General features: G+C 45.5%; 55 protein-coding genes and 1 pseudogene (1 of these 56 running past the window's edge). 37 read left to right on the top strand and 19 right to left on the bottom strand.

The features are described 5' to 3' along the window. The 13 genes from nrfD to KIO97_RS02200 form a co-directional block, all read left to right on the top strand. Positions 1-72, top strand: the 3' end of a protein-coding gene (gene nrfD, locus KIO97_RS02260) for a cytochrome c nitrite reductase subunit NrfD (protein WP_285380805.1). It extends 900 nt beyond the left edge of the window; the window shows 72 of its 972 coding nt (coding positions 901-972); its start codon lies off the left edge, out of view; it ends in the stop codon at positions 70-72. A gap of 9 nt (positions 73-81) precedes the next feature. After that, the gene (locus KIO97_RS02255) at positions 82-1,989 is read left to right on the top strand and encodes a heme lyase CcmF/NrfE family subunit (RefSeq protein WP_285380803.1); all 1,908 of its coding nucleotides are present in this window, start codon (positions 82-84) and stop codon (positions 1,987-1,989) included. Beyond that, positions 1,967-2,500: a DsbE family thiol:disulfide interchange protein gene (locus tag KIO97_RS02250; protein ID WP_285380802.1), complete on the top strand. Its 534-nt coding sequence runs from the start codon at positions 1,967-1,969 to the stop codon at positions 2,498-2,500. Before KIO97_RS02255 ends, KIO97_RS02250 begins: the two co-directional genes overlap by 23 nt. Continuing rightward, positions 2,487-2,897, top strand: coding sequence for a cytochrome c-type biogenesis protein CcmH (locus tag KIO97_RS02245; protein ID WP_285380800.1), 411 nt, complete (start codon positions 2,487-2,489; stop codon positions 2,895-2,897). Before KIO97_RS02250 ends, KIO97_RS02245 begins: the two co-directional genes overlap by 14 nt. 145 nt (positions 2,898-3,042) lie before the next feature. Beyond that, on the top strand, positions 3,043-3,219 hold the full coding sequence (locus KIO97_RS02240) for a hypothetical protein (protein WP_005430632.1): 177 nt from the start codon (positions 3,043-3,045) through the stop codon (positions 3,217-3,219). A gap of 225 nt (positions 3,220-3,444) precedes the next feature. Then, positions 3,445-4,092, top strand: a complete 648-nt coding sequence (gene ribA / locus KIO97_RS02235) for a GTP cyclohydrolase II (protein WP_012128311.1) — start codon at positions 3,445-3,447, stop codon at positions 4,090-4,092. Between the two features lie 176 nt (positions 4,093-4,268). After that, the gene (locus KIO97_RS02230) at positions 4,269-5,531 is read left to right on the top strand and encodes an imelysin family protein (RefSeq protein ID WP_285380798.1); all 1,263 of its coding nucleotides are present in this window, start codon (positions 4,269-4,271) and stop codon (positions 5,529-5,531) included. Positions 5,532-5,623: 92 nt separating this feature from the next. Continuing rightward, entirely contained in the window at positions 5,624-7,006 is a 1,383-nt protein-coding gene (locus KIO97_RS02225; RefSeq protein ID WP_285380796.1) for a di-heme oxidoredictase family protein, read from the top strand. 10 nt (positions 7,007-7,016) lie between these two features. Beyond that, positions 7,017-8,054, top strand: coding sequence for an imelysin family protein (locus tag KIO97_RS02220; RefSeq protein ID WP_285380795.1), 1,038 nt, complete (start codon positions 7,017-7,019; stop codon positions 8,052-8,054). Further along, entirely contained in the window at positions 8,035-9,117 is a 1,083-nt protein-coding gene (locus KIO97_RS02215; protein ID WP_285380794.1) for a DUF1513 domain-containing protein, read from the top strand. Before KIO97_RS02220 ends, KIO97_RS02215 begins: the two co-directional genes overlap by 20 nt. A 104-nt stretch (positions 9,118-9,221) precedes the next feature. Beyond that, positions 9,222-10,814 (top strand): murein L,D-transpeptidase, encoded by a 1,593-nt coding sequence (locus KIO97_RS02210; RefSeq protein WP_285380793.1) that lies wholly within the window; start codon positions 9,222-9,224, stop codon positions 10,812-10,814. Positions 10,815-10,986: 172 nt separating this feature from the next. Further along, entirely contained in the window at positions 10,987-11,535 is a 549-nt protein-coding gene (locus KIO97_RS02205) for a DUF882 domain-containing protein (RefSeq protein WP_005430622.1), read from the top strand. Between the two features lie 129 nt (positions 11,536-11,664). Then, positions 11,665-12,321, top strand: a complete 657-nt coding sequence (locus KIO97_RS02200) for an MBL fold metallo-hydrolase (RefSeq protein ID WP_285380792.1) — start codon at positions 11,665-11,667, stop codon at positions 12,319-12,321. Between the two features lie 24 nt (positions 12,322-12,345). Here KIO97_RS02200 and KIO97_RS02195 read toward each other — a convergent pair whose 3' ends face one another. After that, positions 12,346-13,014, bottom strand: coding sequence for a DUF2982 domain-containing protein (locus KIO97_RS02195; protein ID WP_005430618.1), 669 nt, complete (start codon positions 13,012-13,014; stop codon positions 12,346-12,348). Between the two features lie 271 nt (positions 13,015-13,285). Between KIO97_RS02195 and KIO97_RS02190 the strand changes: the two genes are divergently transcribed. From KIO97_RS02190 to KIO97_RS02165, 6 genes are all read left to right on the top strand, one after another. Then, entirely contained in the window at positions 13,286-13,663 is a 378-nt protein-coding gene (locus KIO97_RS02190) for a MarR family transcriptional regulator (protein ID WP_285380791.1), read from the top strand. Between the two features lie 413 nt (positions 13,664-14,076). After that, positions 14,077-15,171: a TRAP transporter substrate-binding protein gene (locus KIO97_RS02185; protein WP_285380789.1), complete on the top strand. Its 1,095-nt coding sequence runs from the start codon at positions 14,077-14,079 to the stop codon at positions 15,169-15,171. A 129-nt stretch (positions 15,172-15,300) separates the two neighbouring features. Further along, positions 15,301-15,840: a TRAP transporter small permease subunit gene (locus KIO97_RS02180; RefSeq protein ID WP_285380787.1), complete on the top strand. Its 540-nt coding sequence runs from the start codon at positions 15,301-15,303 to the stop codon at positions 15,838-15,840. 12 nt (positions 15,841-15,852) lie between these two features. Beyond that, on the top strand, positions 15,853-17,139 hold the full coding sequence (locus KIO97_RS02175; RefSeq protein WP_005429710.1) for a TRAP transporter large permease subunit: 1,287 nt from the start codon (positions 15,853-15,855) through the stop codon (positions 17,137-17,139). Positions 17,140-17,272: 133 nt separating this feature from the next. Beyond that, a complete protein-coding gene (locus tag KIO97_RS02170) occupies positions 17,273-18,628 on the top strand; it encodes a cache domain-containing protein (protein ID WP_005429712.1) in 1,356 nt (451 codons plus the stop codon). Further along, on the top strand, positions 18,621-19,259 hold the full coding sequence (locus KIO97_RS02165) for a response regulator transcription factor (protein ID WP_038889999.1): 639 nt from the start codon (positions 18,621-18,623) through the stop codon (positions 19,257-19,259). The genes KIO97_RS02170 and KIO97_RS02165 overlap by 8 nt, the downstream gene beginning before the upstream one ends. Before the next feature lie 56 nt (positions 19,260-19,315). On the opposite strand, the gene cosR is transcribed toward KIO97_RS02165, so the two are convergent. After that, positions 19,316-19,792, bottom strand: a complete 477-nt coding sequence (gene cosR, locus KIO97_RS02160) for a MarR family transcriptional regulator CosR (protein WP_005429716.1) — start codon at positions 19,790-19,792, stop codon at positions 19,316-19,318. Between the two features lie 395 nt (positions 19,793-20,187). On the opposite strand from cosR, the gene KIO97_RS02155 reads away from it, so the two are divergent. Both KIO97_RS02155 and KIO97_RS02150 read left to right on the top strand, forming a co-directional pair. Continuing rightward, positions 20,188-21,759, top strand: a complete 1,572-nt coding sequence (locus KIO97_RS02155; protein ID WP_005429718.1) for a BCCT family transporter — start codon at positions 20,188-20,190, stop codon at positions 21,757-21,759. A 227-nt stretch (positions 21,760-21,986) separates the two neighbouring features. Continuing rightward, entirely contained in the window at positions 21,987-23,870 is a 1,884-nt protein-coding gene (locus tag KIO97_RS02150) for a methyl-accepting chemotaxis protein (protein WP_285380783.1), read from the top strand. Between the two features lie 78 nt (positions 23,871-23,948). Here KIO97_RS02150 and KIO97_RS02145 read toward each other — a convergent pair whose 3' ends face one another. Next, the gene (locus KIO97_RS02145) at positions 23,949-24,668 is read right to left on the bottom strand and encodes a 3'-5' exonuclease (RefSeq protein WP_010649540.1); all 720 of its coding nucleotides are present in this window, start codon (positions 24,666-24,668) and stop codon (positions 23,949-23,951) included. Positions 24,669-24,676: 8 nt separating this feature from the next. Continuing rightward, positions 24,677-26,566, bottom strand: coding sequence for a DUF294 nucleotidyltransferase-like domain-containing protein (locus tag KIO97_RS02140; RefSeq protein ID WP_050912690.1), 1,890 nt, complete (start codon positions 26,564-26,566; stop codon positions 24,677-24,679). A 219-nt stretch (positions 26,567-26,785) separates the two neighbouring features. Here KIO97_RS02140 and KIO97_RS02135 point away from each other — a divergent pair, with 219 nt between their 5' ends. After that, a complete protein-coding gene (locus tag KIO97_RS02135; protein WP_005429724.1) occupies positions 26,786-27,427 on the top strand; it encodes an outer membrane beta-barrel protein in 642 nt (213 codons plus the stop codon). A 114-nt stretch (positions 27,428-27,541) separates the two neighbouring features. Here the strand turns inward: KIO97_RS02135 and KIO97_RS02130 are convergent, their stop codons facing one another. From KIO97_RS02130 to KIO97_RS02115, 4 genes and pseudogenes are all read right to left on the bottom strand, one after another. Beyond that, positions 27,542-28,732 (bottom strand): amino acid aminotransferase, encoded by a 1,191-nt coding sequence (locus KIO97_RS02130; protein ID WP_285380780.1) that lies wholly within the window; start codon positions 28,730-28,732, stop codon positions 27,542-27,544. Between the two features lie 181 nt (positions 28,733-28,913). After that, positions 28,914-29,408 (bottom strand): annotated as a pseudogene (locus tag KIO97_RS02125) (HD-GYP domain-containing protein); the annotation flags it as partial. An 86-nt stretch (positions 29,409-29,494) separates the two neighbouring features. Beyond that, entirely contained in the window at positions 29,495-29,794 is a 300-nt protein-coding gene (locus KIO97_RS02120) for a hypothetical protein (RefSeq protein WP_005429731.1), read from the bottom strand. Positions 29,795-29,994: 200 nt separating this feature from the next. Further along, positions 29,995-30,225: a hypothetical protein gene (locus tag KIO97_RS02115; RefSeq protein ID WP_285380779.1), complete on the bottom strand. Its 231-nt coding sequence runs from the start codon at positions 30,223-30,225 to the stop codon at positions 29,995-29,997. Positions 30,226-30,404: 179 nt separating this feature from the next. On the opposite strand from KIO97_RS02115, the gene KIO97_RS02110 reads away from it, so the two are divergent. The 3 genes from KIO97_RS02110 (at position 30,405) to KIO97_RS02100 (ending at position 32,560) form a co-directional block, all read left to right on the top strand. Next, positions 30,405-31,796 (top strand): PLP-dependent aminotransferase family protein, encoded by a 1,392-nt coding sequence (locus KIO97_RS02110; RefSeq protein ID WP_285380778.1) that lies wholly within the window; start codon positions 30,405-30,407, stop codon positions 31,794-31,796. Between the two features lie 98 nt (positions 31,797-31,894). Further along, positions 31,895-32,116, top strand: coding sequence for a hypothetical protein (locus KIO97_RS02105; RefSeq protein ID WP_005429738.1), 222 nt, complete (start codon positions 31,895-31,897; stop codon positions 32,114-32,116). A 30-nt stretch (positions 32,117-32,146) separates the two neighbouring features. Beyond that, a complete protein-coding gene (locus tag KIO97_RS02100) occupies positions 32,147-32,560 on the top strand; it encodes a hypothetical protein (protein WP_050906359.1) in 414 nt (137 codons plus the stop codon). 127 nt (positions 32,561-32,687) lie between these two features. On the opposite strand, the gene asnS is transcribed toward KIO97_RS02100, so the two are convergent. Continuing rightward, positions 32,688-34,088 carry an asparagine--tRNA ligase gene (gene asnS / locus KIO97_RS02095; RefSeq protein WP_005530375.1) on the bottom strand — a complete coding sequence of 467 codons (1,401 nt, stop codon included), beginning with the start codon at positions 34,086-34,088 and terminating at the stop codon, positions 32,688-32,690. A 186-nt stretch (positions 34,089-34,274) separates the two neighbouring features. Then, positions 34,275-35,900, bottom strand: coding sequence for a methyl-accepting chemotaxis protein (locus tag KIO97_RS02090; RefSeq protein WP_285380775.1), 1,626 nt, complete (start codon positions 35,898-35,900; stop codon positions 34,275-34,277). A gap of 500 nt (positions 35,901-36,400) precedes the next feature. Between KIO97_RS02090 and queD the strand changes: the two genes are divergently transcribed. Continuing rightward, positions 36,401-36,763 (top strand): 6-carboxytetrahydropterin synthase QueD, encoded by a 363-nt coding sequence (gene queD, locus KIO97_RS02085; protein ID WP_005376896.1) that lies wholly within the window; start codon positions 36,401-36,403, stop codon positions 36,761-36,763. A gap of 169 nt (positions 36,764-36,932) precedes the next feature. Here queD and KIO97_RS02080 read toward each other — a convergent pair whose 3' ends face one another. Further along, positions 36,933-37,718, bottom strand: coding sequence for a response regulator transcription factor (locus KIO97_RS02080; protein WP_285380773.1), 786 nt, complete (start codon positions 37,716-37,718; stop codon positions 36,933-36,935). Positions 37,719-37,974: 256 nt separating this feature from the next. On the opposite strand from KIO97_RS02080, the gene KIO97_RS02075 reads away from it, so the two are divergent. After that, entirely contained in the window at positions 37,975-38,112 is a 138-nt protein-coding gene (locus KIO97_RS02075; protein WP_005534756.1) for a hypothetical protein, read from the top strand. Positions 38,113-38,183: 71 nt separating this feature from the next. Here KIO97_RS02075 and KIO97_RS02070 read toward each other — a convergent pair whose 3' ends face one another. The 5 genes from KIO97_RS02070 to KIO97_RS02050 form a co-directional block, all read right to left on the bottom strand. Continuing rightward, on the bottom strand, positions 38,184-38,651 hold the full coding sequence (locus tag KIO97_RS02070) for a GNAT family N-acetyltransferase (protein ID WP_285380771.1): 468 nt from the start codon (positions 38,649-38,651) through the stop codon (positions 38,184-38,186). Positions 38,652-38,757: 106 nt separating this feature from the next. After that, a complete protein-coding gene (locus tag KIO97_RS02065; RefSeq protein ID WP_285380769.1) occupies positions 38,758-40,473 on the bottom strand; it encodes an EAL domain-containing protein in 1,716 nt (571 codons plus the stop codon). Positions 40,474-40,704: 231 nt separating this feature from the next. Beyond that, positions 40,705-42,066 carry an L-serine ammonia-lyase gene (locus KIO97_RS02060; protein WP_285380767.1) on the bottom strand — a complete coding sequence of 454 codons (1,362 nt, stop codon included), beginning with the start codon at positions 42,064-42,066 and terminating at the stop codon, positions 40,705-40,707. A 96-nt stretch (positions 42,067-42,162) separates the two neighbouring features. Next, on the bottom strand, positions 42,163-43,416 hold the full coding sequence (locus KIO97_RS02055) for an aromatic amino acid transport family protein (protein ID WP_045421426.1): 1,254 nt from the start codon (positions 43,414-43,416) through the stop codon (positions 42,163-42,165). Positions 43,417-43,762: 346 nt separating this feature from the next. Beyond that, the gene (locus tag KIO97_RS02050; RefSeq protein ID WP_285380764.1) at positions 43,763-44,362 is read right to left on the bottom strand and encodes a CoA pyrophosphatase; all 600 of its coding nucleotides are present in this window, start codon (positions 44,360-44,362) and stop codon (positions 43,763-43,765) included. 124 nt (positions 44,363-44,486) lie between these two features. On the opposite strand from KIO97_RS02050, the gene KIO97_RS02045 reads away from it, so the two are divergent. Both KIO97_RS02045 and KIO97_RS02040 read left to right on the top strand, forming a co-directional pair. Further along, positions 44,487-45,026, top strand: coding sequence for a heme NO-binding domain-containing protein (locus tag KIO97_RS02045; RefSeq protein WP_285380762.1), 540 nt, complete (start codon positions 44,487-44,489; stop codon positions 45,024-45,026). A 6-nt stretch (positions 45,027-45,032) separates the two neighbouring features. Further along, positions 45,033-46,733, top strand: a complete 1,701-nt coding sequence (locus tag KIO97_RS02040; RefSeq protein WP_285380760.1) for an ATP-binding protein — start codon at positions 45,033-45,035, stop codon at positions 46,731-46,733. Positions 46,734-46,882: 149 nt separating this feature from the next. Here the strand turns inward: KIO97_RS02040 and pabB are convergent, their stop codons facing one another. Further along, positions 46,883-48,253: an aminodeoxychorismate synthase component I gene (gene pabB, locus KIO97_RS02035; protein ID WP_285380969.1), complete on the bottom strand. Its 1,371-nt coding sequence runs from the start codon at positions 48,251-48,253 to the stop codon at positions 46,883-46,885. 273 nt (positions 48,254-48,526) lie between these two features. Between pabB and KIO97_RS02030 the strand changes: the two genes are divergently transcribed. From KIO97_RS02030 to KIO97_RS01995, 8 genes are all read left to right on the top strand, one after another. Next, on the top strand, positions 48,527-50,044 hold the full coding sequence (locus tag KIO97_RS02030; RefSeq protein WP_255900077.1) for a fumarate hydratase: 1,518 nt from the start codon (positions 48,527-48,529) through the stop codon (positions 50,042-50,044). A 229-nt stretch (positions 50,045-50,273) separates the two neighbouring features. Beyond that, a complete protein-coding gene (locus KIO97_RS02025; protein ID WP_005433708.1) occupies positions 50,274-50,459 on the top strand; it encodes a hypothetical protein in 186 nt (61 codons plus the stop codon). A 156-nt stretch (positions 50,460-50,615) separates the two neighbouring features. Continuing rightward, the gene (locus KIO97_RS02020) at positions 50,616-51,992 is read left to right on the top strand and encodes a YcjX family protein (protein ID WP_285380757.1); all 1,377 of its coding nucleotides are present in this window, start codon (positions 50,616-50,618) and stop codon (positions 51,990-51,992) included. Then, complete coding sequence (locus KIO97_RS02015) at positions 51,989-53,029, top strand: YcjF family protein (RefSeq protein WP_285380755.1); 1,041 nt, start codon at positions 51,989-51,991, stop codon at positions 53,027-53,029. The genes KIO97_RS02020 and KIO97_RS02015 overlap by 4 nt, the downstream gene beginning before the upstream one ends. Positions 53,030-53,129: 100 nt before the next feature. After that, complete coding sequence (gene tyrR, locus KIO97_RS02010; protein ID WP_285380753.1) at positions 53,130-54,674, top strand: transcriptional regulator TyrR; 1,545 nt, start codon at positions 53,130-53,132, stop codon at positions 54,672-54,674. A gap of 83 nt (positions 54,675-54,757) precedes the next feature. Beyond that, a complete protein-coding gene (gene rimJ, locus KIO97_RS02005) occupies positions 54,758-55,342 on the top strand; it encodes a ribosomal protein S5-alanine N-acetyltransferase (RefSeq protein ID WP_285380751.1) in 585 nt (194 codons plus the stop codon). Continuing rightward, positions 55,343-55,930, top strand: a complete 588-nt coding sequence (locus tag KIO97_RS02000; protein WP_045378761.1) for an HD domain-containing protein — start codon at positions 55,343-55,345, stop codon at positions 55,928-55,930. Between the two features lie 13 nt (positions 55,931-55,943). Further along, positions 55,944-56,417 (top strand): DUF2947 domain-containing protein, encoded by a 474-nt coding sequence (locus KIO97_RS01995; RefSeq protein WP_005434054.1) that lies wholly within the window; start codon positions 55,944-55,946, stop codon positions 56,415-56,417. Positions 56,418-56,475: 58 nt separating this feature from the next. On the opposite strand, the gene KIO97_RS01990 is transcribed toward KIO97_RS01995, so the two are convergent. Both KIO97_RS01990 and KIO97_RS01985 read right to left on the bottom strand, forming a co-directional pair. After that, positions 56,476-57,438: an integron integrase gene (locus KIO97_RS01990; protein WP_050910327.1), complete on the bottom strand. Its 963-nt coding sequence runs from the start codon at positions 57,436-57,438 to the stop codon at positions 56,476-56,478. A 49-nt stretch (positions 57,439-57,487) separates the two neighbouring features. Further along, on the bottom strand, positions 57,488-57,671 hold a 184-nt coding region (locus KIO97_RS01985), incomplete at its 5' end, for a hypothetical protein (protein ID WP_285380750.1).

Here is a 57,671-nt window from a genome sequence, read left to right as displayed (position 1 = left end):
ACGCTAAGCCTTGTTGGCGTACTTATGCTGCGCACTTTCATTCTCTATGCCGGTCAAATGACCATAGTGTAAGGGGGAAAAATGGAGGCTGAGCTAGGGTTTTTCTTACTGATATTGGTGGCTGTAACATCCACTTGTGCATCGCTGCTACATTGGATACGTCGCGCCCTAGGTAAGAAGGCGACATTGCCGCATCAAGTCGCGATGTCCCACATCATTAGCTTAGCTTCCATCATTTGTTTAATACTTCTGATCGTCTGTTTTGTGCAAGACAACTTCGCGCTGGAATATGTTGTGACACATTCCAACAGTCAACTTCCGGTGGCGTTCAAAATTGCTGCCGCTTGGGGCGGACATCAAGGCTCCATGTTGTTTTGGGTCGTCACCTTGAGTTTTTGGGCGTCGTTTATTGCTTTTAAGTCGCCGCTTAACGCTCAATATACCAGTGACTGTCTTGGTATCATGAACGTTCTGATTGCGACGTTTGCGTGGTTTACGTTAATGACCTCTAACCCGTTCGAATATGCCCAAGTATTGGTGTCGGAAGGGCGAGATCTAAACCCAATGTTGCAGGATGTTGGGCTTATCATTCATCCTCCGTTGCTTTATTTAGGTTATGTCGGCTACTCGGCTATATTAGCTTTTGCGTTAGCGGCTCTTTTAAGTAAACAACCGATGAGCGATTGGTATACGGTTGCTCGTGGCGCTGCGTTTTTTGCATGGGGAATGCTCACAGTTGGGATCTTAGTTGGCTCTTGGTGGGCCTACAATGAACTCGGTTGGGGCGGCTGGTGGTTCTGGGATCCTGTCGAAAATGCTTCTTTGCTTCCTTGGCTTACCGGTACTGCTTTGTTGCACAGCGGTGTTGTCGCAACACGTAACAGAGGCGCAATTTGGAGCACCTATGCACTAGCGTTTGCTACGTTCAGCCTAAGCATTTTAGGGACATTTGTAGTGCGCTCTGGTGTGCTGACTTCAGTGCATGCGTTTGCGGTTGATCCGACTAAAGGTTTGGTATTACTTGGCGTGTTGAGCCTGCTTGTCATCATCACTTTTGGCGTATTGATTTTGCGAGGAGAACAACTTTCCCGTTTCAAACTTCAATCTTTAGTCAGTCGAGCTTATACCGCATACATCGCTATTGGCTTGCTCGTTATTGCAACAGCCATTGTTTTCCTTGGTACTTTCTACCCAATGGTTTATCAGTTACTTGGGTTGGGCAACATTTCGGTCGGGGCGCCGTACTTTAATAGTCTCATCTTTCCGGTGAGTGTATTGGCTCTTGTGGCTCTTGCTTTTATGCCCACATTGAAGTGGATGAAGGGGACCAGTTCATGTGCTTACCGAGACGTTCTGATTAGTATTACGGTATCTACAGTCTCTTGCATCGGATTTGTGCTCGCAGTAGACGTGCTGCATGTTGAAGTGTTACTGATGATTGCATTAGCGACTTGGGTTGCCGCGGTACATTTAGTCATGCTATGTCGCAGTGAAAGAAAGAGTCAATTGATGCCGATGACGCTCGCTCATATCGGTTTTGCATTGGCAGCAAGCGGGGCTGTGCTCAACAGCCACTACTCTTATGAATATAATTTACGCGTTGAGCCCGGTAGCTCGCTCCATAGGGCGGGGATCACCATCGATTATCATGGTATCGAGTGGCTATTAGGTCCTAACTACACCTCTGAGCAAGGGCAAGTCACCTTACGCTTGGAAGATGGGAGTGCCCTCAATTTCAAACCGGAAAAGCGCCACTATCCTGTACGGGTAATGAACATGAGGGAGCCTGCGATTCGTTCATTATGGCATGGTGATTACTACGTTACATTGGGTGATAAAGTGGAAACCCATGCTTATGCAATCAAGGTTCAGTACCGTGCCGGTATTTGGTGGATATGGTCAGGCGGATTATTAGCAGTGTTTGGTGCGCTAATGATAGGTGTAAAGAGAAGGAGAGAAGCTATCCATGAGATCGAGAAATTCGCTTAAACTCGCAGGTCTCGTTGCGGCCGTCGCTGTGTTTTCGGCTGTGACCGCGATTGGGTTATCTGAGCGACCAAATGTAGAATTGTCCCAACAGCGAAATTTAGAGGTTCCTAATTTTAGTTCAGAATCTTTGATGTCTGGTGAGATGATTTCGCAACAGTTACTCAAAAGTGACGGATATAAATTATTGAATGTTTGGGCATCTTGGTGCGGAGTATGCAAACGAGAGCACGAGGAGCTATTGCAGCTATCAGAACTCGGTGTACCTATCGTTGGACTTAATTACAGAGACCAAAAACAAGCTGCACGCGAATATTTGAGCTCCAAACGAAATCCATATATTGAAGTGTTCAGTGATCCAAATGGAAAGCTCGCTGTTGAACTTGGTGTGATTGGAACACCTGAAACCTACTTGATTGATCAAAATGGTCGTGTGTTGATCAAATATCGTGGGGAGTTAACAGCAGACAAATGGAACGATATATTTTCAGGATATTTGAATGTTTCGATTTAATCATCTTCTCTTGAGTTTAATGGTGTTTTTGTTATTTTCTCCGCTTACAAAGGCGGGAGATTTACAACAGAATGTTGATCTGTTTGAGTTTCATTCTATTGAAGTGCAACAGCGCGCAACCTCGCTAGCCAAGACTTTACGCTGTCCGCAATGCCAGAACCAAAACTTGGTTGAATCCAACGCACAGGCGGCAAAAGACCTGCGTTTAAAGGTGTATACGATGGCGAATGAGGGCAGTTCAAACCAAGAAATAAAGGACTATCTCGTTGCTCGTTATGGGAATATTGTTCTATATCAGCCGCCATTTAATTATTCCACTGCGCTACTGTGGATCTTTCCGCTGCTATTTTTGATCTTTTTTTTCTTATATTCGATCCGAATGGTAAAGCGTAATTAATGTGACCACTATTCCACTATTAGAAATAAATTGTGCACATAACAAGCAGAATGTTATCATTTTCCCGAATTTATGAAGGCTTCAGTGAATATCAGACCATAAAAATTGAGCTGGAGAAGTAATAAAGAACGAATAGGTGTACGCAGTGGATTCAGTTATATCGCAATTAAAAAAGGACTTTTATTCGCAGATTCGTGCGTTCCAGTCACCGAAGCTGCCACAAGTCACTTCGACTCTCGCCGTTTTAACCGACGAGGAAATTCAAGAACTCGAAGCCGTTTGGATTGAGCTTGCCGTATGGAAGCGCAGTCAAACGCATTAAAATCAAACGCTTTATCGACGCATTCGAAACCCCAGGCAAATTTGTCTGGGGTTTTTTATTGTAGTTAGTTTTAAATGTTATATTATAACAATTGTAGAGTCGGCCAGCGGGTTTCATCTTCTAGGATTTCCAGCTTGTCACAATAAGAATAGGGCTCGTTGTGATCTCAACATTGAAAAATGCGGTATCAATCCCCATAGTTGAAGAGCAAATGAGAGCAATCCCATGAATGCGATAACGAAAATGCATCAAGCAATAAATCGAGTGAGTGTAGATATGGCGGAAGTACGAGCCAGAGTAGATTTTAAAGTCGGGGCAAAAAGTAACATTGATGCCGAAATCCTGTCTTTCCATGGTCTAAAGACAGATAAAGAGCATGTTGCGATTATCTTCAAACAAGCGGACCAGACACAGGAAATGCCTTTAGTTCGTATGCACTCTGAGTGTTTGACTGGCGATGTTTTCCACTCTTCACGCTGTGACTGCGGCGAACAATTAGAAGAGACCATCAACCGCATGGGCGAGTCTGGCGGCATTATCCTTTATCTTCGTCAGGAAGGCCGTGGTATCGGGCTTTACAACAAGATCGACGCGTACCGTTTACAAAGCCAAGGCATGAACACGTACGAAGCAAACAATCATTTGGGCTTCGACGACGACCTACGTGATTTCACGGAAGCGGCGCAAATGTTAGAAGCATTGGGTGTGAATAAGATCCGCCTTGTGACAAATAACCCTAAGAAAATTCGCGAGCTGTCGGAATACGGGATTGAAATCTCAGAAGTTGTCAATACGTCTGCCCACATCAAAGATGGTAACGAAAGCTATCTTAAGGCGAAAGTTTCTCACGGGAAACATCACCTAAAGGTTTAACCCTAAAGACAAAACTGACAATAAAACATTCTAAAAGCCTCATTTTTATGAGGCCTTTTTTGTATCTGGAGTTGCAAATAAATTGTAAATTTGTATTATCTCGGGACTAAAAGTGCAAATAAGAATAATTAGCACTACTAATACGATAATTAAAATGCTCAACAAGGATGCTTCAGATGAATGCAAAAACAGTTTTAGTCCAATCTATTGCTGCATCACTTCTCATTGCCAGTGGTTCTACGGTTGCTGCTACAGTAACTAAACAACAAGTTGTCGAACATTATGCAGACGTGGCGCACGCTGTGTTTGCCGATTCTTTAACGACTGCTCAAACGCTCGACGTAAAAATTGACGAATTCCTAAAATCGCCATCAGCGAAGAAGCTTGAAGAAGTAAAACAAGCTTGGCTAGATTCTCGCGTACCTTACCAACAGTCTGAAGTTTTCCGTTTTGGTAACGCGATTGTTGACGATTGGGAAGGCCAGTTAAACGCGTGGCCACTTGATGAAGGTCTGATCGACTACGTAGCGGCTGATTACCAATACGAACTAGGTAACGAAGGTGCGGCTGCAAACATCGTAGCAAACACTAGCTTACAGATTGGTGCTTCTAAGCTCGATGTTTCAAAAATTACGCCAGAGCTCATTGCAGACTTGAATGAAGTGGGCGGCTCTGAGGCAAACGTAGCCTCTGGTTACCACGCAATTGAATTCTTGCTTTGGGGTCAAGATCTTAACGGCACAAACGCAGGTGCAGGTCAGCGCGCCTATACAGACTTCGTTGTCGGTTCTGAGTGTACGAATGGTCACTGTGACCGTCGTGGTGAGTACCTGAAAGCGGCAGCCGATCTACTGGTTCAAGACCTAGAGTGGATGGAAAAGCAGTGGTCTGCAGACGTGAAAGGTAACTACCGTGAAGAGCTACTAAATGACTCAGCGGATAACGGTTTGCGTAAGATGCTATTTGGTATGGGTTCTCTTTCTCTAGGTGAGCTAGCGGGTGAACGTATGAAAGTAGCACTAGAAGCGAACTCTACAGAAGATGAGCACGATTGTTTCTCAGACAACACGCACAACTCTCACTACTACAATGAGCAAGGCATCTACAACGTTTACACCGGTACCTACAAAGGCGTAAGCGGTAAAGAACTGTCTGGCCCAAGTATTGCTGACCTTGTAGCTCAAAAAGACAAGAAAGCAGCGGAAGAGATTCAAAAGCAGTTTGATACAACACGTAGCCAAGTCGGTGAGCTAGTGACTTCAGCAGAGAAGAGCAACCAGCATTTCGACCAGCTAATTGCGGCGGGTAACGCGCAAGGTAACGCACTAGTTAACGACACTATCATGTCACTGGTAGCACAAACTGGTGCTATTGAGCGTGCGGCGAACATTGTCGGTATCGACAGCCTAAGCCCAGATACTGCTGACCACGAGTTCTAATAAGAAAACCATAATAAATAAGGGCTCTTTGTGAGCCCTTTTAACGTTTGAGCTCGTTGTTATCACCCTTGTTGTATATGTAGAGAAATGATATGAAGCCATACCTAATTTCAGCGCTAGCCGCGATCCTTTCTTCTTCTGCCATGGCTTACGATGTTAAGTCTGGTGGCAAAACCAGTGTTAAAAAAGACGGCGCAAACGCCTATTCTCTTCCCGCTGCTAACTTACCAATGAGTAAGCGTCTTGATTTCAGCGTGGGCAACAGTTTTTTCCGCAATCCTTGGGTGCAAGCACCAGCATCGACAGATGCTCGTGATGGCTTAGGCCCATTGTTCAACACCAATGGCTGCCAGAACTGTCACATCAAAGATGGCCGTGGTCATCCCCCTGAAAAAGATGACTTACATGCGGTGTCTATGCTGGTGCGCTTGAGTATCCCCGCAATGACGCCAGAACAAAAGACAGCGTTCATCAAAGACGGTGGCATACCTGAGCCAACTTATGGTGGCCAGCTTCAAGATTTCGCACTGCAAGACCAAACGCCAGAGGGCAAAATCGAAATCACTTATACCGATGTGCCAGTGACATTTAAAGATGGCACGACAGTGACGCTGAGAAAGCCGCACCTAAACATTACCGATTTAGGGTATGGCGACATGCATCCGGATACTGAATTTTCAGCGCGTGTGGCGCCACCAATGATCGGCCTTGGCTTGTTAGAGAGCATTCCAGACGAAACACTGTTGGCTTGGGCTGATGAACACGATGCCAACAAAGACGGCATCTCAGGCAAAGCAAACAAGGTTTGGGATATTGAGAAGGACGACTTCTCGATTGGCCGTTTTGGGTGGAAAGCCGGACAGCCGACGCTAATGCAACAAAATGCCGCGGCATTCAATGGCGATGTGGGTTTGACGAGCCATTTATTCCCGAATGAAAACTGTACCTCGAATCAAACCATTTGTGACGACATGCCAAATGGCGGTAAGCCGGAAGTGAGTGAGAACATTCTCGACTTTGTGGAGTTTTACAGCCAGCACCTAGCAGTGCCAATTCGTCGCAATGTGAACGATCCTAGTGTGAAACTTGGTCAGAAAATTTTTGCTACTTCTGGTTGTGAAAGCTGCCACAAGACCAGTGTGAAAACGGCCAAGCGACCAGAGTTGCCAGCGCTTTCTGAGCAGTTAATCCACCCATACACCGACATGCTTCTGCATGACATGGGAGAAGGCCTAGCCGATAACCGTCCTGAATACTTAGCAAACGGCCGTGAATGGCGAACGGCGCCACTATGGGGTATTGGTTATACCGAAGAAGTTAACGGACACACTTACTTCTTGCATGATGGTCGCGCTCGTAACTTGATGGAAGCGGTATTGTGGCACGGCGGTGAAGCGGAAACCGCTAAACAAAATGTTTTAGCTCTGAACAAAAAAGAACGTGATGCTCTCATAGCGTTTCTGAACTCTCTATAAGGACCCAACCATGAAAAAGACACTGTTAGTGAGTGCGATTGCCTCAGCGTTAAGTTTGGTTGGTTGCCAATCGACAACGGGAACAACCCCGGCCAAGCCTGAGAGTACCAGCCATATTTCGCAAAATGTTTACGAAGTGGAGTTTAACGCTGCACAGGCATTTTTAGCGCAAACGGGTGAACTAGAGCGGAGCTTCGCAGATTACTGCGCTTTAGAAACGAAAGAAGATACACAAGTAAAACAGCAGTGGCATCAAACCATGCTTGCATGGATGGCATTGCAAGGACAGGAGCGTGGTCCTGCGACGGCATTAGAGCAAAGTTGGAATGTTCAGTTCTGGCCAGATAAAAAGAACACCACTGGTCGTAAAATGTCTATATTGACGAAATCTGCCCAAACTTGGAGTGCCGAAGGTATCTCTACGCAAAGTGTCACCGTGCAAGGTTTAGGCGCATTGGAATGGCTGCTTTACGATCAGGCATCGACTTTATCTAGTAACAGGAATGCCTGTGCGACGGGGGTTGCGATTGCAGAAAACCTCGATAACAAAGCGCAGATCATCGCGGATTCTTGGGCAGAAAACCCGTGGAAGTCGTTAGAGATGACGGAATGGGAATCTGAGTACATTTCACTGCTCTCTAATCAGCTTGAATACAGCATGAAGAAGTTGAGTCGCCCATTGGCGAAGATTGGTAAGCCTCGTCCTTATTTCTCTGAATCGTGGCGTTCAGAGACGTCACTTTCGAACTTAAAAGCGAACCTTACTGCAATGGAAGCGCTCTATTTGGCCGACGGTAACGGTCTAGATGCGCTATTGAGAGAACAAGGTCATGCGGATTTAGCTGATCGTGTGGTTCACCAGTTCGAGATGGCGTTAGATACATGGCCGGAAGATAAGAGCTTGTTTGCCGCACTGCAAACAAAAGAAGGCTATCGGATGGTGCTAGCGCAATACAACAAACTAGAGCAATTAAAGTACTTGATCCACGAAGAAGTGGCGATCGAGCTTGGCGTGGTTATAGGATTTAATGCAACTGATGGTGACTGATCAAACCCGCCGAACCTTACTGAAAGCCGCTCTTTTCGGAGCGGCGGTTCCTGCTATGCCATTTGGTTGTGCTTCCACAAGCTCTCGTGAGCCTGCGTTGATCGGCTGTTCTATTATCGGCCGAGACAAATACGCGGCGGTGGTGGCCGATGAGCATGGCATGCCGCTCTCTTCGCTGCCTATTCCTGCGCGGGGTCATGGCGTGGCGACAAACCAGCAAGGCCATGCCGTGGTTTTTGGTCGACGACCTGGCACCTTCTTTATGGTGTTTGATTATCGCTCAGAGCAAATGATCAAGCTGCAACTGGCAAAACCGAATCGCCATTTCTATGGCCATGGTGTTTACTCTCATGACGGCACGTTGCTATTTGCGACAGAAGGAGAGAGGGGAACAAGCCGGGGGATCATTGGTGTTTATGATGTGCAAAAGCAATATCAAAAAATCGATGAGTTAACCGGTTTTGGTCTAGGGCCTCATGAAGTGATCATGATGCCTGATGGTGCACTTGCCATTGGCGTTGGCGGCGTACATACCAATGGTCGTCAACCGCTCAACCTTGATACGATGAAGCCAAGTTTGAGTTACTTGTCTCAACAAGGTGAGTTATTGGATCAAGTCTCTCTACCGGATCATAAGCTGAGCATTCGTCACTTAGCTCACGACGGTACGGAGACGGTACTTTGTGGTCAGCAATATCGTGGAGAACCGGATGAGTATCCAGCATTGATCGCCATGCACACCCGCGGTGGTGAGATGCAAGATCTACAAGCAGAGCCTGAAGAGTGGGCGCGATTCAATCATTATGTAGCGAGTATTGCTGCAACCGATGAATGGATCCTAGCCACTTCGCCACCGGGCAGTTGTTACGGGATTTGGTCCAAATCGACGGGTAAATTGGTAGAGTTAAGTGCCTTACCTGATGCTTCAGGTGTGGTGATCTACGGTGACGAGTTTCGAGTCAGTTCTGGGGCGGGTAAAGTGGTTGAACAAAGGCCTGTGGAGTCTAAAAATACCTTTGCTAGTGGTGTGCAGTGGGACAACCATTGGTCCAGAATTATTTAGAAAGATCATTGAGTAATCGTTTATTGAGAGTATTGTTGTCGTTTTCGTCTGCAGATTCTTAATTTTAAAGCTGCAACACGTGAGATATTTGCCATACTTTTTTAATGGCATGTGACGGAAGGATCGTTTCAGTGATTGCTAGATTTCTTATGATAACGGCACTTTTGGTGCCGTTTTGCAGCTTTTCAACCGTAGTTTCTCTTGATGCGTCTGCACAAACAGAGCAAGAGGGCGCGGTCGAAAAGCTCTCTGTTGAGAAGATGATCCATTACCCGGAGGTCATCGATCAACTATATCAAAGCACAAATTATCGTCTAAATTGGGAAAATGAAGATGATGTTGCGCAGCTCATTTTCCAAATGGAGCTGGTGGCATTAGCAGATGTAACCCAAGAGTTTGACAATCAACTGCGTCGTATAGAACAAGTCCGTGAACAAGGTGATGAGCTCGATTTTGATCTTGTCATGACCGACTCCTTGCTTATGTACCTTTCCTATCTTGAGCAAGTGCCGGTAGAAGGCATCAACTGGTTATTTGCCAACAAGGTTCACGTTAAGTTTCCTGCACCAAGTATTGAAACCTTGTCGTTGTTAAGCAATGAAATTACGGTCGGTAAACTGGATCAGTTTCTTACCGATCTACGTTCTCCATTGCAGATGGACGAATCATTCAATACCGCTTTTTCTTCACTATCGACGTACGCAAAATTTGAGTTTCCTCTTTACCAACAAGATCAAAGGCTAGCGCGTGTAGGTGATGAGCTGTTTGATAAGTCTAGCTTGATCGCTCGAATGCAAATTGTTGGTGTTGAAGTGGGGCATTTGGATACTGAAACCACGCTGTATGATGAAAACCTCGAGTTGGCTGTGATGGAGTTTCAGCGTATTCACGGTTTGAAACAAGACGGCATTATCGGCCCAAATACTTTGCGCTGGATTAACTTCTCACCGCAGCAGCGCTTACATTCATTAGCATTAAACGCCGAGCGCTCTCGTATCTGGTCCAAAGAGCGTGACAATGTGGTATTTGTCAATGTACCTGGATATGAAGTGACGTATTGGCACGATGGCCAGCCACTGTTTGAATCTAAAGTTGTGGTAGGGAAGGCGTCACGCAAAACCCCAATCATGACCGGCACTATGGATTCTGTCATTCTAAACCCGACTTGGAATGTGCCTTGGAAGATCATGGTGAAAGACATTATCCCCAAGGTAAAACGCAACCCAATGTACCTGATGGAGCATAACATCCAGATCATTCGCTCTTGGACATCACGAGAGATCATCGATCCAACGACTATCAACTGGGCTACGGTAAACCCAAGAACATTCCCTTATCGCATGAGACAGTCTTCTGGGTCCCACAATGCGTTGGGTCTGTATAAATTCAACATGCCGAACCCACAAGCGATCTACTTGCACGACACGCCAAGTAAAAACCTGTTCAATCAGGATCGTCGAGCGTTTAGCTCAGGCTGTGTACGTGTTGAGCATGCCGATCAATTAGCGGAGCTACTGTTTAAGACGCAAGGTCTTGAAGAGCGATTAGCGAAGAAACGTCAAAGTGGTCGCCGCTCAAATACTTCTGTACCACTGACTGAACGTATTCAAGTGCACATTATTTATCAAACCGCTTGGTTAGAAGAGGGCACCTTGTACTACCGTGATGATATTTATCAATATGATCATCAAGGGTGAGGTTCGTCCTTAATTTAAAAAAATTTACAATTCATAAAATCTGGTTCCTGTTCAATAAGTAAACAGAAAATCCAGCCCAAAAGCGACAAGCCGGACCGATTTATGCATTTGACGCATCAAATTGGTTTCGGTAATGTCCGCTGCTCGTACAGTAATTGAGCAGTATTTTCTAATGGTAAGTCGTAATTTTTCTCGTCGTGATTTTCTTAAAATGACCGCTGGTGGTGTTGTGGTTGCTTCAACCATGCCGTCTGTGTCTTGGGCGTCATTACCCGACGAGCCTCGTGTGCTTGCGATGAATAACCTCAATACTGGTGAATTACTTGAATCGTGTTATTTCAACGGTTCGAGCTACGTAGATGAAGAACTAAAGCGTCTTGATAAGTTCTGCCGTGATCATCGCCGTAATGAAGTTCATCCAATGGATCGACGTTTGTTCGACCAAATCAGCCAAATTCAAAAACTGATCGGTACGGAAGCTGAAGTGATTGTGATTTCAGGCTACCGCTCACCGGTAACCAACGCGTCCTTGCGAAACAGCTCTTCCGGTGTTGCCAAGAAAAGCATGCACATGGAAGGAAAGGCGATCGATTTCCGTTTAGATGGCGTAAAGCTGTCGACTGTCCGTGAGGCGGCACTGAGCTTAAAAGCGGGTGGGGTAGGTTATTACCCGCGTAGTAACTTCGTCCATATCGATACCGGTGCCGTTCGCTCTTGGTAACCGCGCTCTAAGCGGTTGTTTTTCCCGTTAGACAGCCGCTATTCCCCGATGTGCAAAGCTTGAAGTCGCTAGGGCTTAGTGTCATAGTTGCGGCAGTTTTCATGCAAATTTATTCGGTATAGGTTATCTATGGCTCTGAAATACCAAGTTGTTCCAGTAACATCTTTCTCTCAAAACTGTTCTATCGTCTGGTGTGATGAAACCATGAAAGGCATTGTGGTTGATCCAGGCGGTGATGAAAAACAGCTTGCGATGCTTATCAAAGAGCTCGGTGTTGAAGTCGTGAACTTAGTGCTAACACATGGTCATTTGGATCACGTGGGTGGCACAGAGCCACTGTCTGCACTGCTTGGTGGTACTGAGATTGTTGGCCCTCACAAAGCGGATAACTTTTGGTTACAGGGCCTAGAAGGTCAGAGCCAAATGTTCGGCTTTCCACTAACAGAAGCGTTTGAACCGCATCAATGGCTGGATGAAGGTGACAAGGTCACTTTTGGCAATCAAACTCTGAATGTTATTCACACTCCGGGCCATACTCCGGGTCACGTTGTGCTTTACAGTGAAGAAGCGCGTTTGGCGTTTGTTGGTGATGTTTTGTTTAACGGCAGCGTTGGTCGTACAGACTTCCCACAAGGTGATTTCAACACGCTCATTAGCTCTATCAAAGAGAAGCTATGGCCACTAGGTAATGATGTTACTTTTGTCCCAGGCCATGGCCCGCAATCAACGTTTGGCCACGAGCGAAAAACGAACCCATTCGTTGCTGACGAAATGCCGCTTTACTGAGCCACTAGCAAAGGCATCGATGTATTAAACATCTGGCTCGGCGGCCGCTAAGTAACGTCGAGCCAATCCCACAAACTCCTCCGCTTCTCTATCTAAGTCACTGGCTGAGATAAACACGTCATAGCCGTAAAATTGTCTCTGATATTTCATCCTGTTTGCTAACATCGCTAACAAGCCGTCGTAATGAATGCCTTTTTGATTAATGTACGGCGCGGGGTCGAGCACCATATCCTCAAACTTTGTTTCGCAGTTATTTTGTCTTGCGCCCAAGTAGAGTAAAGCCCTTTGCCCAAGCAAGATTTCTGTGGCGATGCGTGGACAAATCGCATTTAAGTAAGGAGAGTAGTGCTTTAATCGAATGCCTATCCAAGGTAAAGGCTGGTGCCAACCTTCTTGTTCGTAGGTACAAATACCAATAGAGTCAATATCTTGCCATCGAACTACCCAACCGCCTTTAAAGAGGTGTTGTTGAAAGTGGGAGGAGGTCAGGGTAAAGGACACCTGGCTCTTTTTGATCATTACGATGGCAAAGCCGACAATGATGGCCATCAAGACCACTGATAACATGGCTTGTTTCCACCCTGGAGCAATCAGTACAAGAAACAAAGTGATCAGCACGACCAAGAGCATAATCAATTTGTTAATGGGCGAGTCAGATTTGAAGTGTGAGTTAGTCAGATGCAGCGTTTCCATGTTTTCAGCCTCAATGAATATTGGGTAGGAGGTATCGCTTTCTCAATATTCACCAATGTGCTTATTAAGTATTTAAAACCTCTGTTTTTATACCCAGTATTCAATAAATCCGTTCACAATTTATCTGATTAAATAGTAGACGTTCTATGCAGTCAGCGCATTTTTCATCGCGTTTCGCCGCTAAAACCTACAAATCGCTAATGAATTTTGGTATAAAACGCGCTTCAAATTTTCATCCCTGCTGAGATGCAGTGAACTGGAGAAATATTCAATGAGACTTGCTCATAAGCGTAAAGTGCAGATGAAACTGCAAAAACGCATTAAAGCGACAGTAGCAAATGTAGCTGCGGCACCTAAAGCAGAAAAACCTGTTGCTGAGAAAGCAGTAGCTGAGAAGAAAGTAGCTGAGAAGAAAGTAGCTGTAGCGAAAACTGTTGAGGTTGCACTTACTCCTAAGCAACAACAAGTATTAGATATCGTTGTTGCTAATGCTGAAGGTATCAACCCTAAAGGTATTGGTCTAGCTGCTGGTCAAGAAGAAGCTAAAGCGGCATCATGGGCTACTGGCGCACTGAAGAAGCTTCTTGAAGAAAACCTAGTTCAAAAAGAGCAGTTAGCAGGTAACAAAGTTATCTATAAAGCAGTTTAATTACCGCTGTAATTCTGTTTCTTAATTGAATACCTCGACTTCGGTCGGGGTATTTTTTTGCCTGTAATCTGTCTTTTCTCGATTTCTAATTGAGAATTCTAATGATACAAAGCCGTCATTTGTCACATTTTATTAAATACTGTGTAAATTCTTCCGCAGTCAACTACTTAAGTAGTTCCTCAACCTTACTGCTCTTGTTGCTTGTCTAACTGCCTGATTTATCGTTTATACAAAATATGTCCATCATAAAGACTACGTATTAGTACGTAATACCAATGGCTAACGCTCGCTTGAAAGCGCAAATTTGTGCGTGTTCATGCCCATTTCTTACTTCCATCTAATGTCCCATCTTCTATAGCGAATCCTTATGTAATGGATGACAACAATAACCTTGGTGACAAAGGACGTGAACGATGAGTCTTATCCAAAAATCTTTGAAACGAGTGCTCAAAGCGACAGCGATGGTTGCGACCATGGCATTCGTAGCGACTTCTGCTAACGCTGCTGACGATAAAGTATATCGCTTGAAACTGGCGGAAACGTGGGGACCTAACTTCCCGATCTTCGGTGATGCGACAAAGAACATGGCAAAAATGGCAGAGGAAATGTCAAATGGCCGTCTGCAAATCCGTATTGATTCTGCAAACAAACATAAAGCGCCACTTGGCGTGTTTGATATGGTGAAGTCCGGTCAATACGACATGGGCCACTCTGCTTCTTATTACTGGAAAGGCAAAGTGCCAAACACCCTTTACTTTACCTCTATGCCTTTCGGTATGCTGCCTACCGAGCAATACGCTTGGTTCTATTACGGTGGTGGTATGGAGTTGATGGAAAAGGTTTACTCGCCACACAATTTATTGTCATTCCCAGGTGGTAATACTGATACGCAGATGGGCGGTTGGTTCCAGAAGGAAATCAGATCAGTCGACGATCTGCAAGGTCTAAAAATGCGTATCCCGGGCTTTGCAGGTGAAATCCTTGCTGAGCTAGGTGCGAAACCGACCAACATCGCACCGGGCGAGCTATACACTTCGCTTGAGCGTCGTACGATCGATGCGTTGGAATGGGTAGGTCCATCTCTGGATTTACGTATGGGTTTCCACAAAATTACACCTTACTACTACACAGGTTGGCATGAGCCAGGCACTGAGCTGCAATTCCTCGTCAACAAGCGTACTTGGGAGCGTCTACCGGATGATCTGAAAGCGATTCTTCAAGTGGCGATGAAAGCAGCAGCGTACGACATGTACACGCAATCTAAGCATGAGAGTGGTAAAAACTGGGCGTCTATCCAATCAGAGTACCCAGACGTTCAAGTGAAAGACTTCCCACCAGAGGTGATTGCTGCACTGCGTGAAGCGAACGTTCGTCTCCTAAAACAGCATGCAGAAAAAGATGCTTTAGCAAAAGAAATTCAAGAATCGCAAGCTAGCTACATCGAGCAAGTACGTCCTTGGTCTGATATTTCACACCGAGCTTACCTAAATAGCCAAGCTCAACAATAACTTCATCAAGTGGGTGATATCGAGAGATTGAGCCTACAAATGAAGCCCAAGAAAAACTTCTCTTAGAGAAGACCATAAAAGTGCTCCGCGAACCAGCGGAGCCAATCCACACGTTCCATGGAGTTCGGAATGAGAAGCCTTATTTATATTGAGCGAATCTTTAACCGCTTCGGTGATTTTTTGGGGTGGTTATCTAGCATCCTATTCATTTTGTTATTAACGAACGTGGTGTACGACGTTGTCATGCGTTACGTGTTTAATGACGTGTCTCTTGCCTTTCAAGAGATGGAATGGCATTTATTCTCCGCTGTATTTCTACTCGGTGTCCCTTACGCAATCAAATCGGGCGGCCATGTACGAGTGGATATTTTCTACGAGCGCTTGTCTTATAAAGCTCAATCCATCATCGACATCCTAGGCACTTTACTTTTCTTATTCCCGTTCTGCCTATTGGTTGCTTGGTTTGGTATCGACTTTGCCAAAGAGAGCTATGCCCTTGGTGAAACGTCCGGTGACCCGGGTGGCCTACCTTATCGATGGATCATTAAAGGCATGATCCCGCTGTCATTCTTGTTTATGGCGGTTAGTGGTGTTGGTTTGCTGCTTCATTCCATCAATAAAATTGTTAACCCTCATCTTATCTATGCCGGTAACAACGGTAAGTCGTAAAAGGAAGTCAGTATGATCGGTATAGTGATGTTTTTTGTAGCTCTGTTTGCGCTACTGCTTGGTTTTCCTGTTGCCTTTACCTTTGGTGGCATTGCACTAATTTTCGGCGTATGGGCAGAAGGCATTGAGATGTTTGCATTCATGCCATATCGCATTCAATCCATCATGGAGAACACGGTGCTGATGGCAGTACCGCTGTTTGTATTCATGGGGCTTGTATTACAAAAGACCCGATTGGCTGAGCAACTGCTTGAGTCGATGGGACGTTTGTTTGGTGGTATTCGTGGCGGTATCGCTATCTCTACCGTTTTAGTGGGCGCGCTGCTTGCGGCATCGACGGGCGTGGTCGGCGCATCGGTTGTTGCGATGGGCCTAATCTCTTTGCCGGTGATGCTTAAGTACAACTACGACAAAGGATTGGCCTGTGGCACCATTTGTGCGTCTGGCACGCTAGGCCAAATCATCCCGCCTTCAATAGTCTTAATTTTGCTCGGTGATGTATTAGGCGTACCCGTAGGTGACTTATTCCAAGCGGCTGTATGGCCGGGCTTAATGCTGGTGGGTGCTTACGTTGTCTACATTCTGATCTATGCCAAGCTTAACCCAGAGGCCGCTCAACCTATCGAGCGTGATGAATCCATCAGCCGCCAACAAGAGGTGATAACCGCGCTTAAAGCTGTATTGCCACCACTTGCACTGATTATTGTGGTTCTAGGTTCTATCTTTGCGGGTATTGCTACTCCGACCGAATCTGCGGCGTTGGGTGGCGCAGGGGCGATAGTGCTTTCTCTGCTTTACAGACAGTTCAGCTGGTCGATGGTGTATGAGGCGTCTAAAGAGACCGTAAAAGTGACCGCGATGGTGTTTGCAATCTTGCTTGGTGCGACGGCATTCTCGATGGCATTTACCTACACGGGCGGTGACTACCTTGTTGAAGAGTGGATGCTTCAACTTCCGGGTGAGAAGTGGGGCTTTTTGATCATTACCATGTTGGTGATTCTGATCCTCGGTTTTTTCATCGACTTTGTAGAAATCTGTTTCATCATCGTTCCTATTATTGCACCAGTGGCAGAGCTTATGGGGATCAACATGACGTGGTTTGCGATCCTGATTGCCATGAACCTTCAGACGTCATTCCTTACACCACCATTTGGTTTTAGCTTGTTCTATTTGAAGGGGGTGGCTCCTGCGGGTGTAACAACGCGAGATATCTACCGTGGTGTGATGCCATTCATTGCGATTCAAATTGTTGTGCTTGCTTCATTGTTACTCTTTCCGGGCTTCTACGGCATGTCGTAATTCGGCTAGTCTAATGCGATGTGCGTAATGTAAGTGGGAGTGGCGAATTTGTGAGCTGAGAGTTTTTACCTTTTGAGACAAGTTGTTAAGCTGGTTATCAATTGTGCTAGGCAGCGTTTCATGGAGGGAAGGGATGCCTCTCAAAGCTAAACTCATCTTGCTGGCGTTGATCCCTGTGTTGTTGGTGTCAGCAAGCATCAGTTGGATTTCCATTTACCAAGCAAAGACGTTAGGTCAGCGTGAAGTGGAAATCTTTCATAAAAGCCTGATCAAGTCTAAAGAAGTCGCATTGAAAGATACCGTTGATCTGGCTTTCGATGCGATTTCCCATATCTACAACGATCCCTCGATAGAAGAGCATGTGGCTAAAGCGCGCGTGAAAGCGATTCTCAATCGGCTTCGCTATGGCTCCGATGGCTATTTCTTTGCTTACGATAAACATGGTACCAACTTAGTTCATCCCATTCTTCCTGATTTAGTTGGGCAAAACCTGCTGCATATTCAAGATGAAAACGGTGACCATCTTATTGAAGCGCTGCTCTATCAAGCCCAATTAGGTGGTGGCTTCCATCAATACCTTTGGCAAAAGCCTTCTACCGGAGAAGTTGTCCCCAAATTGAGCTACGCCGCTTGGCTCGACAAATGGGAATGGATGATTGGTACTGGTTTGTATATTGAAGACGTAAGTCACGAGGTCGCCAATATGCGCGCCGCCGTTAACCAGAATATCGAGACGACCTTTTTTACTGTTGTCGTGATTCTTGTTGTGACGGTTGCGGTGATCATCGTTTTAACGTTGGCAATCAATTTACACGAACATCGCTTAGCGGATAAAAACCTCAAGGAGCTTGCCCACAAAACCGTGATGTTCCAAGAAGACGAGAAGAAGCACCTTGCTCGCGAATTGCATGATGGTATTAACCAACTGCTTGTATCGAGCAAATGTCATTTAGATTTGATGGGGCATCGAATCGAGGATGAAAAGCTCAAATCCCACCTTGATAAATCTCAACGCTCGTTGATCACCGCAATCAACGAAGTACGACATATCTCGCACCAGCTACGTCCAAGTGCCTTGGATGACATCGGCCTAGAAGCGGCGCTTTCGACCTTGCTGCAAGACTTTCATTCTCACTCAGGTATGGATATCGACAGTCATTTTGATACGGCACAGCTCAAGCTGAAATCGGAAGTCGCGACCACGTTGTACCGTGTGGCTCAGGAGTCTTTGAATAATATCGAGAAACACGCCAAGGCAAAAAAGGTCACGGTAATTTTGCAAAAGATGGGCAATATGCTGCAATTGATCATACGTGACGATGGCATTGGCTTTATGGTCAATCAATCTGTACACCGCCAAGGCATCGGTCTGCGTAACATGCGTGAGCGTGTTGAGTTTATTGGTGGTGAGTTTGAATTGATGAGTGAACCGGGGCTTGGGACAGAAATCACCGTATTGTTAGATTTGGATGGATTAGTTTATGGATAAACCAATTAGTGTGGTGATAGTGGATGATCATCAGGTCGTGCTCGATGGGTTTATGGCGCGTCTAGAGCTGGAGCCTGATATTGATGTTATTGGTACCGCGAGCAATGGCCTTGAGGCGATTGAAGTATCCAAATTGCTCAACCCCGATGTGATTCTGATGGACATCAGTATGCCCATCATGAATGGCATCGAAGCCACGGGTGTGATTAAGGAAGAGCGTCCAGAAAGCAAAATTTTGATGTTAACCATGCATGATAACCGTGAGTACATCATGAAGGTGATGCAAGCTGGCGCTGTGGGCTACATGCTGAAAGAAATCTCAGCCGAGAAGATGGTGCAAGCAATCAAAACCGTTAATCAAGGTTCGACTTACTTTTGTGAATCGGTCACTCAAACCTTGTTTACGCAAGATGTGGTACCTGCGGCACAAAAGCCCAACCCACTGAGCCGTCGTGAAGAAGCGGTATTAAAATTGGTCGCGCAAGGGCATAGCAGTAAAAAGATTGCTACGCTTTTGGATATCAGTTATCGAACGGTAGAGACGCATCGTCATAACATTAAACACAAATTGGATTTGCACTCGACAGCTGAGTTGGCGAAATACGCGTTTGAAACGGGTTTAACGGAGTAGGGCAGGGATAACAAAGCGCTCATCGGGCAAAGAGTGATAAGCGCTAAAGAAGAAGCTTATTCTGGCTTGGTGATACTTCCAAGCTCGAGCATTGGGGCAACATCAATGTCTTCGGCATTCATCATGGTAGAGATACGCTGAACAGAAGAGAGCAGTAAGCTCTGTTCCCACTCTTCCAGCTTCTGGAAGCGATTGATGAAGTGCTCTTGCAGCGGTGTCGGTGCTTGTTTTAGTGCCTCTTGGCCTTTCTCAGTCAGTAAAGCATGCACTTTACGTTTGTCTTCTACGCTACGGCGGCGTTCGACAAACTGGTTGCGTTCTAGGCGGTCCAGAATGGTCGTTGCAGTTGCCTGACTCATATTGGTATGGCTAGACAATTGCTTAATCGTGACATTGTCTAATTCACTTATGGCACGCATCAGAATTAGCTGAGGAGCCGTCAAACCAGACTCTTTGCTTAACTTCTTTGAGTGTAAATCAATAGCGCGGATGATCTGACGAATCGAGACCAAGACTTCTTCGTACTTTTCCAATTTCGTAATCCAGTCATTAAGGGATCATATAACGAGGCGACACTAACTCAAAAACGCTGTTATTTAAAGGGCTACGTTAGGGATCGCGACACCAATTTTAAATAATTTGCCTTAGCTCTCCTTATTACTTTTAAGGTCTTTCTGAGAGGAAAAAAGGCACGACTAGAATTATTATAGTAATAAATGTTTGTGGTCTAATTATTGTTGTGGTTGTTTTCGCTTTTTTTGGTGGATTTTTCTGATTGAAAAGTAAGTTATTGGATTTTTTATCAGCAAAAGATAGACAAAAACGCCTTAAATGGTAGGATCTTCCACTTTCATGGAAAATAAAATGTATCGTGTTCAAATGATTTTTAATGCCTTGTTAAAAATATTGAATGCAAAAGAGAGGAACAATGACAAAAGGTATAGATAAGTACAGTATCGACAGTACCGACTATACGGTTGGTCAAGACAACGTGCAAAAATGGGGTTTTGACGTACATAATCCTGTTTTTGGTATTAGTGCGGGCTTCATTGCGCTATTTCTAATTGCTGCACTTGTGCTGGATGCACACACCGCGAAAGCGGCACTGGATGGTCTTAAGTGGAAGATCATCGGTTCTTTCGACTGGCTATTCATCATTTCTGGTAACATCTTCGTTATCTTCTGTTTGGTACTGATCGTATCGCCAATGGGTAAAATTCGCCTTGGTGGTAAAGACGCGGTTGCCGATTACTCATTCGTATCTTGGTTGGCGATGTTGTTCGCAGCAGGTATGGGTATCGGTCTGATGTTCTGGAGTGTGGCAGAGCCAGTGGCTTACTTCACTGGTTGGTATGAAACCCCGCTAGGTGTAGAAGCAAACACGCCGGAAGCCGCTAAGCTTGCACTGGGCGCGACGATGTTCCACTGGGGTCTACACCCATGGGCAATCTACGGTGTCGTAGCACTTTCCCTTGCTTTCTTCACATACAACAAAGGCTTGCCTCTATCGATGCGCTCGATCTTCTACCCATTGCTGGGCGATCGCGCATGGGGTTGGGCTGGTCACATTGTTGATATTCTAGCGGTACTAGCAACGCTATTCGGTCTAGCTACGTCTCTAGGTCTAGGTGCACAACAAGCGGCGAGTGGTATTCACCACGTGTTCGGTGTTGAGCCAGGTCTTGGCCTGCAAATCGTGGTAATCGCAGTAGTAACCCTGCTTGCAGTGGTATCGGTAATCCGTGGTATTGATGGCGGTGTAAAAGTCATCAGTAACATCAACATGGTTATCGCATTCTTGCTACTGATTCTTGTTGGCTTGATTGGTTGGGCGGTAACGTTGGGCTCTATCCCAACAACGCTAATGGCTTACCTAGAAAACTTAGTGCCGCTAAGTAACCCGTTTGGTCGTACTGACGAAGCATGGTTCCAAGGCTGGACTGTATTCTACTGGGCTTGGTGGATTTCATGGTCACCATTCGTAGGTATGTTCATCGCGCGTGTATCACGTGGCCGTACGGTTCGTGAGTTCATCACTGCTGTTCTGATTGTACCAACCGTCGTGACGCTGATCTGGATGTCAACATTTGGTGGTCTAGCAATCGACCAAGTGATGAATAATGTGGGTGAGCTAGGTGCGAACGGACTTACAGACGTTTCATTGGCCATGTTTCAAATGTTTGATGTTCTGCCATTTGGTAACATGCTGTCTATCATTGCCGTTGTGTTGGTATTGGTATTCTTCATCACTTCATCGGACTCTGGCTCACTGGTTATCGACAGCATTACCGCTGGTGGTAAAGTGGATGCGCCTGTTCTACAACGTGTATTCTGGGCATTCATGGAAGGTGCAATCGCGGTTGCGCTACTTTGGATTGGTGGCTCAGAAGCGGTTCAAGCGCTACAAGCTGGTGCGATTTCGACAGCACTGCCATTCACGCTTGTATTGCTTGCAATGTGTGTCAGCCTATTGATGGGTATGAGAACAGAGCGTCAATAATTGATGTGATTTATAAATATCGTTAGATATTAACGAGTTAAAAAGCCAGCGAAATGCTGGCTTTTTTTGTGCAGTTTTTCTGACGCTTGCCAAAAAAATGGCGAAGTAAATTCTTTATTTTACAACACTTTACAGTCTCAATTTTGTGAATGATCTTCGTGATTACTTTGTAAAATGCGTGTAAGATTCAGCCACCTAAACTGTTCTCCCAACCCTTTATAATAATTATGAAATTATCATTAAAACAAAAGCTAATTGGCGCAAGCCTGTCTGCTGTTGTTGTGATGGCAACAGCACTCACTTGGCTGTCGGCTGATCAACTTTTTGATCAGACGCGTTCAGGTGTCTATTCACGAGCGCAAAGTCTTAGCAACGCCGCTTCAGAAGGTATTTCTGATTGGGTATCGATTCGCAAAGACATTGCTAAGGCTTTCAACGACTACTCAACAGAGCAAGACGTTGTGCCTTTCCTACAACAAGCACGCAAAGCGGGGGGCTTTGACGATATCTTCTTGGGCACACCTGAAGGTGGCATGTACCGTTCTCACCCAGAACGTAACCGTGCAGATTACGACCCACGTACTCGCCCTTGGTATAAAGACGCCAATGCTGCGGGCAAGCAAATCATCACTGAAGCGTATCAAGACGCGATCACAAATGCATTGCTAGTGACTATCGCAGAACCTGTGATGAAAAACGGTAAGTTCATTGGTGTTGTTGGTGCGGACGTACTGATCGATCAGCTAATTGACGACGTTATCAATCTAGATGCTGGTGAAAACGCGCATGCAATGCTGATCGACATGAACGATGGCACTTTCCTTGCGCATCCAAACAAAAGCTTAACGCTTAAGCCAATCACTGACCTTACTCAAGAGCTTTCGAAAGGCTCTATTGAGCGTGCTGCAAATTCTGGAACCATTGAAACAGCAACGATCAAAGGTCAAGCGAAGCTTTTTTACTTTAGCAAAGTACCGGGTACAAACTGGATGTTCGCTATCGAGATGGATCGCGCAACGGAAGAAGCAAGCCATGCGCAACTTCTACGTGAGATGGTTATTACCGCGGTATTGATCACTATTGTGGTGATTGTGGCCGTATCTTGGCTAGTAGGCTTCTTGTTCCGCGACCTTGGCCGAGTATCACAAGCACTGGAAGAAATTGCTTCAGGTGAGGGTGACTTGACGCAACGTCTGGAACCTCGCAGTGATGATGAAGTGGGCAAACTTGCCGATAACTTCAACCGCTTTGTAGGCAACATGCACACCATGGTGACCAAACTGAGTCATGTCTCTTCAGCCTTGTCAGAACAAGCGCGTACAACGGCACAACAAGCTGAAGAGCGTAGTCAGCGTATCTCTTACCAGCAAGATGAAATCAACATGGTTGCGACTGCCGTTAACGAGATGGCTGCAGCGACGCAAGAGATTGCAGGTAACGCAGATAACACGGCATCAAGCTCTGAAGAAGCAGTACAAGCATGTGTGCATGGCTCTGGCCAAGTAACGCAAACTCAAGGCTCTATCCAAAACCTAGCGCAAGAAGTGCAAGTTGCGACCAATGTTATCCAAGAGCTGGAAGCACACGGTAACGCGATCAACACCATTCTTTCGACCATCCAAGGCATTGCAGAGCAAACTAACCTGTTGGCACTGAACGCGGCGATTGAGGCGGCACGTGCAGGTGAACAAGGTCGTGGTTTTGCTGTCGTGGCGGATGAGGTTCGTGTATTGAGCCAACGTACTCACGCATCAACGCAAGAGATCCAAGAGACAATCGAAATGCTGCAAGGCACAACGGCGAAAGCGGTGGGTATCATGGATGACAGTCGTCGTCTTGCTGACACCAGTGTCGATGATGCAAACTCGGCAGCGGTAAGCTTGACTCAAATTCACTCTGCGGTTGAGCGTATTAGCGACATGGCAACGCAAATTGCGTCCGCGGCAGAAGAGCAAGCGTCTGTGACAACAGAAATTACTCGTAACACTGAAGGCATTCGTGACGTGTCTAATGAGCTTTCTGTTGAAGCACACCAAGCAGCAGAGCAAGCGGCGCATCTGTCTGAGCTTTCTCATGAGCTAGAGCAAGAGATCAAACGCTTTAAACTGTAATTGGTTTTTAAGTATGAAAAAGGAGCCGCTTGGCTCCTTTTTGTTTATTGGTAGAAAATGCTCTCGCTTCTCGCTTCGCTATAACCACAAACTGCTGATCGGCTGATCTGCTTGGTAGTGGTGTGCGATTTGCGCTTGCAGCAACTCGGCGGTAGCAATCGCATCGGTTAACGCGTGATGCGGCGTGTAATCTGGCAGTCCATAACGTCGACGAGATTGAGCCAAACGCAATGATTTCGGTTTATTGCCTTTGAGTTTGTTCCACAAACCGCCAGACGTTCTCTGTTGGATATCTTCTTCAATCTGCAGTGTATCTAACACCGGAAACTCAATACCCTCACCAAGACGCGTACGAAGTGCCTGATCAAGAAACTCTCGTTCAATGCGGCGGTAATGCACCACGACAATCTTACCCGCTAAGCTCTCCAATAATGGGCCAAGGATCTCGCCCAAATCGGGCGCATCAATCAGTTCATTGTGGGTAATGCCGTGAATGATGACGGAGTCTTCATCGAGCTTTTCTTGAGGGCGAACTTTCCAGTGTTTCGCTTGACGTAAGAAAATGCGATTGAGATTAAACGGCACCAAACCAATGGTAATAATGCCGTTTTTTTGCGGATTTAAGCCCGTCGTTTCGAAATCTAATGCGACAAATTCCACCTGAGAGAGTGGGGTATCCGGAGCAGGTAACTCCTTACCGTAAAAGGCGACCAAGCGTTCGTCTGTAGCACGTTCCAACTTTTGCTGGAACTTCATCGGCCACTGGATGCTGGGCTTTTGAAACAACTTTTTGATCATTCCACGCCTCACTTAAATTTGTTGCTGGCCTGATAACGGAACTTCAAGAAGTTCTGACCATTGCTGAGGATTTGGAACGCATCTTTTAGGTTTCGGCGTTCGAAATCCGACAGGTTTTCAGGCTCAATGTTGTTATCCGGCTCAGTACCTAACTCAACATCGATTGCTTGGTGGCGGATACGTACCATAGAGATGAACTCCATCGCATCCTTCAAGTCTTGCGCACGGCCTTTTGGCAAAATACCGGCGTCGATGATGTCATCAAGGCGCTCAAATGAGTTTTGAGCACGAGATCCGACCGCAAGCGAGTGAACGCGAATCAAGTCCACCAGAGGTGCTGTGCCTCGGCGTTTTAGGTTGATCGAGTTCTTATGCTGGCCATCTTTCTCCATCACGAAGTCTTTAAAGAAGCCGAGCGGCGGAGTTCGGTTCAACGCGTTGCGTGCTAAACATGCCAAGAATCGGTTGTTCTTACGAGCGCGACGCACGATGAAGCTGGTCAACTGTTCTGCCCATTTCAAACGTCCATAGACACCGTCTAAATCGAAGAAGATAGAGGCGTTGAGTAGCGCTTTCGGGTTTGGATCATCAATCCAATCGGCGAAGCACTCCTCCCACTGTGAACGAGTCATACGCCACATTGGATTGGTTGCCATAATGTCGCCAGTACAGTACTTATAGCCACACACGTTCAAGCCATCGCTGACGTATTGTGCGAGCGCTTCAAAGTACTTGCCATGCTTTTCTTCTTTATAGGTGTCATCAAGAATGATCGCGTTATCTTGGTCGGTAACCAGAAGTTGTTCGTCACGTCCCATGGAGCCCAGAGCAAGAAAGCAGTAGGGAATCGGTGGTGGGCCTAATTCTTCTTCTGCCATTTCGAGTAAACGTTGTTTGAAGCTTCGGCCAATCACCGACATGGCACTGCCGACCATGTGCGAGTTGGCGTCTTCGTTCACCAAACGCACGAAGCTGCTTTTCACTTCTTCTGCAACAATGGCTAAGTCTTCGATGGTTTGTTGCTGGAAGATGCTGCTCACCAGTAACAAGGAGTTCTGCGACTCGTAACGAACGATGTCCGTTGCTTCGATGATGCCAATCGGCATTTGCTCTTTCACTACTGGTAAATGGTGCACGTTGTAACGAAGCATGGTTAGCATGGCTTCATACACGTATGCGTTGTGGTCCAGTGAGATAACTTCGGTCGTCATCACTGTCGATACTTCATCAAGCGGTGATAGACCTTCTGCCAAGACACGAGTACATAAATCACGGTCAGTGATAATACCAACGACTGGCGATTGCGGATCTTCTTCATCCAGCACAAAATCTGGGTCTACAATCAACAGCGAAGAAACGTTGTCTTGCGCCATCAGTTGTGCCGCTTCTTGGATTGTCTGGCCGCGCTCAATGGTAGGCGCTTCGCGGGTAAGGAGCGTTTTGACTTTAGAAGTGGTTAAGTCATTTGCATCGTTGTTTTCGGATACCGTTTGGCGAAGACGTGCGCTGTTTTCTACTTCGACAAAATCAGCGAATGAGTCGAAGTTATCGTAAAGCTCTTGGAAGATATCTTGCGGAATACAGTAAAGTAAGGAGTCTTCAATTGCTTTTACAGGGAAGCGAACTTTGTTGTTGGTAAGAAGACCCATTTGACCAAAAAGGTCGCCCTCGTCGAGTCGGTTATACAGCTCACCTTTACGTCGGTAGACTTCAACCACGCCGCTGCGAACCATGTATAGGTCATTGATCTGGTCGCCGAAGTGAATGATAGGAGTGTCTTGACGGTAGTAAGAGATTTCGATGTTCTCTGTCACTTTGGTGAGCGTTTCTTCCGGAAGCTCGTTGAATGGGGGATACTTGGCGAGAAAGTTATATATCTCGAGAAGTTCTGCTTCCATTAAGGTGCCTTTTGGTTTGCAAGTGATAGGGTAATCTTAACTTAGTTTTAAAACAGAATCTTATCGGATCACTGTTTTTCGTGCGCAATGATAAGATTCAGACAAGTCGCACGGCAATTCGTTATTATTTCGGCTACGCTGTCATCAAGATGCCGAATTAAATCAATACAATGGGCGTATAAAGAAGAGTTTTGGATGACACTCATGGAAGGAAGTAGAATGGTAAGACTATTATTAGCTGCACCTCTTGTAGCATTACCAATAATGAGCGTTGCCTCAGAGTCAGAACAAGTCGATAAATTTGGCTACGAGCACATCAATCTAGACATCGGTGCTGGTACCACAAATGAAGAATGGCTAGATAATTCCAACGCGACGACGTTGGGCTTGGGTGGTAACTATATGTTCACCGACAACTGGCTGTTTAATGTCGATTACTCCGCGCAGTTTTTCCACCCAGACGATTTCACTTTGCGTATAGACCGTTTGATGTTTGGTGGTGGTTATCGCTACGGTATTAATGAACAGTTTGATGTGTATGGTATCTATGGACTTGGTGCGATTAAAGCCAAAGCGACCGACGACAATACCGATCGAACGCTTTCATCGGATAGTGAATTTATTCAAGGTGTGACGATTGGTGCTAATTACTTATTCAGTGAAAAGCTGATGGCAACGGCTGAAGTTCACTTAAATCGCAGTGATATTGTGGATGAGAACAACTACAAGATCGCGTTTAACTACCAATGGCACCATGTAATTGGCACTGGTCTTTACTACCAGTTCCGTGACACTGATTATCAAAGCCGAGAATCTGATCACATCAACGAGGTGGGCATCAGCTTTAAGTTCGTTTATTGAGCCTCGTGAATCCTCGTTGTTTGAATTAGAACCGCTCGAATTAAAACAGGTGTACGAAAAAGGTCAGCAATTGCTGACCTTTTTTATTCCGACTTGTTTGAGCAAGAAGGGCGATTATAGAACCGCCGCAATGCCTTTACATAGAGGACCCATGTTTGACTTCGTCATGCCCGCTACACTGATGCGGCCAGAGCCAACAATGTAGATTGCGAACTCTTCTTTCAGACGGTTTACTTGTTCTTTAGACAGGCCAGAGAACGAGAACATGCCGTTTTGACGCTCGATGAAGCTAAAGTCTGCGTCGACACCTTCTGCTTTCAGAGTTGCTACAAACAGTTCACGCATCTCTTGGATACGGTCACGCATTTCTGCTACTTCTGCTTCCCATTCTGCACGCAGTGCTGCGTCACCAAGAATATGAGTTACAACCGCACTGCCGTGAGCTGGTGGGTTAGAGTAAATAGAACGGATGATTGCTTTGACTTGTGAAAATGCGGTTGTTGCCACTTCTTCTGATTCTGCAACTAAAGTGAATGCACCAACACGCTCGTTGTAAAGGCCAAAGTTCTTAGAGAAAGAGCTCGCTACTAGGATCTCTTTGTTGTACTTAGCGAAAGTACGTAGACCTGCTGCATCTTCTTCTACACCTTTCGCGAAACCTTGGTATGCAAAGTCGAATAGAGGCAGTAGTTTTTTATCAGCAACCAGCTTAGCCAGTGTTTTCCACTCTTCTGCAGTTGGGTCGATACCTGTTGGGTTGTGGCAGCAGCCGTGCAGTAGAACCACGTCGCCTTCTGAAGCAGACTGAAGGTCAGTCAGCATTGCGTCGAAGTCTTTGTCTTTAGTTTCTGCGTTGTAGTAGCTGTATTGTGCTGTCTCAATACCTGCGGCAGTGAATACGCCATTGTGGTTAGCCCAAGTTGGGTTACTGATCCACACTTTAACGTTGCCAAGTTGGCGCTTAATAAATTCACCTGCAACGCGTAATGCACCAGTGCCACCTGGAGCTTGTGCTGTTTTAGCGCGTTTGTCTGCGACGATTTCAGCATCAGCACCGAAAAGCAGTTTTTGCACGGCAAGGCCGTATTCTGCAGTACCTTCGATGGTCAGGTAAGATTTGGTTTTTTCAGTTTCAATCAGTGCGGCTTCGGCTTTTTTAACAGTCGCAAGAACAGGGGTTTCACCTTGTTCGTTCTTGTAAATACCAACGCCTAGGTTGATTTTTTCAGCGCGAGTATCTTTTTTAAACTCTTCAGTTAGTCCAAGAATAGGGTCAGCCGGAGCGGCAACTACTTTTTCAAACATAATCTTCATCCATGTTAATCGAAGGGGTCTGCAGACATTTATACCTTTCAGCAATATTCGTTACAACAGTTAGTGAACAGAAAACTTAAAATAATTTTGATTTGAAACAGAAATCTAACATAACGAAGGCTTTTGATATAAAAAACCCTCTTAACAAGCGTTTTAAGAGGGGGATAATTGGCTAAGCGGCGATGTTTTGTTCATCTTGATATCGATGAGCGATACGTTTGAATTCTGCTTCGACCGCAAGAAATGCAGCAACAATTTGTGGCTCGAAATGCTTGTCTTTGCCTTCCAGAGTGATGGCTTTCGCCTTGTCATGACTGAACGCTGGCTTGTAAACGCATTTATAAATCAGTGCGTCATACACATCCACTAACGCCATTGGTCGGCCGGAGAGCGGAATTGCTTCACCAGAAAGTTGGTTTGGATAGCGACTTCCACCCCACTTTTCATCGTGTGTTAGCGCAATCTCTTTTGCAACTCGTAAAAAGGAACTACTTCCTAGCGGTTTTTCTGCAATTGACAGCGCTTCGGCACCAATTTCAGCATGACCCTTCACGATCTCAAACTCTTCGTCGGTCAGCTTTCCTGGTTTGAGTAACACGTTGTCAGGTACACCTACCTTGCCTACATCATGCAATGGGGCAGATTTGTAGAGTAATTCAATGTGATTTTGTTATGTATTAGGCGGAACTTACAAAAAAGCCCCGACAGTGCGGGGCTTTGGGTCAATCATAGTAGATGAAGCTCGTACTGAGCTTACTTCTTCAGGTTCATCTCTGACTCAACGGCGTTGGTTTCGATATCTGGGTTAGAAGACAGTTTACCCGTCGCCCAATCATTCACATGCTTTAAGATTGCTTTTAGTGCGTGTTTTTCAGTCGGTGCTTCAGAAGATTCTACTTCTAGTTTTTGCTTAGGGTGTGACCCCGTTGCATCTTCAGCAACGTGCAGCCAATCTGGGTGCCAGTAATAAGGTTGGCCTGATGGTGTGCTCCATGCGTGAACACCATTAGTTTCGCCTTTGTATTGGATATCGTTTTCGTTGTACTTAGTCATTATTATCGTCTCTCATAGTCATGAGTTGAGGTGTGCGTCACCATTACTCTATAAATGTAACAGATGTTATCGGAATTAATGTGATTGCTATCTATTTATCTTGTTGATAAATAATCCATTCCGTTGCACAGCTCTCATTCAGATAGATTTATTGGCACTTCGCTACAATAACCATCTGATAAATAGGTATTAAACGCGCCTTATTGTTCATTTAGGTGCTTGATAATCGCCGCTTTCGCGTGCTCTTCTGTGGCCGTTTCCCCATCTGGTACTTCAAGTTCCGCTTTTGGGTGAACGCCTAATGCGTCTTCAGCAATATGAAGCCAATCAGGATGCCAGTAATAAGGGTTATTGCCCTCTAGGTGATCCCAGCTGTGAACCCCTTGGTGTACACCTCGGTAGGAGAGGTCATCCATCGTAAACATTTTCATCATTTTCTCCCGCAAGAAATTTCATGCCTTTGAAAGTATGGAACATAAATTCTCATTTCGTAACGGCAATTGATATCACTAAGATTGATTAATTACGTTTCGAGTTTGATAACTGTGACGTCGGTATATCGGTGTGAAGTATGCTAAGGTGCGCTCGGTAGGAACGTAACGAGGGATGCATGAACCGATACCGCCAATTGGCTGAGCTGTTTAAAACTCAGATCCAGCAAAATACATGGAGAGCAGGAGAAAAGCTGCCATCTGTTCGTGTAACGAGTCGCAGCCATTCAGTCAGTACTGGGACAGTATTGCAAGCTTATCAATTGCTAGAATCTCAAGGTTGGGTGACGGCAAAACCGCAGTCGGGGTACTTTGTTACCGCTGATCTCGAACGATTGGAAGTTTCAACGTCAGAAAGTCATCCGCTGCGAGTGTCGGTTAATGATGAGTTGTATGATTTTCTTAAACATCAAGCGTCACCAGAGGCGACAAAACTTGGCTCTGCTTTTCCCGAACCGACTTTGTTTCCGTTAGACGCATTAAACCGCAACCTTGCCAGCTCTGGGCGGAAAATGGGGCCAGACACCTTGCTGGATAATCTTCCCCCGGGTAGCGAGTCACTCCGCCGCTTGATTGCTCAGCGCTATATTCAGCAGGGCATGAACTTAACTCATGATGACATTGTGATTACCTCGGGAGCGTTAGAAGCGCTCAACCTTAGCCTGCAAGCTGTTACTCAACCCGGCGATATTGTAGTCGTTGAGTCACCGACTTTTTATGGTGCGCTACAAGCTATTGAACGACTCGGTTTGAAGGCGATAGAAGTTCACGTGGATGCTAAACAGGGCCATTCATTAACTCAATTAGAAAGTCTGTTTGAGCAGCACGATGTGAAAGCATGTTGGCTCATGACCAACTTCCACAATCCGACAGGCACATCGCTTAGTGATGAGGAAAAACATCGTGTTGTCGATCTCGCTAATCAGCACGATGTGTATCTCATCGAAGATGATGTATATGCTGAGCTGTACTTTGGTGAGAAGAAGCCAATGTCACTTAAAAGCTTTGATACTCAAGAGCGAGTGCTCCACTGTGGTTCATTATCAAAAAGCCTTTGTCCAGGTTATCGTTTAGGTTGGGTCATCAATAAACGCTTCAATGAGCCGATTCAAAAGTTGCAATTGATGTCGACTTTGTCCGGCAGCGCTCCTATTCAACAAGGCGTGGCGCATTACCTCCAAAATGATAGTTACGATAACCATCTAAGAAAGCTGCGTAAAACGCTCCAACAGCGCCAACAACGATTTATTGCTCTTCTTGAACAGCATCTTCCCACGCAAGTTGATTTCTATGTACCGCAAGGTGGGTATTTTCTGTGGTTGACACTGCCAAAAGGCATCAGTAGCAAAGCGCTCTATCACGCGTTGCTTGCTGAACAGGTGACCATTGCTCACGGCAAGTTGTTCTCCTTGGATGCACAGTTTGAAAACTGTCTGCGGCTTAATACCTCTTTAGCGATGGATGAGCACGTTGAACAAGCCATTCGCAAATTGAGTGATTTACTTCGCTAATGGAACTGTTTGATCTTTTTTCGGCCTAACTGTATCAGGACCGTTTGGAAAAGCTGTGTTTCACTCTTCCACAGAGTCATCGATAAGGAGGAGTGACAATGAAAAAGCCGTTGATAAAACACGAATTGAGACTCATCGCCGTTGCCATTTTTAGCGCATTTTTACTCGTGTTTGCGCATCTTATTTTGGCGAAGTCTTTCTCTCATATGGCGTGGACAGAATACACCGCCGCCGTTATCCCTTTTATTATGTTTGGTTTGTGCGTATTGGGTGTTAAGTACGCCGCTCATGCAGATAAAGATGAGGGTAACGACTCATAAAAGACATAACTACAACTAGGAATAAAGTGAATGAAGAATTCAATCTTGCTTGCACTATCTATGTTCACGTTCGGTTGCGCTGCTAATCAGGACGTTGAACCTAAATCGGTCACTCTGATTTATGATCAATCTAAATTGACGGCAGAGATCCAAGCCGATAATCATTTTGAGGCTCATGTAGACAATGAGAAAGAGCGCATCGATTTATCGGGGACGGTGAAAAAGCTTCATCCCGACTATCAGTTAGATGTCTCGGTGATTAAAGCCAGCAAGATTAAACACGCAACAAATCAGATCAACACGTCGTTGGTCATTAAGCAGAGAGACCTTGAAAAACCGGTTCTGATTGGCGGAGTCTATGATCATACGGTAGTGACTGATGAGAATGACAATGTGGAGGTAACAGAGTCTGCAAGCATTATGAGCGTAAAGTTGAGCCAATAGCGAAGAGTATACGAATAAACATTACGCGCAGTATTTGCCTTAATCAGCACAAAATAAAAGACCTCCACAAGGGAGGTCTTTTTTGATTCGATATCACGAAGACTTGGTTAAAAGCACTAAAGCGTGATTAGAAGTTCGCAGAGCGAGGTGTGCGTGGGAATGGGATCACGTCACGAACGTTGCCCATACCTGTTACGTAAGAAACTAGACGCTCGAAGCCTAGACCGAAGCCTGCGTGTGGCACTGTGCCGTAACGACGTAGGTCGCGGTACCAGTTCATGTGCTCTGGATCGATGCCGATTTCACGCATACGCTCATCTAGAATGTCTAGACGCTCTTCACGTTGAGAACCACCGATGATTTCGCCGATGCCAGGTGCAAGAACGTCCATCGCAGCTACCGTTTTACCATCGTCATTTAGACGCATGTAGAATGCTTTGATGTCTTTCGGGTAGTTCTTAACGATTACAGGCGCTTTGAAGTGTTCTTCAGCAAGGAAACGCTCGTGCTCAGAAGACATGTCGATACCCCACTCAACAGGGAATTCGAACTCACGACCAGAATCAAGAAGGATTTGGATTGCGTCAGTGTAGTCTACTTGAGCGAAATCAGAAGAAACGAATTTCTCAAGACGAGTGATTGCTTCTTTGTCGATACGTTGAGCGAAGAACTCTAGGTCATCACGACACTCTTCTAGTGCTGCTTTAAACACGTACTTAAGCATGTCTTCAGATAGTTTCGCAATGTCGTTTAGATCCGCGAATGCTACTTCAGGCTCAACCATCCAGAATTCAGCTAGATGGCGGCTAGTGTTTGAGTTTTCAGCGCGGAAAGTAGGGCCGAATGTGTAAACTTTGCTTAGTGCACAAGCGTAAGCTTCACCGTTAAGCTGACCAGATACCGTTAGGAACGTTTCTTTACCGAAGAAATCTTCGTTGTAGTCTACTTTGCCTTCTTCAGTGCGAGGTAGGTTTTCCATGTCTAGCGTAGAAACGCGGAACATTTCACCAGCACCTTCAGCATCTGAAGCAGTGATCAGTGGCGCAGATACCCAGAAGTATCCTTGCTCGTGGTAGAAGCGGTGGATCGCTTGTGATAGACAGTTACGTACACGTGCTACTGCACCGATTACGTTTGTGCGCGGACGTAGGTGCGCTACTTCACGTAGGTACTCGATAGAGTGACGAGTTTTTGCCATTGGGTAAGTGTCAGCATCTTCAACCCAGCCAACTACTTTTACGTTAGTTGCTGCTAGCTCGAAGTCTTGACCTTTCGCAGGAGACTCAACAATCTTACCAGTTACTTCAACAGAACAGCCTGTAGTTAGCTTAAGAACTTCGTCGTCGTAATTATTAAGATTATTAGGGACCACGGCCTGAATCGGGTCGAAACAAGAGCCGTCATAAATGGCAAGGAAAGAGATTCCAGCTTTGGAATCACGACGTGAACGGATCCAGCCACGAACAGTTACTTCACTGTCTACTGCTAGCTGACCTTTCAAAACGTCTGATACAGGCGCGTAAGTCATGTTTTCAATATTCTCCATTGAGGTAAAAATTCAACTCAACACTTAAAAGTGCCTGTCTCTAAACAAAATTGTGCAAAAAACAAGCGAAGTGTTGAGCTGGATAGAATTTTTTAGATTCAACGAAACATATTACCTGTCAAATCGTCAGCTTCAACCTTTATATTCATTTTGAAGGAGAGATTTTTCTTATTTCCGAGTCCTTTGTTCCTCTGACAGGGTAAATTGGTTAAGTAATGACTCCAAACGCTCAGAAAGATGCTCTAAATCAACACTGATTTCGCGAGTATGGGACGCCGATTGCGAGGTGTCATCCGCGTGTAAGGTAATCGTATCGACTTTGCTTTGGATATGTTTGCTCACATTTGACGTGGTTTGAGTTTGTTGTTGGATGTTTTCGGCGTGTTTTAATACCTGATGCATTTCACCCACCACATTGCGCATGGTCTCTGACAAGTTTTCTACATCGACAGAGCGCTGGTGGGCAAACTGACACACGTTGTCGACGGAGGTGAGTGATTCTTCACTGCCTTGCTGGAACTGAGAAATAATGTTCTCAATATTGCTGGTGGCTTCTGCTGTGCGAGAGGCAAGATTTCGCACTTCATCGGCAACAACAGCAAAACCACGACCTTGATCACCGGCGCGAGCCGCCTCTATTGCTGCGTTTAGGGCAAGTAGGTTCGTCTGTTCGGCTATGCCTTTGATAACGCCAAGTATCGAGGACACTTCTTCCGTTTGCTGATTCAAGGTTGCTATCTTCTCACGGACCTTGTCGATATCTATTACTAGGCTCTTGATGTCTTCACTTACATGATGCGCTTGGCCTGCGCTGGTGGTGGCGACATCAACGGTATGATTAACCAAGGTAGTGGCATCGATAGTCGCTTGCTCTACGACATCTTGTTGCTCCAGCATGCCGCTAATATTAGTTTGCACCTCATTGGTTTCGACCTGCTGATTGTCTGCCGCTTCATCGGTAGATTGGGCAACATCAGTGAGCCTCCCTGCAGAACCAGCCAGAGAATGGGAGGTATCTCGCACACGCTCTAAGCTCTCTGATACGGTATCCATAAAGGAATTAATAGAATCAGAAAGTTGGCCCACTTCATCACGCTGTTTGCATTCAAGTCGTTTGGATAAGTCTTTACTTGCACTGACGTTAGACATAAAACGCGATGTATTTTGAATCGGGCGAACGATGATTTTACGAATTAACCCCATCGTAATGAGGAAGCCAACAAACGCAATCACGGACATGATCCCCATAGCGAACATCGCTTGCTTGTTAATTAGGGAGTTCACATGGTTCATGTTGTACTCAAGTCGAATCGCACCTAGCACTTCACCTTCAGGAGCAATATGGCAGGCAACGCAATTGGTGCCGCGATAGTTTTCACTCGATTTCATTGGTAGTGCTACGACCAAACCTTTACCCCAGTCAGCACTGATAGGCTCAATCACTAACTCTCCATTGAGCGCACGTTGGTCAATATCATCCACTGGCTTTTGATTGGCATCGCCAGGCCCATAAAATTTGGAAACCGCGTCGGCGCGCAAGACGCGTACTTGCTCGATGCCTTCTTGGGCTAAGGCTTTTTGTCGCAATGTTTCTTTCTGTGCCATGGTGCCTGTCAGCATCATCATGTTGAGGCTGTCGAAGTAGTTGCTGGCTTTATCATGCAGTTGTTCACTCAGTACGTTATTGATCAACGTTTTTTGTTGATAGTACTGATAGCCCGTCGACACCGCGAGTACACACGTGAACACCGCGATAAGAGCAAGTAGGAGTTTGAAAGTAATGGTTGAGCGCATATTTTTATAAGTGTTATTGGAACGAACGCCACAATATTAAGGGGTTAGCGATGCATCAGCGATAAGTTGCCTGAATGAATGTGACCCCAAACAGAGTGGGGTTATGTAAATGTGATGTAAGTGGCGTGTAATCAATAGTTTGGCGTTGTGCCAAAAAGGCGACGATCAGAGAAATTTAGTGAGAGTTCGCATTTGTTTTTATCGTTAACCGTCCGTTAACCATGCATTGGATATTCTTAGCGCCGTACTCTCCGAGTCTTACATCTCAGGGTGAGGGAGAGTGCTTTACTAGCCAATCACCCTGTTTCATTTTCCTAAACCATTTTCTGGAACCTCCGGATTTGGCAATCTTCGTTACCCTCGAGGATTGCCCTTTTTTTCATTCACTTTTAATCTCGTTATGGTTAAACGTTTTCCCTCTCTTTAGCCTATTGATAAAGGTTGTCATTAAAGGGTGAATTCCTTAGTATTGCGTGTCTTTTTAAAGCCTGAGAATCAAGATGAAAACAGAATTGTACAAAGAGTTTATGTTCGAAGCGGCACACCACTTGCCACACGTACCAGAAGGTCACAAGTGTGGACGCTTACACGGGCACTCTTTCCTTGTTCGTCTTTATGTAGAAGGTGAAGTAGACCCACATACGGGTTGGGTTGTTGATTTCGCAGAGATCAAAGCGGCATTCAAACCAATCTACAACCGTTTAGACCACTACTACTTGAATGATATTGAAGGTCTAGAAAACCCGACTAGTGAAGTATTAGCAAAATGGATTTGGCAACAACTTAAGCCAAGTCTTCCTCTATTGAGCAAAGTAGAGATCAAAGAAACTTGTACAGCGGGTTGTATCTACAAGGGCGAGTAAGCTCCCTTAGCATTCCTATTAGAAAGGCAAGCCAGACGGCTTGCCTTTTCTTTATCTGTTGATCTAGAACCAGTCTCTGTTTAGTAAGGCCATATGGTTTAATAAAAGTAAATCGTTTAACCAGACCAAATGGTTTTAATGAGACTTAACGCCGAGAGTGTAAAGAGCGCTAATAACCTATGCCATTGCGAAGCGCAAACTGCACCAAATCTGCATGGCTGTCGAGTTCTAACATATCTAACAGTCGATATTTGTGCGACTCGATGGTTCGGGGGCTGAGGTTTAACTCGGTCGCTATCTCTTTTGCCGATAAGCCTTTTGCCAATAACCCCAACACATCGCATTGACGATGACTTAAACGCAGCATGCGATGGTTTTCTTTATCGGTTTTCATGTCCGGGCGATGTAGGCTGCGATGCAACTTTGAGTGTTGCCAAAAGGAGAGCCACATATGGGAGATGAACGTAACCTGTTCAATCTGGCTTTGTGTTAAGCCGCATCCTTTACTACCGAATAAAGTGAAGGATAGGCCTCCCCAGCGCTGTCCAAACTGGACCAGTGGGATGGTGTAATGGCAGCAAGCCCCTTGTGCGGAAAGCATGCGTAAGACGATAACGTCACTGTTGGCGAGTTTGTCTTTATCGAAGATTTGAATCTCTTCAGAATTACCAATCAGGCGTAGGTAACGCTCGCCATCTTCCACACCCACTTGCTCAGCGGTCAGTACTTTGTGCGGGGCTCGCGCAACGGAAAGGGTTTTACCTTGATTGAAGAAAAGCATGGAGTTTGGGAACATTGTCATGCGGTCGATCTCAAACCAATTCATGGCTTCAAGCATGAATTGTTCAAGTTGGCTTTGGCATTCATCTGCATGAGAGGATGTCAGGCTCTTCGCTTGACGAATCATGAGTGCTTCAAAACTGGTTTCGGTCGTTTTACCTATATCGCTGCCCATAAAATCTGGCTCATCTTATCATTTTTTATAAATGCAGTATTTTTACTCTACATCCTGTTCATATCATTCTGCAAAATGGCGCCTGCATTATTTCGAGGTTTGTGGAATAACATACACTATATCCATTTAATCTCAAGGAGAGAGTTCAAGCACGTATGCGCAAAGGGCTCCACTGCGTGGATATCAGTTTTTTATTATAGTTTAGGTGAATGGTGAGTAAGCCTCAGTCTATTGGGCATTATTCGGAGAGGTTTGAATGAAAATGATGAAACTGCGTTACCGCGCAGGCTCATACAGTATGTGGGTTGAAGTTGTCGTTTCGACTTTTGTGGCTAACGAACTAGCGAAAGAGTATTTAAGCTACGGTTGGCAAGCAGAAGTGATGGCAGTGTGACCGGGTTAATGAGTTAATTAGTGAATAGGCAGGCTTACAAAGAACCTGCCTATTTTCGTTTAAGGGGTAAATCAGCCTAATGCATGGCGCAAGATCAGCGCTTTTCCACTCTCTTCATAAATGCTTTTCAGGGTGTTCTCAAAGCCCGCCGATTCAAATAGCTTGATGCCGACTCTATTGTGGCTCGCGACAGTCGCGCAAATAGAACTGCTTTCTGCATCAATTGCATAGCCATACATCATCAACTTTTTCAGCGTTGCGGTACCCACGCCTTGTTCTTGAAAACGCTTGTCGATCATGATGTAGCTTAATCCAAGCTCATGCCGTTTTGCGAACGGCGCATGCTGAGAAAAACCTTTATCAATAACAAGGTAGCCTACCGTTAAGTAATCGTGGAATATGGTGTAAAACACTTCCGACTTGGTGCGTTTTTGGTAAGCCTGTTCAAATGGTTTAAAAAATCCTTTTTGGTCTTCTTGCACGTCCAGTTGCATCAAGCTGGCAAAATCTTTCAACTTGGCAGGTTTAATGGCGATCATGACCTAAATCGATTCAGGGCGGTAAAACAATACCGCCATTATAGTTGTGGACATTAAGAGTACGCAATCTGGTTATGTACAGATTATTGTCAATAAATAGAAGAGGCTAGCGGCAGAGAGGGTAATAGAAGCCCTGGTGAATGTGTGCCCCCAATGTCGTCAATAAATGTGCGCATTCTGCGGTTTCAACACCTTCCACAATCACGGTGCAATGATAAGTATGCCCCATGGCGATAAGTTGGCGCAGCGTCTCAACCTTTTTGTCATCTTGCTTTAGGTTCATCACAAACAAACGGTCAATCTTAAGGTAGTTGGGTGTGATATGGCTAATAAGCTCAACGTTGTTATTGCCGGTACCAAAGTCATCGATGCTGATCTTACACCCAATCTCTTTGAGCTTATTGATGTTGTCAAAGATCTCTCGTGTGTAATACATCGAGGCATTTTCGGTGATCTCAATGGTCAATAGCGAGCAGTCGAGTTGGCTAAGCTGTCGATATAGACGAGCGAAGTTACGGCCCTCAAGTAGGGAAGGGCAGACATTGATGCTCAATGGCGCAAGTAAGGATTTTGAATCTGCGTAGATGGTTTTGATGACCAGTAGAGTGTGGTTCAGCAATAAGCCGTTGGCTATCAGGCTCTCAATAAAGCGCTGGGTATTTTTAACCTTAAAGCGAGACAGCACTTCGTAGTGGATGTTTTGTCGGTTTGAAGTATTGTGAATCGGTTCAAGTTTGAGGTTGAACTGGCGGATGGTCCACATATAAGCCATGAGCGCTCGCAGCTCTTTATGCCTCACCATAAGCATTAATATAAAGCTCAAAATCAAGATACTCGAAATGGGGCCAGAGACATAATAGATCTCTTTGTAACCATTGTCGTTGACGTTGTAGAGAAACGAATCGCCTTTCGTATCGCCTATCTCTAGCGCGGTGCCAGTGTTAGTACACACTTTCATCCCAGACAAAAACATCTGCGACATATGGCTTTCAATATTGTTTGATAGGTTGATGTTTTTGACACGAACCAACACCTCAGCACCATTAAATGAAAATGAGTGAGTGGTGTAACTCTCATTGTTTAACCAGTTTTTACTATCCTTCTGATTAACCGGAACCACGGCCTCAGGGGTGACCAAGCAGCGGATATTGTGCTTATCGGTCATTAATGCCGATTCAACCAACTGTATATTGTCGAACAAGCCTCGCAATTGTGCTTCGTGCTGAAAACAGCTGCGTTCAGCCAAATCTTGCGCAAAGTTCATCGCATCATCGAAATAATTCTGCCTTACGATGGTGCTTATCGTGTAAAAGCAAATCGCGATGTACAGCGCGATGGCAATCAGGAGAAAGAACAACACATTGAGATATAAGAGTCGGCTTCGCAAACAGATACCCGTCGCCATTCTTAGGCTATGTATCGCTTGTTGGTGAATTCTTGCTTGCTGAAGAAGTCCGTCTTTTTGGGCATGTTGGCTATCGTAAGGCACAAAATATCCCTTTCGGTGTATGTTTTCGATAAGAGACTTTTGGGTCTCGATATGGTTCTTTGTCAGTTGCCTGAACTTTTTTCTGATCGATGCAACAGCGTTTTTAAACCCATTTTCCGGCAACATCAGGTGATGTTGCGCTGACAACTTCTTTTCGATTTTCCTCTGGCTTATAGGTGCATTTAAGCTTCCAAAAGCGGCAATGGTACTAAGGATTAAATATTCGATTCTGTTGACGGGAATAGAAGAGTGAATGGAGTTATTGAGCTGTAGTGAAAGTTCTTTTTCGGTCAGGCAAACGCAGATTTGGTTTCCAAGTTCAAACCTAATCATGTGTTAGAGCGCTCCAGGATTAATTTTTGAATACGTTATCAATATTGCGATGGCAGGTATGTGACCTTCTACGGGCATATCCTAAACTTCTGGATATAGTGACTATTTTAGATTTTTTTATAAAGCTCAATCTAGAGAGAAATTTTCCTAGAACATTTCCTAGAGCAATGTAGAGATGAAAAAAAGCCCGAGCATCAGCTCGGGCTTTAGAATCAGAGAGAGGAGAGGGGATTAGCAGATAACTTTTACTGCTAGGCCGCCCTGAGATGTCTCACGGTATTTTGCGTTCATGTCTTTACCAGTCTCTAGCATGGTCTCGATAACCTTATCTAGAGAAACAGTTGGAGCAGAAGAACGACGTAGAGCCATACGAGTTGAGTTGATCGCTTTTACTGCTGCGATACCGTTACGCTCAATACATGGAACCTGCACCTGACCTGCAACTGGGTCACACGTTAGACCTAGGTTGTGCTCCATTGCGATTTCAGCCGCCATACACACTTGCTCTGGGCTACCACCCATCAGCTCAGCAAGGCCCGCTGCCGCCATAGAACACGCTACGCCAACTTCACCCTGACAACCAACTTCAGCACCAGAGATAGACGCGTTACGCTTGTAAAGACCACCGATTGCGCCAGAAGCCGCAAAGTAACGGATGTAATCTTTTTCAGTCACAGTTTGGATGAACTTATCGTAGTAAGCCAGTACCGCAGGGATGATGCCACACGCACCGTTTGTTGGTGCTGTCACAACGCGACCACCTGCTGCGTTCTCTTCGTTTACTGCGAAAGCAAACATGTTTACCCAGTCAACAACCGACATTGGATCGTTTGTTGTCTTTTCAGAAGTAAGCAGTTGCTGACGAAGTGCTGCTGCACGACGAGGAACACGTAGTGGACCTGGCAGAATACCTTCTTCGTTCATACCGCGATCCATACACTCACGCATTGTGCGCCAGATGTTTGCGAAGTATGTACGAGTCTCTTCATCAGAGTGCAGAGAGTGTTCGTTTTTCATCACTAGTGCGCTGATAGAAAGACCGCTTTCTTTACACTGGTGAACAAGCTCTTCTGCTGTTGTGTATTCGTAAGGAACCTTGATTGGGTTCTCTACTTCTTTACCGAAGTTCTCTTCATCAACGATGAAGCCGCCGCCGATAGAGTAGTAAGTCTTTGAGTACACTTTTTCGTCTTCGATCCACGCGTGGATCTGCATGCCGTTTTCGTGAAGCTCAAGGTTAGTAGTATGGAAGTTCATACCACCATCTTTCGGGAACGATACTGTGTGACAGTGCATGCCAACAGGTAGGCGCTCAGTTTCTTCTACGCGAGCGATAAAGCCCGGAATAGAGTCGATATCTACTTTCTCAGGGGAGTTGCCTGCAAGACCCATGATGATTGCGATATCCGTGTGGTGACCTTTCCCTGTCAGTGATAGTGAACCATAAACGTCAACGGTGATCTTAGTGATCTCGCGCAATTTTCCCATTGAGCGTAAATCATCAATAAATTCTTTACCCGCTTTCATTGGACCTACAGTGTGTGAGCTTGAAGGACCAACGCCGATCTTATAGATGTCAAAAACACTAATCATATCGATTACCTCAGAACAAAGCCTCCCAAGGGGAGTTGGGAGGCTTTTTATTATCGTTATATTCTTGAATTAATCACGCTTTATAGAGAGCGGTGATTAAAGAGCGCCGTAGATTACAGAACTAATTGCCGCAAGACCACAGATTGCTGTGAAAATCTGTACAGGTGCTGAAGTTTTGTACTTCGCCATCGCAGGAACTTTGTTCATCGCGAATACAGGCATCAAGAATAGGATTGCAGCGATCATCGGTGCACCCATTGTTTCAATCATGCCTAGGATGCTTGGGTTAACGATAGCAACGATCCAAGTAGTCACTACGATGAAGATTAGTGATGCTTTTTCAATCTTGCTCTTAGGAGTCTCAGAGCGAGATTTGATTAGACCAACTAGACCTTCGTGTGCGCCTAGGAAGTGGCCGAAGTAGCTAGAAGTGATTGCTGCGAACGCTACTAGAGGACCCATGTAAGAGATAAGTGGAGACTCGTGAACGTTAGCTAGGTAAGACAATACTGAGATGTTTTGCTCTTGCGCAGTTGCTAGTTGCTCTGGAGATAGAGAAAGCACTACAGAGAATACGAAGAACATAACAAAGCCCATTAGCATCATCGCTGCACCGCCAGTGATCGCGTCAGTTTTCTTAACTGCGTCATCACCGTATACACGACGTTGTTCTTTAGAGAACTGAGAGATGATTGGGCTGTGGTTGAATGAGAATACGATGATTGGAATTGCTAGCCAAACGATTGAAGGCATTTCGCCCCAGTTTGGAGACACTTCCATCATTGACGTATTCCAGTCAGGAATTAGGTAGAAAGAAAGCGCTAGTAGGATGAATACTAGAGGGTAAACCATTGCTGATGTTGCTTTCAGCATTAGCTCTTTACCGAATACTACACCCGCAGTCATAGCAGCGATTAACGCGCCAGAAAGTAGCCAGCGAGGGATAGATTCCATACCCATTTGGTTAACTAGGAAAGAGTCAACCGTGTTTGTGATACCAACACCGTAGATTAGTACGATTGGGTAGATAGCGAAGAAGTAGGCAAAAGTAATAAGGTTTGCGCCAGTTTTACCGAAGTGCTCTTCTACTGTGTCAGTGATATCCGCTTCAGGGTTTTTCGCAGAAAGTACGAAACGAGCTAGAGATTTGTGTGCGAACCAAGTCATTGGTGCCGCGATTAGAGCTAGGATAACTAATGGCCAGAAACCGCCAGCACCTGCTTTAATTGGAAGGAAAAGTACACCTGCACCTACTGCTGTACCAAATAGGGACAAACACCAGGTGAAGTCTTTGTAAGAAAACTTACTAGACGATTGTGCGGTTGAAGCCGCAGAAGTAGTTGTATTCATTTTTGAGTTACTCATTTTGGGAACAGGAAATAAGTCGGGAGCAATTTTGCAGGATTTTGCATTCTCGAAATTAGATCTAAATCATGTATTGCTCGAGCTTATCGAATGATATGTCAAAAACCTGCTTTTTATCACGAAAATGGCGTGCTACACGTGATTATTGTTAATGCTTGAGATTAGAAAAAGTTATCCGATGCATTAGTTGTATGAATTTATCTCTCCGCAAGCGTTTGCCTTATGAAAATCAAATTAAACTAATGTGAATGAATGTTTGAAAAATAACCTTTTATTAATATTGATGCACATGATGATTGGTTTGTGGCACCAAAACTAATTAATAAAGTCATCACTTTAAAGTGATGTGTTTTTGCATCGATTCGATGATTTGTGCGGTCATTCCCCAGATGAAATGTTGCTGATATGGAATAGCAAACACACGATGGCTGGCTTTTCTTAGCTTAAATTTTTCACTAAAGAGTTTATCTGGATTCAAAATGTGGCTGGCGGGTACTTCGAAAACTTCTGCGACTTCGTTTGGGTCGATACGAGTCATGTAGTCTGGTGAAACAAAAGCCAAAAACGGCGTGACATTAAATTGGCTAATGGTTGGTAGCTTGGGTAGCTGTCCGAACACGCTAATGTGTGATGTAGGTATGCCGATCTCTTCTTCCGTTTCTCGAATCGCAGTGTTCACTAGATGGGTATCTTGAGGCTCATACTTGCCACCAGGAAAGCTGATTTGCCCCGGATGGTGTTTTAAATGCGCTGCTCGTTTAGTCAAAATGACGCTGAGGCCTTCTTTGCGTTCGACAAAACCGATCAACACGGCGGCGTCTCGCAAAGTCTCTTCTTTCAAGTGTGCGAGGCGCCCCAGAGATTCTTTATGGTATCCGGTTGGAAGCTGCAGCTGAAAGCTTTGTAGCAGGGTAGATTTATCAATAACCAAAGTTGCTCCCTCTCTTTAATGACGCATGCGTTTCGTATGATGCGAAGAACATATTAATTTGAAACTTATAGCGTTATACACCATTCTTTATTTTAAGACGTCACTATAAGGTTAGCTGAAGACGATGAAAGGGATAATATTCACTGAGTTCATGGAGTTAGTCGAGGACAAGTTTGGCTTGGCAGTTCTAGACCAAGTCTTGGACCTTTCTAACGATGAAGGCATCTACACCTCAGTTGGCAGTTATGATCACCGAGACCTCGTCAAGTTGATCGTTAACCTCAGTAAAGTCTCTGACATTCCGCCAGAAAAGCTTCAAGAAGTGTTTGGTGAGTGCGTATTTCAAAATCTACTTAAGTCCATTCCAAATCATGCCAGTCTTCAACAGTGCACCACCACGTTCCAATTTGTGCGCCATGTAGAAGACTTTATTCATGTCGAAGTGAAAAAGCTTTACCCAGACGCCAACCCACCGCAATTTGATTTTATTAATGAAACAGAATCAGAAATGGTGTTTGATTATCGAAGTGCACGCTGTATGGCGCATGTTTGTGTCGGCCTGATACAAGGTTGTGCGAACCACTTCAATGAGAGTGTCGTTGTCAAACATCAAAACCAATCGGATGACGGAAGCCAAGTACGTTTTTGGCTGGAGGTTCAATAAGGCAATATGACGGGAAGTTCCTCACTAGAAAGGAAACTCAAACGAGAAGTCGCGTCAAGAAAAGCGGCAGAAACACTGTTAGAGCAAAAGAGCTTAGAGCTGTATGAGTCCAATCAGCAACTGAGTGTCGCATTGAAAAAACTCGAGATGAAGTCTGAGAACGACTTACGTAAATTCGAGTTTGAAGAACAAATCGATGCAACGCTGATCAAGTTTGGACGAACGTTCCTTTCTAGCACCTTTGATGAGACCATGATTGCCAGTTTCTTGGAGCAACTGACATCAAACTCGGTGGTTTCCGGTGCCTACTTATCTTTGAGCCAAGAGCATCTCTCATCTTTGCGTCGCCATCAATTTGGCCATCTCGTGCTCGCTCATGAAAATGCGATACAAACCAAGCCTCATTGGATCGAGAATCGCCTCTATTTACCGATCATTATTGACTCAGCGATCTTGGGTGAGCTGATCTTTTCTGTCGCTCTTGATCAAGTCGATCAAGAGTTCACTTCCAAACAAATGGTTTTGGTTTCCGATCTGGTGCATGGCGTCATCAGCCGACATTTGAGCTTAGAGCGAGAGGTCGAGCTGCGTAAGCGGGCAGAAGCGTCTGAAAAAGCAACCAAAGAATTTGTCGCGATGATCAACCACGAGCTCCGTACTCCGTTAAATGGTGTGTTGGGCAGTGCAGAGTTGCTGAGCAAAACCGAGCTGGGGGAGGAACAGCAACAATACCTTGGTAACTTGATTCAATCCGGTGATTTACTTCGTGTCATCATCAATGACTTGCTCGATTTCAGTAAAATGAACGCAGGTATGATGGAAATCATCGATAAAGTTTTTGCTTGGAAAGATTTAGAAAATGCATTGACCGGTGTGTTTGCAGCGAAAGCCGCGGAAAAGCGGATACATTTTTCCATCGACAAGAAGTTCGGCATACCAGAGTTCCTCATCGGCGACTTTGAACGGATCACGCAGATATTGGTGAATTTGATTGGTAATGCGATTAAGTTTACCAACTTGGGTGGGGTTGTGCTGCGTGTGGAATGGCAAAATGGCTATGCAAACTTTGAAGTAGAGGATACGGGTATCGGTATCCCACTGGAGGCACAAAAAGCCTTGTTTGACCCTTTTGTTCAAGCCGACCGTTCGACCAAGCGCAGCTTTGAAGGTTCTGGTTTGGGTTTGGCTATTTGTAAGAACTTGGTGGATTTGATGGGCGGTGACATCAGTTTCGCCAGTGTGCCCCGTCAAGGCACCATTTTTAAACTTAAGATTCCTCTCAAACAAGGGGAGGCTCAGGGGAGGGGTTCTGGTGATGTGTCTGATGGTAAGCATATTGAGCTTGCAGGACGTTCTGTGCTGGTGGTGGATGACATTCGTATGAACCAAGTGATCGTCACCCAAATGCTCAAGAAGCTCGATATCAAGCCAGATCTGAAAAACAACGGCCTAGAAGCGGTCGACGCAGTTAAAGCAAATCAGTACGAACTGATATTTATGGACTGCCGGATGCCAGAGATGGACGGTTATGAAGCGACGGTGCATTTACGAGAAAATGGGTTTACCAAGCCGATCATTGCGCTTACCGCCGGGACAACTTTGGAAGAGAGACAAAAGTGCATTGAATCTGGAATGAATGACATACTCACCAAGCCTTATACCGCTGCGGATATTGAACAGATCATGTGTAAATGGCTCGACGAATAATGCACAAGGCCCCTTGATCAGCAACAAACAATGATCAGCAAAAAGCAATGATCAGTAAAAAACAATGATTAACAAAAACTAGCGATAAACAAAAACGGCTCTGTCATTAATGCAGAGCCGTTTCTCTATATACTTAAAAGCGCTGTAAGTTACTTCAGCGCAGGTAAGATCTTAGATAGCTTATCTAGCGTCTCTTGATATTCTGCTGCACAATCACTGTCTGCAACAACGCCGCCGCCAGCCCAAGCGTAGAGCTTGCTATCTTCCGCAACCAGAGTACGAATCGTGATGCTGGTATCCATACGACCATGGCGTGAGATATATCCAATGCTGCCACAATAAGCGCTACGACGATGCGGCTCGAGCTCTTCAATAATTTGCATCGCACGAACTTTTGGAGCACCAGTAATGGACCCCCCAGGGAAGCAAGCTCGTAGCAAGTCTGCGGCGCTGTACTGGGTATCCAGATCTGCGCGAATGGTGCTAACTAAGTGATGGACCGCTGGGAAGCTCTCGATATCAAACAGCTTTGGTACATGAACGCTACCCGGTGAAGCAACACGACCAATATCGTTACGCAATAAGTCGACAATCATCAGATTTTCGGCCTGATCTTTTTCTGCCGTTTGCAAGTCATGGGCGTTGGCTTGGTCGAGCTCAGTATTTTGACTACGTGGACGTGTGCCTTTGATTGGCTTGGTTTCAATGATGTTGTCTTTCAGTTCCAAAAAGCGCTCTGGTGACACGCTTATGATTGCTGAATTAGGCATGCGAATAAACGCAGAAAAAGGGGCTTGGTTAGCTGCTTCTAACTTGGTGTAAGCTTGCCACTCACTTCCTTGGTACGAAGCGTTAAAACGTTGAGCCAAGTTGATTTGGTAACAGTCGCCACTCAACAAATATTCTTGAACGCGATCAAAACGCGAGGCGTAAGAGTCTTGCGTCATGTTCGATTGCCAATCGCCAATCAGCTTGAAGTCTTCAACATCATCTGGAGATTGTGAATTAAGCCACTGCCATGCTTGTTCAATGTTTTGGCCTACAACACACGCTTTTTCTAGTTTGTGGTCTACTACCAGTGCCCATTCATACAACCCTACAGCCATGTCTGGCGTTTGAAGGTCTTTGCTTGCAAGTTCTGGCATAGATTCAACACGGCGTCCTAGATCGTAACTGAAATAACCCAGCGCACCGCCGACAAACGGCAGATCCCACTCTGTGCCTAACTCAAGGTTTGGCAAAAGCTGCTGTTGAAGCTCGTCCAATAATAAGAACGGATCTTGTTGGGAAAGGTATTGTTGCGATTCTGTTTTAATGCGCGTATCGCCAGCGACGGTCTCCAGCGTTGCGATTGGATTGGCAACCAATACATCAAATCGGCTGTCGATGTGCGTCTCAGAAGCCGAACGCAAAAGCATTGCCCAAGGTTGGCTTTCGATACGAGAAAATAGAGTAATAGCGAGGTCGTTGGCGTATTCCAATGCCTTAAAATCAAGCAATTGCGTATCCATGTTGTTCATTTGTTTAAATTGTGACAAAGAGTTCGTTCACTGCATGGCATGTCATGGGCAGCAAGAGTATCATATTCGCCTGTATAGCCAAACTACCTCTATACAAAGGCTTGGAGGTGGTTTTACTATAAAGAAGGCGACTTCAGTTACTCGTGTGTCGATATCAGCCGTTCGACAATTTGTTCACATAAAACGAAGCTCATTTATGAGCAATAAGCTCAACAAACACGATAGAAGCCAAGCCGATAATGGAAGCAAAGCATAACAATAATGAGGCATGCAATGACGGTAATACGCACGCAGGATGTCATCAGCAGCGTTGCTGATGCGCTACAGTATATTTCTTACTACCACCCGCTAGACTTTGTTCAAGCCCTTGAAAAAGCCTACCACCGTGAAGAGAGCCAAGCAGCGAAAGACGCTATTGCTCAGATCCTAATTAACTCCCGTATGTCCGCAGAAGGCCACCGACCGATCTGCCAAGACACCGGCATCGTCACCTGTTTTGTGAACATTGGTATGGGCGTCCAATGGGACTCAACCGACATGACAGTACAGCAAATGGTGGATGAGGGCGTTCGACAGGGGTACACAAATCCGGATAACCCATTGCGTGCCTCGGTTCTGATGGACCCAGCAGGTAAGCGAATCAATACCAAAGACAACACGCCAGCGGTTGTACATATCAACATGGTGCCAGGCGATAAAGTTGAAATTCAAATCGCAGCCAAAGGCGGTGGTTCTGAAAACAAAACCAAGATGGTGATGCTAAACCCGTCTGATGACATTGCAGAATGGGTAGAGAAAACACTACCAGCAATGGGTGCAGGTTGGTGTCCACCGGGCATGCTTGGTATTGGTATCGGCGGTACCGCTGAAAAAGCTGCGGTATTAGCAAAAGAATCTCTGATGGAACACATCGACATTCAAGAACTGATCGATCGTGGTCCTCAAAATGCGGAAGAAGAGCTTCGTCTTGATATCTTCAACCGTGTAAACAAGCTGGGTATTGGTGCTCAAGGCCTAGGCGGTTTAACAACGGTTGTTGACGTAAAAATCAAAACCGCGCCAACGCATGCCGCATCTAAGCCTGTGTGCTTGATTCCGAACTGTGCAGCGACTCGTCACGTGCATTTCACTCTTGATGGTAATGGTCCAGCAGAGCTAACGCCACCGAAGCTAGAAGATTGGCCAGATATCACTTGGGAAGCGGGCGAGAACACACGTCGCGTGAACCTAGATACCGTGACCAAAGAAGAGGTTCAAGAGTGGAAAACCGGTGAAACGGTTCTGCTGTCGGGCAAAATTCTAACTGGTCGTGATGCTGCGCATAAACGCATTCAAGGCATGCTAGAAGCGGGTGAAGGTTTACCTGCTGGCGTTGATTTCAAGGGTAAGTTCATCTATTACGTTGGCCCGGTTGATGCCGTCGGTGATGAGGCCGTAGGTCCTGCTGGCCCAACAACCTCAACACGTATGGATAAGTTCACAGACATGATGTTAGAAGAAACAGGCATTATGGGCATGATCGGTAAAGCAGAGCGCGGTCCTGCAACAGTTGAATCTATCAAGAACCACAAAGCGGTTTACTTAATGGCAGTTGGCGGCGCGGCGTACCTCGTTGCAAAAGCGATTAAGAAAGCACGCGTGGTGGCGTTCGAAGATTTGGGTATGGAAGCAATCTACGAGTTTGAAGTTGAAGATATGCCAGTAACGGTGGCTGTGGATTCAAATGGCGCGAACGCTCACCAAATTGGCCCAGATACTTGGAAAGTAAAAATCCAAGAAATGGAAGCGTAAGCTGCTGCCCTGTCAGGTTACAGTGTTTCGTCACTAGGCTTACTATGAGCTTTGCATTATTGAACATTAGGCGAACGTCTCAATTGAGAGAATGTGACAAAGTGCTGATTTACCTAGCAAACATTTGACAAAAGTGCAGCGAAAGCTGCACTTTTTGTCTATATACTCAGATATAAACTAATAGGCATAGCAAATCTCGTTGTTATGCTGACCATAATTAGGAGACGGCATGCCTCGTTTTATTCAAATTCTACAAATAGTTCTTGCTGTTGTGATTGGTAGCTTTGTTGGCTACGACTTGATTCTTCACGGCATCAGTATCTTCGACGAAAAATACGTCACCATCACTTGTGTATTATGGCTGATCCTAGAAATTGCCTTGTTCGTGATCTACAAGTTGATTGAAGACGATTAGACTGGACCGAAAGTCGTTAAGATCTCTAAGCCTCTGAAATTCTCAGGGGCTTTTTCGTTTTTGGAAAAAGGTTTTGCAGTGAATACTTTGTTCATCTTTGATTAAGGTTGGTAAAATTACACTGCGTAGCAAGAATTGATGAGATAAATAAAAAGTATGAAAAGAATAACGCAAGAAGTGAATGACTTTATCAGCCGTGGCATGGACTCCAACGTTCGTATTGCCGTAACGGGGTTATCGCGCGCAGGTAAGACTGCTTTCATTACTTCTCTGGTTAATCAATTACTGCATACCGCCACTCATGACAACTTGCCGCTACTCAATGCTGCTCGTGACAAACGCTTAATTGGCGCCAAACGTGAGCCGCAAACCAACATGATGGTACCGCGTTTTGCCTATGATGATGCGATGAGCCAAATTCATGCTATGCCACCACAATGGCCAGTGCCGACGCGCGACGTAAGTGAAATTCGACTTGCGCTGAAATACAAGCCGAACAAAACCACCAAAAAGCTATTGAGCAAAACCGCGGTACTGAATGTCGACATCATCGACTATCCGGGTGAGTGGCTATTGGATCTGCCTTTGCTCGATATGGATTTCGCGACGTGGTCACAGACGCAATTTGAGGCGTTGAAAGGACAACGTAGTGAGCTTGCAGCCGATTGGCTGGCTGAATTGGATACGCTAGATTTAAATTCAGAGCTGAATGAAAAACAGCTCGAGAAAATTGCCAAGGCTTACACAGACTACTTACACGCATGTAAAGACAGTGGCTTACATTGGGTTCAGCCAGGTCGATTCGTCTTGCCGGGTGAGCTTGAAGGGGCGCCAGTATTGCAGTTCTTCCCATGTCGATTTGACGCAGATACGAAGCCAGTTAAAGGCAGTAACTTAGCAATGCTTGAAGCGCGTTATCACGAATATCAGCAGAAGGTGGTGAAGGCGTTCTATAAGCATCACTTTGCGACCTTTGATCGCCAGATTGTGCTGGTGGATTGCTTACAACCCCTGAATGCGGGTGATGAGGCGTTTTACGATATGCGCCAAGCGCTTGAACAAATCATGCACAGCTTCCGATATGGTAGAAGCAGCTTTTTGCGTCGCTTGTTCTCACCAAAAATCGACAGAGTATTGTTTGCTGCGACAAAAGCTGACCACGTGACACCGGATCAACATCCGCATTTGGTCTCCTTACTTCAACAAATGGTGCATCCAGCATGGCAGACCGCAGCGTATGAGAATATTGAAATGAGCTGCATGAGCATTGCTTCGATTCAAGCGACGACATCGGGTTTTATTGCATCGGGAGATAAAACCGTGCCTGCCCTCAAAGGGACGACGCTCGATGGCGAGTCGATGACAATGTTCCCCGGTGAAGTGCCGAAGAAGTTACCTAATGCGGCTTATTGGCAAAATAGTGGCTTTGATTTTACTTCTTTCCGTCCGATGCCTTCAGAAACGGATGAGCCGATGAAACACATTCGCCTCGACAAAGCATTGGAATACCTATTGGGAGACAAATTGAAATGAGCGAACTAAAACAAAAACAAGTCTTCAAAGAAAAAGTGATGCACAGTGAGGAAGAGGACGTATCCCCAGAGTTGAATGCGCAGAAGACGTTCTCTGAAAAAGAGACCTTCATACCCGTTGAGATTGAAGAGCAACAGGAAGAGACAGAGCAAGAGTTGCAGCTCGAACAAGTCATTCGCCCTAAATCTGGCCGCAAATGGCTGACAACGGGTCTCTTTGCCACCTTTGCCGGTTTAGTTGGCTGGCAAGCGGTTGATTCTGTGATTACCGCTATACAAACTGCTGATTGGCTAGCGCTTGGTTGGGCTGGCTTTATCACTACCATCGCGTCTTTTGGTTTAGGCGCGTTAGGCAAAGAGTTATGGAAGCTACGCAAACTGCGTAATCACTTTAGTGTGCAAGAAGAGAGTGAAGCGCTTATCGATAGCGAAAGCGTCGGCAAGGGCAAAGCATTTTGTGAAAAAGTCGCGGAGCAAAGTGGTGTACTGGCAGAAAACCCAGGTTTTGACCGTTGGAAAAACAGCGTAAACCCAGCTCACAGTGACGCTGAAATTCTAGAGATGTACGATGCCATGGTCGTTAGCCAGCAAGATAAGCTCGCAACTAAAATTGTTTCGCAGCACGCAACCGAATCCGCAGCTTTGGTGGCCGTTAGCCCGTTGGCAGCTGCTGACATGTTGCTGGTGGCATGGCGTAACTTCAAAATGATCGACAATCTTTCTAAAGTGTATGGCGTGGAGCTTGGCTACGCTTCTCGAATCAAACTGCTCCGCTCTGTGTTCGTGAATATGGCGGCAGCGGGTGCGAGTGAGCTCGCTATTGATGCCAGCATGGATTTGATGTCGATGGATCTCGCCGGAAAAATCTCCGCACGAGCAGGGCAGGGACTCGGTGTAGGGATCTTAACCGCTCGTCTTGGTCTAAAATCTATGGCGCTGCTTCGTCCTTTACCTTGGTACCCAGAGCGTCAGGTGAAACTCGGTGCGATTCGCAAAGAGGTTGTGGCGAAAGTTGCATCAATCACGATGAAACCGTAACCAATATCACCTTTGACAGTGAGGATTGCTTGACGCCATTCCAAGCTTGGGAGAAACTACTGTCAACTTTTCCTGACAGTTGTGAATTGGGATATTTTCAGTGCGTCTTGAAGTCTTTTGTGAAGATAGACTCGGTCTTACCCGAGAACTGCTCGATATTTTAGCGTCTAAAAGCATCGACTTACGTGGTATCGAAATTGATATCAGTGGCATCATTTACCTAAACTGCCCAGATATCGACTTTGATACCTTCAGTGAGTTGATGGCTGAGATCCGCCGTATTCCGGGGGTCAAGGACGTACGTAAAATCCAATTTATGCCAATGGAGCGCCATAATACAGAGCTGCTTTCTTTGGTGGATAATCTTCCTGATCCTGTGTTTGCTATCGACCTCAAAGGTGCGGTCGATATGGCGAACATGGCGGCACTGTCTCTGCTTGGTCAGCACAAACAAGATGTGATCGGTACGCAAATTGGTATGTTGTTGCCGAGCGTGCGCTTCTCTCGTTGGTCTGAAGGCGTTAATGCACGCACTCGCGAAAGCCTAGTGATTGATGGCTTGGACTACATCCTAGAGTTGATGCCGGTATACATCAAAGACGAAGCACAAAACTCAACTTTAGCCAGCACGCTGATGACGATTCGTTCTAGCCAACATGGTGTGCAAATCGAAGAGATTTTGCCGCTCAACAACCAGTTAGGCTTTGAGCACTTTGTTGGATTATCCAACCGCCACAAAGCGTTAATGAATCAAGCGAAGAAATTGTCCGTTCTCGATCAACCATTATTGATTGAAGGTGAAACGGGTACTGGTAAAGAAATGTTGGCCAAAGCTTGTCACAGTCGTTCTGGCCGTGCGAGCAAGCCGTTCCTTGTATTGAGCTGTGCTTCCATGCCGGATGATGTGGCTGAAACTGAATTGTTTGGTCATGCGCCGGGTTCATTTAATCATGAACAAGGTCACAAAGGCATTTTTGAACAAGCCAACGGCGGTACGGTTTTCCTTGATGAAATCGGTGAGATGAGTTCGCACCTGCAAATCAAACTGCTGCGCTTCTTACAGGACGGTAATTTTCGTCGCGTGGGCGCGGAAGATGAAATGCACGTTGATGTTCGTATTATCGCTTCGACTAAACATAACTTGGCAGAGCTTGCTGAAGCCGGCAAGTTCCGTGAAGACTTATATTATCGCCTAAATGTCCTCACTTTGAACATTCCACCTTTACGCAAGCGTTCGAACGATGTCGCACCGCTACTAGACTTATTTGTCATGAAGCACGCACAGCAGCTTGGTATCGATAAGCCAGAGTTAGATGGAGAGCTGGTGGATGCGTTAGCGAACTACCAATGGCCGGGCAACATGCGTCAATTGGACAACATGGTTCTGCGTGCGTTGACCGAGATGGATGGACATATCCTCAAGGCCGATAACTTCAACTTACCTCAGCCACAAGCTATGGGCGGCGGTAGCGCAACATTGAACCTTGATGGCTCGCTTGATGAGATCATGCGTGATTACGAATCGCAGATTTTAGAGCGTTTGTATCAATCATTCCCATCGAGCCGTAAGCTCGCTAAGCGTTTAAATGTGTCTCATACGTCTATTGCAAACAAATTGCGTGATTATGGTATTCGTAAAAGTTAGGACATTCGTCGTAAAGTTAAGGTATCCGCACAAACGGGCTATCCGTAAATGAATCCAAAATTAAATGGACGTTGTTATTTATAATGGAAGATAAGAGTTCCTCAATCGCCGTTCACAAGTTGGACGGCGACTTGCTTCTACGTACTGCAGAAATTGGCGATGCCGATATGATCGCAGAGTATTTTCAGGCTAATCGAGCGTATTTGGCACCATTCGAGCCAAAACGAGAAGAGGCGTTCTACACCGTCAATGGTTGGTTGCAAAAACTGATTAAGTTAAATGAGCTTCACCGCCTAGGGCTTGGTTACTATTGCCTACTTGTTCATGCCGAATCTGGTAAAATGCTCGGCACGCTCTCTTTCAGCAACCTGACTCGATTTCCATTTCATGCCTGCAACGTGGGTTACTCCCTTGCAGAAGACGCGCAGGGAAATGGCTATATGCGTCGCGCGTTAAAAATGGCCTGTGATTACATGTTTGATGTGCAAAAGATACACCGAATTCAGGCGGGCTATATGCCACATAACAAGCGCAGTGAGGCGGTACTACAGCATGTCGGGTTTGAAAGAGAGGGGTACGCAAAGGATTATTTGTTGATCGACGGTGAATGGCGAGACCATGTGCTGACATCGTTGACCAACCCAAACTGGACAGCAGAGGCTCGATAAATGGAAAGATTGGAAAAGCAGTTAGCGCTTATTATTGAACTGGACCAACTGAAAAGCGTACTTCGTCGTACTCGTGTAAAGAGTGCAGATCGACGCTTAGAGAATAGTGGCGAGCACAGTTGGCACGTTGCATTGATGGCGGTATTAATGCAAGAGCACGCAAATGCACCCATCGATATTGCTCGAGTTATGAAAATGCTGCTTATCCATGATGTCGTAGAGATCGACGCAGGCGATACCTTTGTTTATGATGTCGCAGCTTCAAAAGAGCAAGAAGAAAAAGAATTAAAAGCCGCAGAGCGTTTGTTTGGTATGTTGCCGAGCGATCAAGGTGATGAACTGTTTGCTCTGTGGAAAGAGTTTGAGGCGGCACAAAGTGATGATGCGAAATACGCTAAAGCGTTAGATCGCCTTATCCCGATGCTACTCAACTACCATAACGATGGTCAAAGTTGGAAAGAACATGGTGTCACGCGAGAGCAAGCGTTAACCATCAATAAAAGAATTGAATTTGGTTCTGTCACGCTATGGGACAAAGCTAAAGAACTGATTGAAGAAGCCACCGAGAAAGGTTGGCTGAAGTCGTAAGAAAGGAGACTGAATGTCTTATTTGCCTTTGGACGAATACCAAAGAAAATGGATTTTTACTCACCAGTCAATGCCAATGCCAGAGGAAGAGCTCGAGTTTATCAAGCCGATGAGCCAAGCCCGCGCAGCGCAGTTCTGGAAAGAGAATATTAGTGCCCAAAGTCCGGATATGGACCGTTTGAGCTCGTCAGACTGGCCGATGAAAGAGTCGAACTGGTCCGAAGAAGTCGATTGGATGGCGGCTTGGGAAGCCGATGAACCTGAGCTACCGGAAGAGGTCGCAGCGTTTATTGATTGGCAAGACGATGTGACGGTGTACTTTTGTTATGAGAAGTACAACGTAATTGAGACAAAGTGGTCTACCTTCAAGAAACACTGGAAGAACTTCCTGTTCTATGACGATGGGCCAATTCTAATCGGTCGACGTCGCGCTCAAGCACTTTGGTTTGATTCTAAAGGTAACGTCAAACTGGGCGAGCGTCACTAAGACGTTATATTGTTAAAGCCACCGAGTTACGTCTAATAACTCGGTGGCTTTTGTGTCTCTATAGGTTTGATAAGGGACTTAATACACCTCCTGCGCCGCGTTCGATCACGTGGGTGTAGATCTGAGTCGTTTTCACATCGGTATGCCCAAGTTGCTCTTGGACGGTTCGTATGTCGGCTCCTGACTCAAGAAGGTGGGTAGCAAAGCTGTGCCTAAGCGTATGGCAAGTGACAGACTTTTCTATTCCCGCGTCTTTTGCCGCTCGTTTGACAGCCCTTTGTATCGCACTCTCATTGACATGATGCCGCCTAAACTCACCAGTATCTGCATCTATACTTAATTTGGTTGATGGGAAGAGAAAGTGCCAGTTGAAATCCAATTCTGCGCCAGGGTACTTCCTTCGAAGTCCATCAGAGATATAAACACCAGCATAACCGCCCATATGACGGTCTTTCTGATAATAATCTCTCGTTATATTGACCTGTGCTTTTAGTGGTTCATGTAGCTCTTTCGCTAATGTGACCGTTCTATTCTTACCACCTTTTCCTTGCCACACTCTAAGCGCACCGTAGTCGTAATCAATATCTTGAATTCTTAGTCGTAAGCATTCCATGATTCGCAGGCCAGAACCATACAATAGTTGAATATGGAGTTTGTATTTGGGGTCAATATGCTGAACAAAGCGTCTCACTTCGTCTCTTGTTAACACAACGGGCAGTTTTTTCTCAGTGAGTGATTTTTGAAATCTCATATTCAATGAAAGTGGCATCTGGAAGTACTCTCGATATAAAAATGAGATGGCGTTTAATGCAAGTGCCTGCGTTTTCACTGCTACCTTTTCATCAATGGCAAGATGACTTAGAAAGCGTTCAACATCGTCTTCACAAAGTTTGGAAGGGTGAGCTAGCTGGTGGAAGACAATGTAGCGTTTGATCCAAAACAGGTAGGTTTCAATGGTTTTCTTCGCATAGTGACGCGAGATCATATGCTCTTTGACGCTAAGTAAAAACTGACTTTTCATTTTCTAATTTGACTGGTTGTTTATACAGTTTTATAAACTTAGCCTCTCATTAAGAATTAGGCGTCACTTCGCCATCTAATTGCGTGTGTGAGCACACAGATTCATACTGATTTTCTATTTGTTTCATAAAGATAAGTGCTAGCATGCATACTTTCTTTTGGAATGAAAGAAGGTGGTAGGCTGCCTGAAAGGTGGCAAAAGGCCGTATAGAAAGCGTTATTTCCGCAACGGAT

It is taken from the genome of Vibrio sp. B181a, assembly GCF_030248375.1.
GTDB lineage: Bacteria > Pseudomonadota > Gammaproteobacteria > Enterobacterales > Vibrionaceae > Vibrio > Vibrio campbellii.
Note: the sequence above shows the minus strand (reverse complement) of the source record. Positions and strands in the feature narration are given on the sequence as shown.

Bases quoted from the DNA above. Each gene is read 5' to 3' on its own strand.
- KIO97_RS02045 (WP_285380762.1), top strand. From the start codon at position 44,487: ATGAAAGGGATAATATTCACTGAGTTCATGGAGTTAGTCGAGGACAAG.
- KIO97_RS02205 (WP_005430622.1), top strand. From the start codon at position 10,987: ATGGTAAGTCGTAATTTTTCTCGTCGTGATTTTCTTAAAATGACCGCT.
- KIO97_RS02215 (WP_285380794.1), top strand. From the start codon at position 8,035: ATGCAACTGATGGTGACTGATCAAACCCGCCGAACCTTACTGAAAGCC.
- KIO97_RS02145 (WP_010649540.1), bottom strand. From the start codon at position 24,668: ATGATCAAAAAGTTGTTTCAAAAGCCCAGCATCCAGTGGCCGATGAAG.
- KIO97_RS02090 (WP_285380775.1), bottom strand. From the start codon at position 35,900: ATGCGCTCAACCATTACTTTCAAACTCCTACTTGCTCTTATCGCGGTG.
- KIO97_RS02140 (WP_050912690.1), bottom strand. From the start codon at position 26,566: ATGGAAGCAGAACTTCTCGAGATATATAACTTTCTCGCCAAGTATCCC.
- KIO97_RS02150 (WP_285380783.1), top strand. From the start codon at position 21,987: ATGAAATTATCATTAAAACAAAAGCTAATTGGCGCAAGCCTGTCTGCT.
- KIO97_RS02065 (WP_285380769.1), bottom strand. From the start codon at position 40,473: ATGATTAGGTTTGAACTTGGAAACCAAATCTGCGTTTGCCTGACCGAA.
- KIO97_RS02040 (WP_285380760.1), top strand. From the start codon at position 45,033: ATGACGGGAAGTTCCTCACTAGAAAGGAAACTCAAACGAGAAGTCGCG.
- rimJ (WP_285380751.1), top strand. From the start codon at position 54,758: ATGGAAGATAAGAGTTCCTCAATCGCCGTTCACAAGTTGGACGGCGAC.
- KIO97_RS02080 (WP_285380773.1), bottom strand. From the start codon at position 37,718: ATGGGCAGCGATATAGGTAAAACGACCGAAACCAGTTTTGAAGCACTC.
- queD (WP_005376896.1), top strand. From the start codon at position 36,401: ATGAAAACAGAATTGTACAAAGAGTTTATGTTCGAAGCGGCACACCAC.
- KIO97_RS02190 (WP_285380791.1), top strand. From the start codon at position 13,286: ATGAGACTTGCTCATAAGCGTAAAGTGCAGATGAAACTGCAAAAACGC.
- KIO97_RS02100 (WP_050906359.1), top strand. From the start codon at position 32,147: ATGAAGAATTCAATCTTGCTTGCACTATCTATGTTCACGTTCGGTTGC.
- KIO97_RS02020 (WP_285380757.1), top strand. From the start codon at position 50,616: ATGAAAAGAATAACGCAAGAAGTGAATGACTTTATCAGCCGTGGCATG.
- KIO97_RS02255 (WP_285380803.1), top strand. From the start codon at position 82: ATGGAGGCTGAGCTAGGGTTTTTCTTACTGATATTGGTGGCTGTAACA.
- KIO97_RS02130 (WP_285380780.1), bottom strand. From the start codon at position 28,732: ATGTTTGAAAAAGTAGTTGCCGCTCCGGCTGACCCTATTCTTGGACTA.
- KIO97_RS02055 (WP_045421426.1), bottom strand. From the start codon at position 43,416: ATGAATACAACTACTTCTGCGGCTTCAACCGCACAATCGTCTAGTAAG.
- KIO97_RS01995 (WP_005434054.1), top strand. From the start codon at position 55,944: ATGTCTTATTTGCCTTTGGACGAATACCAAAGAAAATGGATTTTTACT.
- asnS (WP_005530375.1), bottom strand. From the start codon at position 34,088: ATGACTTACGCGCCTGTATCAGACGTTTTGAAAGGTCAGCTAGCAGTA.
- KIO97_RS02135 (WP_005429724.1), top strand. From the start codon at position 26,786: ATGGTAAGACTATTATTAGCTGCACCTCTTGTAGCATTACCAATAATG.
- KIO97_RS02200 (WP_285380792.1), top strand. From the start codon at position 11,665: ATGGCTCTGAAATACCAAGTTGTTCCAGTAACATCTTTCTCTCAAAAC.
- KIO97_RS02110 (WP_285380778.1), top strand. From the start codon at position 30,405: ATGAACCGATACCGCCAATTGGCTGAGCTGTTTAAAACTCAGATCCAG.
- KIO97_RS02180 (WP_285380787.1), top strand. From the start codon at position 15,301: ATGAGAAGCCTTATTTATATTGAGCGAATCTTTAACCGCTTCGGTGAT.
- KIO97_RS02120 (WP_005429731.1), bottom strand. From the start codon at position 29,794: ATGACTAAGTACAACGAAAACGATATCCAATACAAAGGCGAAACTAAT.
- KIO97_RS02015 (WP_285380755.1), top strand. From the start codon at position 51,989: ATGAGCGAACTAAAACAAAAACAAGTCTTCAAAGAAAAAGTGATGCAC.
- KIO97_RS02165 (WP_038889999.1), top strand. From the start codon at position 18,621: ATGGATAAACCAATTAGTGTGGTGATAGTGGATGATCATCAGGTCGTG.
- KIO97_RS02075 (WP_005534756.1), top strand. From the start codon at position 37,975: ATGAAAATGATGAAACTGCGTTACCGCGCAGGCTCATACAGTATGTGG.
- KIO97_RS02170 (WP_005429712.1), top strand. From the start codon at position 17,273: ATGCCTCTCAAAGCTAAACTCATCTTGCTGGCGTTGATCCCTGTGTTG.
- KIO97_RS02225 (WP_285380796.1), top strand. From the start codon at position 5,624: ATGAAGCCATACCTAATTTCAGCGCTAGCCGCGATCCTTTCTTCTTCT.
- ribA (WP_012128311.1), top strand. From the start codon at position 3,445: ATGAATGCGATAACGAAAATGCATCAAGCAATAAATCGAGTGAGTGTA.
- KIO97_RS02115 (WP_285380779.1), bottom strand. From the start codon at position 30,225: ATGAAAATGTTTACGATGGATGACCTCTCCTACCGAGGTGTACACCAA.
- KIO97_RS02245 (WP_285380800.1), top strand. From the start codon at position 2,487: ATGTTTCGATTTAATCATCTTCTCTTGAGTTTAATGGTGTTTTTGTTA.
- KIO97_RS02000 (WP_045378761.1), top strand. From the start codon at position 55,343: ATGGAAAGATTGGAAAAGCAGTTAGCGCTTATTATTGAACTGGACCAA.
- KIO97_RS02030 (WP_255900077.1), top strand. From the start codon at position 48,527: ATGACGGTAATACGCACGCAGGATGTCATCAGCAGCGTTGCTGATGCG.
- KIO97_RS02195 (WP_005430618.1), bottom strand. From the start codon at position 13,014: ATGGAAACGCTGCATCTGACTAACTCACACTTCAAATCTGACTCGCCC.
- KIO97_RS02250 (WP_285380802.1), top strand. From the start codon at position 1,967: ATGAGATCGAGAAATTCGCTTAAACTCGCAGGTCTCGTTGCGGCCGTC.
- KIO97_RS02230 (WP_285380798.1), top strand. From the start codon at position 4,269: ATGAATGCAAAAACAGTTTTAGTCCAATCTATTGCTGCATCACTTCTC.
- KIO97_RS02185 (WP_285380789.1), top strand. From the start codon at position 14,077: ATGAGTCTTATCCAAAAATCTTTGAAACGAGTGCTCAAAGCGACAGCG.
- KIO97_RS02070 (WP_285380771.1), bottom strand. From the start codon at position 38,651: ATGATCGCCATTAAACCTGCCAAGTTGAAAGATTTTGCCAGCTTGATG.
- KIO97_RS02155 (WP_005429718.1), top strand. From the start codon at position 20,188: ATGACAAAAGGTATAGATAAGTACAGTATCGACAGTACCGACTATACG.
- KIO97_RS02060 (WP_285380767.1), bottom strand. From the start codon at position 42,066: ATGATTAGTGTTTTTGACATCTATAAGATCGGCGTTGGTCCTTCAAGC.
- KIO97_RS02175 (WP_005429710.1), top strand. From the start codon at position 15,853: ATGATCGGTATAGTGATGTTTTTTGTAGCTCTGTTTGCGCTACTGCTT.
- KIO97_RS02220 (WP_285380795.1), top strand. From the start codon at position 7,017: ATGAAAAAGACACTGTTAGTGAGTGCGATTGCCTCAGCGTTAAGTTTG.
- pabB (WP_285380969.1), bottom strand. From the start codon at position 48,253: ATGAACAACATGGATACGCAATTGCTTGATTTTAAGGCATTGGAATAC.
- KIO97_RS01990 (WP_050910327.1), bottom strand. From the start codon at position 57,438: ATGAAAAGTCAGTTTTTACTTAGCGTCAAAGAGCATATGATCTCGCGT.
- KIO97_RS02210 (WP_285380793.1), top strand. From the start codon at position 9,222: ATGGCATGTGACGGAAGGATCGTTTCAGTGATTGCTAGATTTCTTATG.
- KIO97_RS02025 (WP_005433708.1), top strand. From the start codon at position 50,274: ATGCCTCGTTTTATTCAAATTCTACAAATAGTTCTTGCTGTTGTGATT.
- KIO97_RS02105 (WP_005429738.1), top strand. From the start codon at position 31,895: ATGAAAAAGCCGTTGATAAAACACGAATTGAGACTCATCGCCGTTGCC.